This is a genomic window from Conyzicola nivalis (genome assembly GCF_040548875.1).
GTDB lineage: Bacteria > Actinomycetota > Actinomycetes > Actinomycetales > Microbacteriaceae > Conyzicola > Conyzicola nivalis_A.
The window spans coordinates 1-55,528 of the sequence record NZ_JBEPSJ010000001.1 but is presented as its reverse complement, the minus strand read 5'-3'; the positions used below and the strand labels follow the sequence as shown (position 1 = coordinate 55,528).

55 protein-coding genes, 1 rRNA gene and 2 riboswitches (1 of these 58 cut by a window edge) are annotated in these 55,528 nt (G+C 70.1%); of the genes, 18 read left to right on the top strand and 38 right to left on the bottom strand.

What is annotated here, in order from left to right:
• The 3 genes in view from gcvP to gcvT are tightly spaced (at most 11 nt apart) and all read right to left on the bottom strand, a layout consistent with a single transcriptional unit that may run on beyond the window.
• Window positions 1–2,936: the 5' portion of an aminomethyl-transferring glycine dehydrogenase gene (gene gcvP / locus ABIE21_RS00280; protein ID WP_354022787.1), read on the bottom strand. 40 nt of this gene lie to the left of the window's left edge; 2,936 of the gene's 2,976 nt are visible here — the first part of the coding sequence; its start codon is at window positions 2,934–2,936; its stop codon lies beyond the left edge, outside the window.
• 11 nt (window positions 2,937–2,947) lie between these two features.
• Window positions 2,948–3,319, bottom strand: a complete 372-nt coding sequence (gene gcvH, locus ABIE21_RS00275; protein WP_354022786.1) for a glycine cleavage system protein GcvH — start codon at window positions 3,317–3,319, stop codon at window positions 2,948–2,950.
• Window positions 3,316–4,449 (bottom strand): glycine cleavage system aminomethyltransferase GcvT, encoded by a 1,134-nt coding sequence (gcvT, locus tag ABIE21_RS00270; RefSeq protein ID WP_354022785.1) that lies wholly within the window; start codon window positions 4,447–4,449, stop codon window positions 3,316–3,318. Before gcvT ends, gcvH begins: the two co-directional genes overlap by 4 nt.
• A gap of 30 nt (window positions 4,450–4,479) precedes the next feature.
• A riboswitch (glycine riboswitch) is annotated at window positions 4,480–4,573 on the bottom strand.
• 1 nt (window position 4,574) lies between these two features.
• Window positions 4,575–4,660, bottom strand: a riboswitch (glycine riboswitch).
• Window positions 4,661–4,799: 139 nt separating this feature from the next.
• Here gcvT and ABIE21_RS00265 point away from each other — a divergent pair.
• Window positions 4,800–5,168 carry an iron chaperone gene (locus ABIE21_RS00265; RefSeq protein ID WP_354022784.1) on the top strand — a complete coding sequence of 123 codons (369 nt, stop codon included), beginning with the start codon at window positions 4,800–4,802 and terminating at the stop codon, window positions 5,166–5,168.
• 7 nt (window positions 5,169–5,175) lie between these two features.
• On the opposite strand, the gene ABIE21_RS00260 is transcribed toward ABIE21_RS00265, so the two are convergent.
• Window positions 5,176–6,840 (bottom strand): ABC-F family ATP-binding cassette domain-containing protein, encoded by a 1,665-nt coding sequence (locus ABIE21_RS00260; RefSeq protein ID WP_354022783.1) that lies wholly within the window; start codon window positions 6,838–6,840, stop codon window positions 5,176–5,178.
• A 109-nt stretch (window positions 6,841–6,949) separates the two neighbouring features.
• Between ABIE21_RS00260 and ABIE21_RS00255 the strand changes: the two genes are divergently transcribed.
• The gene (locus ABIE21_RS00255; protein WP_354022782.1) at window positions 6,950–7,717 is read left to right on the top strand and encodes a hypothetical protein; all 768 of its coding nucleotides are present in this window, start codon (window positions 6,950–6,952) and stop codon (window positions 7,715–7,717) included.
• A 3-nt stretch (window positions 7,718–7,720) separates the two neighbouring features.
• Here ABIE21_RS00255 and ABIE21_RS00250 read toward each other — a convergent pair whose 3' ends face one another.
• Entirely contained in the window at window positions 7,721–8,365 is a 645-nt protein-coding gene (locus tag ABIE21_RS00250; RefSeq protein WP_354022781.1) for an LON peptidase substrate-binding domain-containing protein, read from the bottom strand.
• A gap of 39 nt (window positions 8,366–8,404) precedes the next feature.
• Window positions 8,405–8,806, bottom strand: a complete 402-nt coding sequence (locus tag ABIE21_RS00245; RefSeq protein WP_354022780.1) for a VOC family protein — start codon at window positions 8,804–8,806, stop codon at window positions 8,405–8,407.
• A 112-nt stretch (window positions 8,807–8,918) separates the two neighbouring features.
• Between ABIE21_RS00245 and ABIE21_RS00240 the strand changes: the two genes are divergently transcribed.
• Window positions 8,919–9,266, top strand: coding sequence for a LysR family transcriptional regulator (locus tag ABIE21_RS00240; RefSeq protein ID WP_354022779.1), 348 nt, complete (start codon window positions 8,919–8,921; stop codon window positions 9,264–9,266).
• A gap of 146 nt (window positions 9,267–9,412) precedes the next feature.
• Here ABIE21_RS00240 and ABIE21_RS00235 read toward each other — a convergent pair whose 3' ends face one another.
• Complete coding sequence (locus ABIE21_RS00235) at window positions 9,413–11,662, bottom strand: LLM class flavin-dependent oxidoreductase (protein WP_354022778.1); 2,250 nt, start codon at window positions 11,660–11,662, stop codon at window positions 9,413–9,415.
• Between the two features lie 65 nt (window positions 11,663–11,727).
• On the opposite strand from ABIE21_RS00235, the gene ABIE21_RS00230 reads away from it, so the two are divergent.
• Together ABIE21_RS00230 and ABIE21_RS00225 are read left to right on the top strand one after the other, a co-directional pair.
• Window positions 11,728–12,078 carry a winged helix-turn-helix transcriptional regulator gene (locus ABIE21_RS00230; protein WP_354022777.1) on the top strand — a complete coding sequence of 117 codons (351 nt, stop codon included), beginning with the start codon at window positions 11,728–11,730 and terminating at the stop codon, window positions 12,076–12,078.
• 621 nt (window positions 12,079–12,699) lie between these two features.
• A complete protein-coding gene (locus ABIE21_RS00225) occupies window positions 12,700–14,091 on the top strand; it encodes a pyridoxal phosphate-dependent decarboxylase family protein (RefSeq protein ID WP_354024373.1) in 1,392 nt (463 codons plus the stop codon).
• Window positions 14,092–14,137: 46 nt separating this feature from the next.
• Here ABIE21_RS00225 and ABIE21_RS00220 read toward each other — a convergent pair whose 3' ends face one another.
• On the bottom strand, window positions 14,138–15,145 hold the full coding sequence (locus ABIE21_RS00220) for an LLM class flavin-dependent oxidoreductase (RefSeq protein ID WP_354022776.1): 1,008 nt from the start codon (window positions 15,143–15,145) through the stop codon (window positions 14,138–14,140).
• Between the two features lie 94 nt (window positions 15,146–15,239).
• Between ABIE21_RS00220 and ABIE21_RS00215 the strand changes: the two genes are divergently transcribed.
• Window positions 15,240–15,677, top strand: a complete 438-nt coding sequence (locus ABIE21_RS00215; RefSeq protein ID WP_354022775.1) for a DoxX family protein — start codon at window positions 15,240–15,242, stop codon at window positions 15,675–15,677.
• On the opposite strand, the gene ABIE21_RS00210 is transcribed toward ABIE21_RS00215, so the two are convergent.
• Window positions 15,674–16,633, bottom strand: coding sequence for a hypothetical protein (locus ABIE21_RS00210; protein WP_354022774.1), 960 nt, complete (start codon window positions 16,631–16,633; stop codon window positions 15,674–15,676). The genes ABIE21_RS00215 and ABIE21_RS00210 overlap by 4 nt on opposite strands.
• Window positions 16,634–16,671: 38 nt before the next feature.
• Complete coding sequence (locus tag ABIE21_RS00205; protein WP_354024372.1) at window positions 16,672–17,466, bottom strand: IclR family transcriptional regulator; 795 nt, start codon at window positions 17,464–17,466, stop codon at window positions 16,672–16,674.
• Between the two features lie 103 nt (window positions 17,467–17,569).
• Here ABIE21_RS00205 and hutH point away from each other — a divergent pair, with 103 nt between their 5' ends.
• Genes hutH through hutI form a run of 5 tightly spaced genes read left to right on the top strand, consistent with a single transcriptional unit; the run spans window position 17,570 to window position 24,611 of the window.
• A complete protein-coding gene (hutH, locus tag ABIE21_RS00200) occupies window positions 17,570–19,171 on the top strand; it encodes a histidine ammonia-lyase (protein ID WP_354022773.1) in 1,602 nt (533 codons plus the stop codon).
• 19 nt (window positions 19,172–19,190) lie between these two features.
• Window positions 19,191–20,855 carry a urocanate hydratase gene (gene hutU, locus ABIE21_RS00195; RefSeq protein ID WP_354022772.1) on the top strand — a complete coding sequence of 555 codons (1,665 nt, stop codon included), beginning with the start codon at window positions 19,191–19,193 and terminating at the stop codon, window positions 20,853–20,855.
• A complete protein-coding gene (locus tag ABIE21_RS00190; protein WP_354022771.1) occupies window positions 20,843–22,036 on the top strand; it encodes an allantoate amidohydrolase in 1,194 nt (397 codons plus the stop codon). The genes hutU and ABIE21_RS00190 overlap by 13 nt, the downstream gene beginning before the upstream one ends.
• Complete coding sequence (locus ABIE21_RS00185) at window positions 22,033–23,403, top strand: formimidoylglutamate deiminase (protein ID WP_354022770.1); 1,371 nt, start codon at window positions 22,033–22,035, stop codon at window positions 23,401–23,403. The genes ABIE21_RS00190 and ABIE21_RS00185 overlap by 4 nt, the downstream gene beginning before the upstream one ends.
• Window positions 23,400–24,611: an imidazolonepropionase gene (gene hutI, locus ABIE21_RS00180; RefSeq protein WP_354022769.1), complete on the top strand. Its 1,212-nt coding sequence runs from the start codon at window positions 23,400–23,402 to the stop codon at window positions 24,609–24,611. Before ABIE21_RS00185 ends, hutI begins: the two co-directional genes overlap by 4 nt.
• Window positions 24,612–24,615: 4 nt before the next feature.
• On the opposite strand, the gene ABIE21_RS00175 is transcribed toward hutI, so the two are convergent.
• The 3 genes from ABIE21_RS00175 to ABIE21_RS00165 form a co-directional block, all read right to left on the bottom strand.
• Window positions 24,616–24,972 (bottom strand): zinc ribbon domain-containing protein YjdM, encoded by a 357-nt coding sequence (locus ABIE21_RS00175; RefSeq protein WP_354022768.1) that lies wholly within the window; start codon window positions 24,970–24,972, stop codon window positions 24,616–24,618.
• A 92-nt stretch (window positions 24,973–25,064) separates the two neighbouring features.
• Window positions 25,065–26,648 (bottom strand): ABC-F family ATP-binding cassette domain-containing protein, encoded by a 1,584-nt coding sequence (locus ABIE21_RS00170; RefSeq protein ID WP_354022767.1) that lies wholly within the window; start codon window positions 26,646–26,648, stop codon window positions 25,065–25,067.
• A gap of 60 nt (window positions 26,649–26,708) precedes the next feature.
• Window positions 26,709–27,296 carry a TetR/AcrR family transcriptional regulator gene (locus ABIE21_RS00165; protein ID WP_354022766.1) on the bottom strand — a complete coding sequence of 196 codons (588 nt, stop codon included), beginning with the start codon at window positions 27,294–27,296 and terminating at the stop codon, window positions 26,709–26,711.
• A gap of 33 nt (window positions 27,297–27,329) precedes the next feature.
• Between ABIE21_RS00165 and ABIE21_RS00160 the strand changes: the two genes are divergently transcribed.
• From ABIE21_RS00160 to ABIE21_RS00150, 3 genes are read left to right on the top strand one after another with little or no spacing between them, the layout of a single operon-like run.
• Window positions 27,330–28,337: a DMT family transporter gene (locus ABIE21_RS00160; protein WP_354022765.1), complete on the top strand. Its 1,008-nt coding sequence runs from the start codon at window positions 27,330–27,332 to the stop codon at window positions 28,335–28,337.
• A 49-nt stretch (window positions 28,338–28,386) separates the two neighbouring features.
• Complete coding sequence (locus tag ABIE21_RS00155) at window positions 28,387–28,917, top strand: GNAT family N-acetyltransferase (protein ID WP_354024371.1); 531 nt, start codon at window positions 28,387–28,389, stop codon at window positions 28,915–28,917.
• A gap of 32 nt (window positions 28,918–28,949) precedes the next feature.
• Complete coding sequence (locus tag ABIE21_RS00150) at window positions 28,950–29,135, top strand: hypothetical protein (protein WP_354022764.1); 186 nt, start codon at window positions 28,950–28,952, stop codon at window positions 29,133–29,135.
• A gap of 11 nt (window positions 29,136–29,146) precedes the next feature.
• On the opposite strand, the gene ABIE21_RS00145 is transcribed toward ABIE21_RS00150, so the two are convergent.
• Window positions 29,147–29,692: a GNAT family N-acetyltransferase gene (locus ABIE21_RS00145; RefSeq protein WP_354022763.1), complete on the bottom strand. Its 546-nt coding sequence runs from the start codon at window positions 29,690–29,692 to the stop codon at window positions 29,147–29,149.
• A gap of 67 nt (window positions 29,693–29,759) precedes the next feature.
• Window positions 29,760–30,956: a baeRF2 domain-containing protein gene (locus tag ABIE21_RS00140; protein WP_354022762.1), complete on the bottom strand. Its 1,197-nt coding sequence runs from the start codon at window positions 30,954–30,956 to the stop codon at window positions 29,760–29,762.
• A 154-nt stretch (window positions 30,957–31,110) separates the two neighbouring features.
• Here ABIE21_RS00140 and ABIE21_RS00135 point away from each other — a divergent pair, with 154 nt between their 5' ends.
• Window positions 31,111–32,559 (top strand): APC family permease, encoded by a 1,449-nt coding sequence (locus ABIE21_RS00135; protein ID WP_354022761.1) that lies wholly within the window; start codon window positions 31,111–31,113, stop codon window positions 32,557–32,559.
• A 3-nt stretch (window positions 32,560–32,562) separates the two neighbouring features.
• Window positions 32,563–33,027, top strand: coding sequence for a universal stress protein (locus ABIE21_RS00130; protein WP_354022760.1), 465 nt, complete (start codon window positions 32,563–32,565; stop codon window positions 33,025–33,027).
• A 9-nt stretch (window positions 33,028–33,036) separates the two neighbouring features.
• On the opposite strand, the gene ABIE21_RS00125 is transcribed toward ABIE21_RS00130, so the two are convergent.
• The 4 genes from ABIE21_RS00125 to ychF all read right to left on the bottom strand — a co-directional run bounded on the left by ABIE21_RS00125 (window position 33,037) and on the right by ychF (window position 35,763).
• Window positions 33,037–33,711, bottom strand: coding sequence for an SDR family NAD(P)-dependent oxidoreductase (locus ABIE21_RS00125; protein ID WP_354022759.1), 675 nt, complete (start codon window positions 33,709–33,711; stop codon window positions 33,037–33,039).
• 62 nt (window positions 33,712–33,773) lie between these two features.
• Entirely contained in the window at window positions 33,774–33,977 is a 204-nt protein-coding gene (locus ABIE21_RS00120; RefSeq protein ID WP_354022758.1) for a hypothetical protein, read from the bottom strand.
• A 30-nt stretch (window positions 33,978–34,007) separates the two neighbouring features.
• Window positions 34,008–34,634, bottom strand: a complete 627-nt coding sequence (locus ABIE21_RS00115) for a hypothetical protein (protein WP_354022757.1) — start codon at window positions 34,632–34,634, stop codon at window positions 34,008–34,010.
• 52 nt (window positions 34,635–34,686) lie between these two features.
• Window positions 34,687–35,763: a redox-regulated ATPase YchF gene (gene ychF, locus ABIE21_RS00110; RefSeq protein ID WP_354022756.1), complete on the bottom strand. Its 1,077-nt coding sequence runs from the start codon at window positions 35,761–35,763 to the stop codon at window positions 34,687–34,689.
• Window positions 35,764–35,864: 101 nt separating this feature from the next.
• Here ychF and ABIE21_RS00105 point away from each other — a divergent pair, with 101 nt between their 5' ends.
• A complete protein-coding gene (locus ABIE21_RS00105) occupies window positions 35,865–37,124 on the top strand; it encodes a flavin-containing monooxygenase (protein WP_354022755.1) in 1,260 nt (419 codons plus the stop codon).
• Between the two features lie 15 nt (window positions 37,125–37,139).
• Here ABIE21_RS00105 and ABIE21_RS00100 read toward each other — a convergent pair whose 3' ends face one another.
• Both ABIE21_RS00100 and ABIE21_RS00095 read right to left on the bottom strand, forming a co-directional pair.
• A complete protein-coding gene (locus ABIE21_RS00100) occupies window positions 37,140–38,156 on the bottom strand; it encodes a hypothetical protein (protein ID WP_354022754.1) in 1,017 nt (338 codons plus the stop codon).
• The gene (locus tag ABIE21_RS00095) at window positions 38,153–38,497 is read right to left on the bottom strand and encodes a PadR family transcriptional regulator (protein WP_354022753.1); all 345 of its coding nucleotides are present in this window, start codon (window positions 38,495–38,497) and stop codon (window positions 38,153–38,155) included. Before ABIE21_RS00095 ends, ABIE21_RS00100 begins: the two co-directional genes overlap by 4 nt.
• A gap of 159 nt (window positions 38,498–38,656) precedes the next feature.
• Between ABIE21_RS00095 and ABIE21_RS00090 the strand changes: the two genes are divergently transcribed.
• Window positions 38,657–39,241, top strand: coding sequence for an exonuclease domain-containing protein (locus ABIE21_RS00090; protein WP_354022752.1), 585 nt, complete (start codon window positions 38,657–38,659; stop codon window positions 39,239–39,241).
• A 74-nt stretch (window positions 39,242–39,315) separates the two neighbouring features.
• Here ABIE21_RS00090 and der read toward each other — a convergent pair whose 3' ends face one another.
• The 17 genes from der to rrf all read right to left on the bottom strand — a co-directional run.
• Window positions 39,316–40,827 (bottom strand): ribosome biogenesis GTPase Der, encoded by a 1,512-nt coding sequence (gene der, locus ABIE21_RS00085; protein WP_354022751.1) that lies wholly within the window; start codon window positions 40,825–40,827, stop codon window positions 39,316–39,318.
• Between the two features lie 16 nt (window positions 40,828–40,843).
• Complete coding sequence (gene cmk, locus ABIE21_RS00080; protein WP_354022750.1) at window positions 40,844–41,539, bottom strand: (d)CMP kinase; 696 nt, start codon at window positions 41,537–41,539, stop codon at window positions 40,844–40,846.
• Window positions 41,536–42,627 (bottom strand): prephenate dehydrogenase, encoded by a 1,092-nt coding sequence (locus ABIE21_RS00075; protein WP_354022749.1) that lies wholly within the window; start codon window positions 42,625–42,627, stop codon window positions 41,536–41,538. Before ABIE21_RS00075 ends, cmk begins: the two co-directional genes overlap by 4 nt.
• Window positions 42,620–43,450 (bottom strand): pseudouridine synthase, encoded by an 831-nt coding sequence (locus ABIE21_RS00070; RefSeq protein ID WP_354022748.1) that lies wholly within the window; start codon window positions 43,448–43,450, stop codon window positions 42,620–42,622. The genes ABIE21_RS00075 and ABIE21_RS00070 overlap by 8 nt, the downstream gene beginning before the upstream one ends.
• The gene (gene scpB / locus ABIE21_RS00065) at window positions 43,437–44,033 is read right to left on the bottom strand and encodes an SMC-Scp complex subunit ScpB (protein ID WP_354022747.1); all 597 of its coding nucleotides are present in this window, start codon (window positions 44,031–44,033) and stop codon (window positions 43,437–43,439) included. Before scpB ends, ABIE21_RS00070 begins: the two co-directional genes overlap by 14 nt.
• On the bottom strand, window positions 44,023–44,844 hold the full coding sequence (locus ABIE21_RS00060; RefSeq protein WP_354022746.1) for a segregation and condensation protein A: 822 nt from the start codon (window positions 44,842–44,844) through the stop codon (window positions 44,023–44,025). The genes scpB and ABIE21_RS00060 overlap by 11 nt, the downstream gene beginning before the upstream one ends.
• A complete protein-coding gene (locus ABIE21_RS00055) occupies window positions 44,828–45,715 on the bottom strand; it encodes a ParA family protein (protein WP_354022745.1) in 888 nt (295 codons plus the stop codon). Before ABIE21_RS00055 ends, ABIE21_RS00060 begins: the two co-directional genes overlap by 17 nt.
• Window positions 45,716–46,066: 351 nt before the next feature.
• Window positions 46,067–47,071 carry a site-specific tyrosine recombinase XerD gene (locus ABIE21_RS00050; protein ID WP_436232290.1) on the bottom strand — a complete coding sequence of 335 codons (1,005 nt, stop codon included), beginning with the start codon at window positions 47,069–47,071 and terminating at the stop codon, window positions 46,067–46,069.
• Window positions 46,996–47,604 (bottom strand): NUDIX hydrolase, encoded by a 609-nt coding sequence (locus ABIE21_RS00045; protein ID WP_354024370.1) that lies wholly within the window; start codon window positions 47,602–47,604, stop codon window positions 46,996–46,998. Before ABIE21_RS00045 ends, ABIE21_RS00050 begins: the two co-directional genes overlap by 76 nt.
• A 121-nt stretch (window positions 47,605–47,725) precedes the next feature.
• Window positions 47,726–49,423 carry a CTP synthase gene (locus ABIE21_RS00040; RefSeq protein WP_354022743.1) on the bottom strand — a complete coding sequence of 566 codons (1,698 nt, stop codon included), beginning with the start codon at window positions 49,421–49,423 and terminating at the stop codon, window positions 47,726–47,728.
• Window positions 49,424–49,496: 73 nt separating this feature from the next.
• Entirely contained in the window at window positions 49,497–51,194 is a 1,698-nt protein-coding gene (gene recN / locus ABIE21_RS00035; RefSeq protein ID WP_354022742.1) for a DNA repair protein RecN, read from the bottom strand.
• Window positions 51,191–52,114: an NAD kinase gene (locus ABIE21_RS00030; RefSeq protein WP_354022741.1), complete on the bottom strand. Its 924-nt coding sequence runs from the start codon at window positions 52,112–52,114 to the stop codon at window positions 51,191–51,193. Before ABIE21_RS00030 ends, recN begins: the two co-directional genes overlap by 4 nt.
• A gap of 54 nt (window positions 52,115–52,168) precedes the next feature.
• A complete protein-coding gene (locus ABIE21_RS00025) occupies window positions 52,169–52,978 on the bottom strand; it encodes a TlyA family RNA methyltransferase (protein WP_354024369.1) in 810 nt (269 codons plus the stop codon).
• The gene (locus tag ABIE21_RS00020) at window positions 52,971–53,129 is read right to left on the bottom strand and encodes a hypothetical protein (protein WP_354022740.1); all 159 of its coding nucleotides are present in this window, start codon (window positions 53,127–53,129) and stop codon (window positions 52,971–52,973) included. The genes ABIE21_RS00025 and ABIE21_RS00020 overlap by 8 nt, the downstream gene beginning before the upstream one ends.
• A 2-nt stretch (window positions 53,130–53,131) precedes the next feature.
• Window positions 53,132–54,142: an HAD-IIA family hydrolase gene (locus tag ABIE21_RS00015; RefSeq protein ID WP_354022739.1), complete on the bottom strand. Its 1,011-nt coding sequence runs from the start codon at window positions 54,140–54,142 to the stop codon at window positions 53,132–53,134.
• Window positions 54,132–55,271 carry a hypothetical protein gene (locus tag ABIE21_RS00010; protein WP_354022738.1) on the bottom strand — a complete coding sequence of 380 codons (1,140 nt, stop codon included), beginning with the start codon at window positions 55,269–55,271 and terminating at the stop codon, window positions 54,132–54,134. Before ABIE21_RS00010 ends, ABIE21_RS00015 begins: the two co-directional genes overlap by 11 nt.
• Before the next feature lie 166 nt (window positions 55,272–55,437).
• Window positions 55,438–55,528, bottom strand: a 5S ribosomal RNA gene (rrf, locus tag ABIE21_RS00005); the annotation flags it as partial.

The window sequence follows — 55,528 nt, the reverse complement described above, 5'->3', positions numbered from 1 at the left end:
AGGTTGCGGTCGCCCCAGGCCTGGTCGATGCGGCGGACCGGCGGCCAGTACTTGCCGCTGACGAGCGAGGGCAGCGGGTAGACCGCGGTCTCGCGCGAGTACGGGTGCTCCCACTCCCCCACGATGACGCTCTGCGCCGTGTGCGGGGCGTTATGCAGCGGGTTGTCCTCCGCGCTCCACGAGCCGGCGGCCAGCGCGTCGGCCTCGGCCTTGATCGCGATCATCGCGTCGATGAACCGGTCGATCTCGGCCAGGTCCTCGCTCTCGGTCGGCTCGACCATGAGGGTGCCCACGACGGGGAACGACATGGTCGGCGCGTGGAACCCGTAGTCGACGAGGCGCTTCGCCACGTCGTCGTTCGAGATGCCGGTCGCCTCCTTGAGCGGGCGCAGGTCGAGGATGCACTCGTGCGCGACGAGCCCGTTGTCTCCCGCGTACAGCACCGGGAAGTGGTCGCGCAGTCGCGCGGCGACGTAGTTGGCGGCGAGAACGGCCGCCCCCGTCGCCTCCTTGAGACCGGCGGAGCCCATCATGCGCACGTAGGCCCAGGAGATGGGCAGGATGCTCGGGCTTCCGAACGGCGCGGCGCTCACGATGTTGGCGTGGTCGATCCCGGTCCCTGAGGGCTCTCCTGAGCCTGTCGAAGGGCCTGTCGAAGGGCCGTCGCGGTGGGCGATCGTGTCACGCTGGGCCATCGGATGGCCGGGCAGGTAGGGGGCGAGGTGCGCCTTGGCCGCCACCGGACCGACACCGGGGCCTCCGCCGCCGTGCGGGATGCAGAAGGTCTTGTGCAGGTTGAGGTGGCTGACATCTCCCCCGAAGTCGCCGAAGCGCGCGTAGCCCAGCAACGCGTTCAGGTTGGCCCCGTCGACGTAGACCTGGCCGCCCGCCTCGTGTACGGCATCCGTGATCTGGCGCACCTCGTGCTCGTAGACGCCGTGCGTCGACGGGTAGGTGATCATCAGGGCGGCGAGCCCGTCCGCGTGGTCGGCGATCTTGGCCCGCAGGTCGTCGACGTCGACGTTGCCGAGCTCGTCGCAGGCGACCACGACGACCTTCATGCCGGCGAGCACCGCGCTGGCGGCGTTGGTTCCGTGTGCGCTCGACGGGATGAGGCAGACGGTGCGCTCGAAGTCGCCGTTCGCACGGTGGTAGCCGCGGATGGCGAGGAGCCCGGCGAGCTCGCCCTGACTGCCGGCGTTCGGCTGCAGGGACACCGAGTCGTAGCCGGTGACCTCGGCCAGCCAGGACTGCAGCTGCTCGATGAGGGTGAGGTAGCCCTCGACGTCGGCCTCGGGCGCGAAGGGGTGGATGCCGGCGAACTCGGGCCAGGTCACCGCCTCCATCTCGCTCGCGGCGTTGAGCTTCATCGTGCACGAGCCGAGCGGGATCATGCCGCGATCGAGTGCGTAGTCCTTGTCGGCGAGGTACTTCAGGTAGCGCATCATGCTCGTCTCGGAGCGGTGCGTGTTGAAGACCGAGTGCGTGAGGTAGTCGCTGGTGCGGACCAGATCGGCGGGCAGCGAGTCGACGACCTCGTCGTAGACCGAGAGGCTGCCGGGCACGGCGTCGAAGATCGTCGCGAGGGCGAGGATGTCCTCGTCGGTCGTGGTCTCGTCGAGCGAGATCTGCACAGTGTCGGCGTCGACCGCGAACAGGTTGATGTTCGACAGCCGTGCGCGAGCGACCGTCGCGACGGCCTCGCCGGGTGCGCTGATGCTCAGCGTGTCGAAGAAGCTCTCGTGGTTCACCGTGATGCCGGCCGCACGCAGCAGTGCCGCGATCTCGCGGGCGAGCAGGTTGACCCTGGTCGCCACGCGCTTGAGGCCGTCCGGCCCGTGGTAGACCGCGTACATGCCGGCCATCACGGCGAGCAGCACCTGGGCGGTGCAGATGTTCGACGTGGCCTTCTCACGGCGGATGTGCTGCTCGCGAGTCTGGAGGGTCAGGCGGTAGGCCATGTTGCCCGCGGCGTCCTTGGACACTCCGACGAGACGGCCGGGCAGCTGGCGCTCGAGGCCCTTGCGCACGGCCATGTAGCCGGCGTGCGGTCCGCCGAAGCCCATCGGCACACCGAAGCGCTGAGATGTTCCGACGGCGACGTCTGCGCCGAGCTCGCCGGGCGACGTGATGAGGGTGAGGGCGAGCAGGTCGGCGGCGACGACGGCGAGGCCGCCGTTGTCCTTGACCGCGGAGATGACCGACGCGGGGTTCCAGACACGGCCGGATGCACCGGGGTACTGCACGAAGACGCCGAACGCGTCGGGCAGTGCGGTCGCCGAGCCGGTCGAAGAGTCTGTGCCATCGACGGGCACTTCGACAGGCTCAGGAGATCCCTCAGGGACCGCGGCGAAGTCGACCTCCACGAGCTCGATGCCGACGGCCTCCGCACGGTTGGCGAGCAGTGCCTTGGTCTGCGGCAGGGCGTCGGCGTCGACGATGAAGACGTTCGACGTCGATCCGGAGCCGCGACGGGCGAGCAGCATCCCCTCGACGACGGCGGTGCCCTCGTCGAGCATCGACGCGTTGGCGGTCGTGAGCCCGGTGAGGTCGGCGACCATGGTCTGGAAGTTGATGAGCGCCTCGAGGCGCCCCTGGCTGATCTCCGGCTGGTACGGCGTGTAGGCCGTGTACCAGCTCGGGTTCTCGAGCACGTTGCGCTTGATCACCGCGGGGGTGATCGTGTCGTAGTAGCCGAGGCCGATCATCGAGCGGCGCACGACGTTGCGGCCGGCGAGGGCTCGCAGTTCGGCGAGCGACTCGCGCTCGGTGGCGGCGGTGGGGATCACGGAGCTCGCGACGGGCTGCACGTGGATCGACTCGGGCACGGCTGCGGTGACGAGCGCCTCGACGGATTCATAGCCGAGGGTCTCGAGCATGCGGGCCTGGGCGTCGGCGGTGGTGCCGATGTGGCGTTCGGCGAAGGTGAAAGGCATGGCTTGAGTCTCTACTCGGCGACGAGGGCGGAATACTCGTCGAAGCTCAGAAGCGTCGGGAGTGCGGTGAAGTTCACCTTGATGAGCCAGCCGGCACCGAAGGGGTCGCTGTTGACGAGGCTGGGGTCGGCGTCGACAGCGGCGTTGGCCTCGACGATCGTGCCGTCGACGGGGGCGAAGAGCTCGCCGACCGACTTGGTCGACTCGATCTCGCCGACGACGCTGCCGCCGGAGACGACGGAGCCTGCCTTTGGCAGCTCGACGTAGACGACGTCGCCCAGCTTGTCGGCGGCGTAGGCGGTGATGCCCACGGTCGCGGTGTCGCCGTCGACGAGCACCCACTCGTGCTCGGCGGTGTACTGCAGGGAGGTCTGGTCGGTCATGATTTGTCTCTCTTGTAGAAGGGGAGGTCGACGACGGATGCCGGGATGCGGGTTCCGCGGACGTCGATGTACAGGGGCGTGCCGGCCTCGAGCACGAAGGGGTCGACGTAGGCCATGGCCACGGGGTAGCCGAGGGTCGGCGACAGGGCGCCGGAGGTGATCATGCCGACCGCCGCGTCATCGGTCACCACCGAGTAGCCGGCGCGACCGGCGCGTTTGCCCTCGGTGGTGAGGCCGACGAGGACGTGGGCGCCGTGCGGCGGTCCGGCCTCGACGGCGGCGCGGCCGACGAAGTCGCCCTCTTTCTTCAGGTTGACGACGCGGCCGAGGCCCGCCTGCACGGGGAAGCTGTCGAGGCCGAGCTCGTGGCCGTAGAGCGGCATGCCGGCCTCGAGGCGGAGCGTGTCGCGGCTCGCGAGACCGGCGGGTACGAGGCCGAACGCCTCGCCCGCGGCGGAGAGGGCGGCCCAGAGCCTTGACGCGGCATCCGACTGTATGTAGAACTCGAAACCGTCTTCGCCCGTGTAGCCGGTGCGTCCGATGAGCAGCGGGAGGCCCTCGAAGGACGCGTCGGTGCTCCAGTAGTACTTGAGCTCGTCGAGCGGCACGCTGATCTCGGTGATGCCGGCTGTCGCCTCGGCGATCGCCCGCGAGTTCGGGCCCTGCACGGCGATGAGCGAGTAGGAGTCGCTCAGGTCGGAGACGCGCACGTCGAAGCCGGCCGCGCGTTCCTTGAGAGCTGCCGCCGCGACGTAGCGGTTGCCGGCGTTCGCGACGACGAAGAACGTGTCGTCGGTGAGGCGGTAGACGATGAGGTCGTCGATGATGCCGCCACCCTCGGTGAGCAGCAGGCTGTACTTCGCCTGCGCGATTGCGATGGCCGAGAGCTTGCCTGCGAGGGCGTAGTCGAGGAACTGGGCCGCCTGCGGCCCGTCGACGAGGATCTCGGCCATGTGCGAGATGTCGAAGATGCCGGCCGTGGTGCGCACGGCGTGGTGCTCGGCGAGGTCGGAACCGTAGCTCACCGGCATCTGCCATCCGGCGAAGTCGGTGAAGCTGGCACCGCCGTCGACGTGGATCTGGTGCAGCGGCGACGTGCGGTCGGCGGCTGGGCTTTCGGGGTCGGTCACGGAGTTCTCCTCGGCGCGGCGGAAAGGAACTCCCCCTCTGTCATGTACCTGAGAGCTTCGCCGACTGTGGTCAGCTTTCACCGTGGGTGGCTGCGCGGGAAGCGCGCAGCACTTTTCAGAGTGGCCTTCGCAGAGCGGTACTGAACCTGAGAGATTGGCGGGGAGGCTTGCTCCTTCGGTGTCCACGTGTGGACTCTCCCGCAGTGCGATGTGTGCGGCCCGATATTCGTTTGTGCGCCCAGCCTATCCCGAGATGTGTTTCGTGCGGGTGACGAAGACGGCGGGCGATTGCCCCCTGACGCACGGGCGCTGTGCGGGGCTACGGTTGCACTGGAAGAGAGGGGAAGGCAATGGAGCGTGGCTACGACGCACACACGGTGAACGAATACTTCGCGGCGATCCCGGAGGAACAGCGTGCCCTGCTGCAGCCGATCCGGGAGACGATCCTCGACGCCATCCCCGACTCGGAGGAGCACATCGGCTACGGAGTGCCCATCTTCGACTACCGCCGGCACGGCCTCGTCGGCCTGTCTGTGGCCCAGGACTACTGCAGCCTGCACCTGATGAGCCCGCCCCTGGCCCGTGCGCTGAAGGACCAGCTGACCGAGGGAGACCTGGTCGGGGCGACGCTGCACTTCACCGCCGACGACCCGATCAGCGAGGAGACGGTACGGCTTATCGTGGCCAGGCGCATCGCGGAGGTGGATGCGCGGCCGTAGCCGCCGTCTACAGCTCGGTGACGCGGCCCGCCTCGACTCGCCAGTGACGGTCGGTGCGCACGTTGTCGAGCATCCGCCGGTCGTGGGTGACCAGCAGCAGCGTTCCCTCGTAGCCCTCGATCGCCTGCTCGAGCTGTTCGATCGCGGCGAGGTCGAGATGGTTGGTGGGCTCGTCGAGCACCAGCAGGTTGATTCCGCGCGCCTGCAGAAGGGCGAGACCGGCGCGGGTGCGCTCTCCCGGCGACAGCTCGTCGACGGGACGGTTCACATGGTCGGCCTTGAGTCCGAACTTGGCGAGCAGGGTGCGCACCTCGGCGATCGGCCACTCGGGCACCAGCGCCTCGAAGGCGGTCGACAGCGGTGTGCTGCCGGCGAGAAGAGAGCGCGCCTGGTCGATCTCGCCGACGCGCACGCTCGCGCCGAGGCTCGCGGTGCCCTCGTCGGCGGCCTGCCGGCCCAGAAGGGCGCGCAGCAGGGTCGACTTGCCCGCGCCGTTCGGGCCGGTGATGCCGATGCGCTCGCCGGCGTTGACCTGCAGCGAGACGGGACCCAGGGTGAAGTCGCCCTGCCGGAACACGGCGTCGCTGAGTGTGGAGACCACGGTGCTCGACCGCGGGGCGGCGCCGATCGTGAACTCGAGCTGCCACTCCTTGCGCGGCTCGTCGACCTCCTCGAGCCGCGCGATGCGGCTCTCCATCTGACGCACCTTCTGGCCCTGCTTCTCGCTCGACTCCACGGATGCCTTGCGCCGGATCTTGTCGTTGTCGGGGGCCTTCTTCATCGCGTTGCGCACGCCCTGGCTCGACCACTCGCGCTGCACGCGCATGCGGCCCACGAGGTCGGCCTTCTTCTCGGCGAACTCGTCGTACTCCTCGCGCTTGTGGCGGCGCGCCGTCTCGCGCTCCTCGAGGTACGAGTCGTAGCCGCCGCCGAACACCCTGTTGGCGCCCTGGACGAGGTCGAGCTCGAGCACACGCGTGACGCAACGGGCGAGGAACTCGCGGTCGTGGCTGACCAGCACGGCGCCGCCGCGGAGTCCGGTGACGAAGCTCTCCAGCCGCTCGAGCCCGTCGAGGTCGAGGTCGTTGGTCGGCTCGTCGAGCAGCACGATATCGAAGCGGCTGAGCAGCAGGGCGGCGAGCGCCACACGCGCGGCCTGACCGCCCGAGAGCGAGGTCATCAGCGCGTCGGGGTCGAGGGTCAGCCCGAGGTCGGCGAGCACGACGGGCAGGCGTTCGTCGAGGTCGGCGGCGCCGCTCGCCAGCCAGCGCTCGAGCGCCGTCGAGTAGGTGTCGGCCGGGTCGATTATCGGACCGGTCTCTGGGCTTGTCGAAGGGGGCTCGGCCAGCGCGGCCGCGGCCGCATCCATCTCGCTGGTCGCCGCGGCGCACCCGGTGCGGCGTGCGATGTACGCGGCGATGGTCTCGCCCTCGAGGCGCTCGTGCTCCTGCGGCAGCCAGCCGACGAAGGCGTCTCCCGGCGCGAGGGTGACGCTGCCGGCCTGCGGCTCGACCACCCCGGCGAGGATGCGCAGCAGCGTGGACTTGCCCGCGCCGTTGACGCCGACGACCCCGACCACGTCGCCAGGGGCGACGGTGAGGTCGAGAGACTCGAACAGCGTGCGGTGGGCGTACCCGCCGGCAAGGCCCTTGGCGACGAGTGTTGCGGTCATTCCCCCAGTTTCCCACCGCGCAGCCACGCCCCGCGCCAATCGAGTGAATATCACGTAGTGTGACCGACGGCGCCGGCTCGCGGCATCCGAACTCGACAAGAGGCCCCGAATGACCGCTCCTGACCCCGCGACTTCCGACGACACCTTCGACGGACCGGCCCTGAGCGGCGGGCCTGTGACGCCTCGCACCGTGACTCCGGCTGCACGCGCTCTGCGCCCGTTCGGCTACCTCGGACTCTCGGTCGTCTGGCTCGCCATCACGGCGGTGGTGCTGCTCCTGCTGGTGGCGATCCCCGCCGCGCTGGCCGGAGAAGGGCCGCTTTCCGAGGCTCCGGGCATGGCGGCTCTCGCCGTCGACAACCAGTGGATTGCCGCGCTGATCGTTGTGCCTCTGTTCGCGGTCATCTTCGGCACCGTCGTATTTCTGCTCGCGCAGGGCTCCCTCTCGCTATTCGTGCTCTCGCTCGTAGCGTTATCCCGCTCGCTCCGCCCGTCGTTCGCGGGAGAGCCCCTGACCACCACCCGGTGGACCGGCGAGGCCATCGGTCCCGTGCGTCTCGGTTCGGCGCCGGCGAAGTACGCGCCCGTGAAGAACATGGCTGCCCTCTCGCTCATCCCGGTGCGTCGCACGCGCTTCTCGGCCTTCTGGACCGCGGGGATGCTGTTCGCCTTCGCACCCTCGTTCCGCGTGATCACCGAATCGGCGTGGGTCGGGCTCGCCTATTTCATCACCGTCGGCTGGGTCATGTGGCCCGTAACCGGCCCCCTCGCCATCGTTCTGGCGGTTGTCAGCGCCGCGCTCGCCGTCTTCGGCGTCTGGCGGGTCATCCGAGCCCGGCGCGTCGACACGCTCGGCTGGACCACGCAAGCAAGCTGACCTCTAGTCGTTCTCATCGTCGGCGATGTCGCCGTCGCCGGGCCACCGGTCGCCGAGGGTCTCGGTCGCGGCTACCGTGAGCTTCACGATGAGCAGCAGCAGCTGCTCCATCGAGGTCGACCGCAGCAGCGTCACCTGGTCGAGCGGCCCGAGCGGCGAGATCGCGGCGAGCTGCCACGCGGCCTGCACCGGGTCGTCGGAGATCTCGACGGATGCTGCCCACGGCATATCCGCGAACTCGCTCGCCAGGGCGAGAGCCCGGCGCACCTCGTGCTCCGCCCGGTCGCGCAGCGGCTGCAGGTCGTCGTCCCACTCGAGTTCGTCGAGCTCACGCACCTCGGCGCTCGGAAAAGGCTCGTCGGGGCGCCACTCGACCACCTCGACGCGCCTGTCGCCCTGGGCGACGAGGGCGAGGTAGTCCTCCGCCGCCTCGATCTGCAGGATCTGCGCGATCGTGCCGAACGAGAATCTCTGCTCGCCGCCGCCCACCTCCTGCCCGCGCTCGATGAGCACGACCCCGAACTCGGCGGGCTCGTCGACGAGGATCTGCGAGAGCATCACGATGTAGCGTTCCTCGAACACGCGCAGGGCGAGCGGCATGTGTGGGAACAGCACGGAGCCCAGGGGGAACATCGGCAGATCGCTCATGCCTCCAGCGAATCACGCCGCCGCGCGGAGCGCCACTGCCTAGCCTGTGGCGGTCGGGTCCATCCAGATGATCTCCCACTTGTGGCCGTCGAGGTCGTGGAAGGCGCGCTGGTACATCATCCCCATGTCCATCGGCTCGCCCGCCTCGGTCGCGCCCTTCGCGGTCGCCGTTGCGACGAACTCGTCGACCGCCTCACGGCTCTCCGCCGACACCCCGACGAGCACCTCTGACACCTGCGAGGCATCCGCTATCTGTTTGTGGGTGAAGGTGGAGTAGAACTCCTCGACCAGCAGCATCACCGCCGCCTGGTCGTTGATGATCATGTACGTCGCGTTCTCGTCGGTGAACTGCGGGTTGAACTCGAAACCGAGGGCGCCGAAGAAATCGACGGAGCGGGCGAGGTCTTTGACCGGCAGATTCACGAAAATCATTCTGCTCATGGTCACCGACGCTATCGGGGGCCGGTGACGCTTGTAAACGGGTGCGGGCGACGGATGCGCGTAGCCTGTATCCGCCGCACCTTTTCTCGCGGACGCAACGAAAGGCACCACTGTGGACTCCACCCTCCTGCGGCACTTCGAAGCCGCCGCCGAGGAGCTGCACTTCGCGCACGCCGCGAAGCGCGTCGGTGTGCCGCGCTCGTCCCTGCTGCTGTCCATCCGCGCGCTCGAGGAGGAGCTCGGCTACCCGCTGTTCGACCCGGCCGCGTCGAGCACCGTGCTCACCGCAGAGGGCGAGGCGTTTCTCGTCGACGCCCAGCGCCAGTTGAAGGCAATGGCCGCCTCGCAGCGCGCGAACGTGGCCGCTCCGGGCGGCAAGGCGAAGGCGTCGAAGGGCAAGGGCCGCGCGCCCGCGGTCAAGGGCGAACGCAAGCCCGGCAAGCGCCGCCAGTCGCGCTGAGCGGCACTGTCGGTCGCGCCCGCTCCTGTCGACGGGGCCCGATCCTGCTTGCGCTCCAGTTCGGGACGAAGGCGCCAGCGCGCCGTGTAGCGCTTGTACCGAACTGGCGCGGAAACCGGGCGCTCCACGGGCTCAGCGACCGCGGGCTATGTGATGTTGAAGTTGTCGCGGAACGTGTTCGCCGGGTCGTAACGCCGCTTCAACACCCGCAGCCGTTCGAGCGTCGCGGCGGGGAAGGCGTCGTCGAGGCGCCCGTCGCGCACGTCGGTGTCGAAGCTCAGGTAGAGCCCGCCGAAGTGGTGGTAGAGCTCGTCCCACACCCGGTTGAGTCGCTCGGCGTTCGAGCCCAGGGCCACCACGGAGAAGCCTGCCGACCGGTGGGAGTACGCCGTGGCATCCGGCGCGACGTCGGCCACCGCCCCGCCCACCGAGCGGATCTGGAAGAAGTGCACGTCGCCGCTCTCGAGCATCGTCGCGGCGGCGGCCGCGAACTCCGGCGTGATGTGCTCGAGCAGCCCCGACCGTGACTGCGGCTCGCCGTGTCCGGCGTGCGGTGCGTCGCTCGCGTTGGCGATCACGGCCGCGTAGGGCATGATCCGCACCGACTGCTGCACGAGCGGGGCGAGGTCCGCCAACGGCTGCAGCCGGTCGAGCACTGTGTCGGGGTCGTCGGAGTCGACGACCGACATCAGCTGCGCGACCGCCGGTTCGCCCGCCCGCACGGCGCCCATGATGAGGAAGCTCGTGAGGTCGCGCGGCGCCGCCTCGACGACGGCGCCCCAGCCCTCGAGGAAGCCCGCGGTGTCGGAGGCGTCGAAGGCGAGCTGGGCGAACCCGACCTCCCCCACGTCGTCGACCTCGAACTCGAAGGACGTGACGATGCCGAAGTTGGCGCCCGCCCCGCGCACCGCCCAGAACAGATCGGCGTTCTCGGTCTCGCTCGCCGTGACCACGCTGCCGTCGGCGAGCACCATCTCGACGGCGCGCAGGTGGTCGATCGTGAGCCCGTGCTCGCGCACGAGTAAACCGATGCCGCCCGCGGTCGCCAGCCCGCCCACCCCCACTCCGCCGTAGTCGCCTGAGCTGAGGCCCCAGCCGTGCGGCTGGAGGGCCGCGGCGACGTCCATCCAGCGCGCGCCCGGCTGGATGCGCACCCTGCGGGTGGCCACGTCGAGCACCTCGATCGTGTTCATCAGGCCGAGGTCGATGACGATGCCGCCGTCGTTCGTGGACCGGCCGCTGACGCCGTGGCCGCCGCTGCGCACGCCGAGCGGCACAGGCTGCGCCCGCGCGAAGGCTAACGCGCGCACGACCTCGCCGGTGTCGGCGGGGCGCAGCACGAGGCCGGGCGCGCCGCCGCGCATGTAGGTGGAGCGCACGTTCGCGTAGGCGAGGTCGCCGGGCTCTACAGCCGCGATGCCGGCAGGCACGGCGTCGTAGTCGATGCCGTCGCGGCGCAGCGCGATGACCGCCGCCCTCTTCACCGCTCCCGTGGTCGTGCCGGCGGATGCCCGCTCGCGCTCCACTGCCGAACGCAGGGCGGGGGCGACCTCCTCCGCGAACCGCTGCATCGTCGCCGGGTCGTCGCCCGAGAGGATGAACGTAGCCGCCCCGTCGTCGAGCGCGTACGGCAGCAGCTCGTCGACCCACTGCGCGCTCGGCCCCACGAGGAACCCGCCGCTGGCCGTGGCGAACTGGCCGCCGACGTTCACGAGCCGCCGGATCTCGCGGGGGTCGCGGCCCGCGGCGCGCGCGGCCTCGTCGATCACGGCGTTGCCCTTCGCGAAGTCGCCCGGCTGCATGTAGCCGAGCGAGGGGAGCCACCCGTCGGCCGCGCGACCGGTGAGCCGCAGCATCCGCAGTTTGTATGCCCCGACCCAGATCGGGATGTCGTGCGCAGGCAGCGGTCCCCGCTTGGCTCCCGCGAGCGAGTAGTAGTCGCCGTCGACGCGCAGCGGCGCCCGGTCGCCGACCGCCCAGATGCCGCGCATGACGTCGATGGCCTCGGCGAGCGCGTCCACTCCCTGGCCGGGGGTGAGCCGGCGGCCGCCCATCGCCTCGATGGCGTCCCAGAATCCGCCGGCACCGAGCCCGAGGTCGATGCGCCCGCCCGAGAGGAGGTCGAGGCTCGCCGCGGCCCGCGCGGTGACGGCGGGCGGGCGCAGCGGCAGGTTGAGCACGTTCGGGGCGATGTGGATGCGCTCCGTCCTCGCCGCGACCCAGGACATCAGCGTCCACGTGTCGAGGAACGCCGGCTGGTACGGGTGGTCCTGGAAGGTGACGAGGTCGTAGCCGAGCGTCTCGCTCAGCTGCGCCAGAGCGACGGGCGCCTGCGGGTCGCGGTTCGACGGGGTGATGAACGTTCCGAAGTGCAGGGGCAATCCATAGTCGGGCATGTCTCCACTCTGCTCCGGACCGACCGGCGCTGGCAAACCCGGAGTAAGCGGCTTATCATAGGTAAGTGACTACACGGACCCAGCACACCGACATCCAGCACATCGACGACGCCGAGTGCCGCCGTTTCCAGAGCTCCGTCGAACTGGTCGGCAAACGGTGGAGCTCTGGCGTGCTCCTCGCCATCGCGCGGGGCGCGGAACGCTTCAGCGACATCGTCGCCACGGTGCCCGGCCTCTCCGACCGGCTGCTCGCCCAGCGGCTGCGCGAGCTCGAGGCCTCGGGGCTGCTCACGCGCGAGGTCATCGCGTCGACTCCCGTGCAGGTGCGGTACCGGCTCACCCCGCGCGGCGACAATCTGATGGAGTCGATGCAGCCTCTCGTGGCCTGGGGCCAGCGCTGGGGAACCCCGCGGTAGCCTTCCGCCCGGCGCCGCGCGGTGCCAGCATGGATGGATCATTCGAGCACAACGAGGTGATCAATGTCCATCTTCAAGAACGAGACCGACCCGGTCTCGGACTACCAGTCAGAACTCTTCGCCGCAGACGTCTCCGATCAGGGCTTCGTGTCGACCCACACCCGGGTGCTCTCCGCGAACGAGGAGGCGTACGCCGCGTGGGACACCCTCTCCGCAGCCATCGCCGCCTCGATGGGCGCCCGGCGCTACGAGCTGGCGACGCTCGCCGCGGCACTCGGCGCGCGGTCTGCGCACTGCAGGCTCGCCCACGGTCGCAAGTCGCTCGACGTCTTCGGCCGCGACCGGCTGCTCGCCATCGCGCGGGACTACCGCAGCGCCGGGCTCTCCCCCGCCGAGGTGGCGATGATGGAGTTCGCCGAGAAGGTGAGCTCGGCGGCGGCGTCGATGACCGAGGCCGACAGCGCCGGCCTGCGCGAGGTCGGCTTCGACGACCGCGAGATCGTCGACATCGCGCTGGCGGCCGCCGCCCGCAACTTCTACAGCCGAGCCATCCAGTCGCTAGCGATCGAGAGAGACCCGGTCGACCTCGACGACGAGCTCACCGAGGCGCTGCTCGCGGGCATCGCCCCGCACGACGCCTTCCGGCCCGCGCTCGACCGCGCCCACGGTCACGCGCTCGACTGGCTCGACTCCGTGCCGACGCGGCGGGTCGCCCCGTCGGCGACGGCCGAGGACCTCGAGGCGCGGTTCGCGGGACCCCTGCCCGATGGACCGACGGATGCTGCGGACGTCGTCGACGAGCTCGCCGCAATGTGCGAGCCGGGTCTTATGGGCATCGCCTCCGGCAGGTTCTTCGGCTGGGTCATGGGAGGCACCCTGCCAGCGGCGCTCGCCGCGGACTGGCTGGTGAGCACGTGGGACCAGAACTCGGCGATGCGCTTCGCCACCCCCGCCACGGCGGCGGTCGAGGGGATCGCAGGACGATGGATGCTCGAGCTGCTCGGCCTGCCGTCGACCGCGGCCGTCGGGTTCACGACGGGCGGCACCATGGCCAACTTCGTCGGGCTCGCCGCGGGCCGCAAGGCGGTGCTCGACGCTGTCGGCTGGGATCTGCACGAGAACGGTCTCACCGGCGCGCCGCGCATCACGGTGCTCGTCGGCGCGGAGAGCCACGTCTCGGTCGACCTGGCCCTGCGCTACCTCGGGCTCGGCGCGCCGCGCACGGTCGCGAGCGACGACCAGGGCCGCATCGTGCCAGAGGCACTCGGCGAGGCGCTCGCGAACGTCGACGGTCCGGTCATCGTGGGACTGCAGGCGGGCAACCTGCACTCGGGGGCGTTCGATCCGATGCGCGAGTGTGTGCGGCTCGCGCACGAGCACGGCGCCTGGGTGCACGTCGACGGGGCCTTCGGCCTGTGGGCGGCGTCGAGCCCGCTCTACCGGGAGGCGCTCGACGGGCTCGACGGCGCGGACTCGTGGGCGACGGACGCGCACAAGACCCTCAACGTGCCCTACGACTGCGGCGTAGCGATCGTCGCCCGCACCGAGCTGCTGCGGTCGGCGTTCGGCGCGCAGACGAACTACATCATCCAGGGCGACGCGTCGCCGGCAGACCCGTTCGAGAAGGTGCCCGAGATGTCGCGTCGCGCGCGGGAGCTGCCCGTGTGGGCGGCGCTGCGCTCGCTCGGGCGCTCGGGAGCGGTCGCTCTCGTCGAGGGGCTCGCGGCCAACGCCCGAGCGCTCGCCGACGGCCTGTCACGGCTGCCGGGCGTCGAGGTGACCAACCAGGTCGTGTTCACCCAGGTGTGCCTGAGCTTCGGCTCCGACGAGCGCACCCGTCGGGTGACGCAGAGGGTGATGCAGGATGGCGCGGTCTGGATGTCGGGGTCGCGATGGCGTGACCGCGACGTGCTGCGCATCTCGGTGAGCAACTGGTCGACCGACGTCGACGACGTCGCTGCGTCGATCGCCGCCGTGCGACGGGCGATCGCCGCCGTCGACGCGGAGGGCTAGTACGACTGGTCGTCGCGGCGGGCTGGTCGGCGCCCGCGGCCGAGACTCAGGCCGCGACGAGCGGCGTGAGGCCCATCGCCGCGGCGGTCAGCTCGACCGAGCGCAGGCGGTCGTCGAGACCGGAGGAGGCGTGCGCGATTATGAGCTCGTCGGCCCCGGTCTCGCTCGCGAAACCCTCGAGGTAGGCGCGCACGTCGTCGGGGGTGCCGACCGCGGTGTGCCGCATCATGCCGGCGAGCTGGGCGCCCTGCGGCGTCGTGAGGAACTCGTCGATCTGCGCGTCGGTGTAGTCGGGCGTCGAGTCGCCGCGGGAGATCATGCTGCGAACCCGACTGCGGCGCATCGTCTCGAACTGCTGGGTCGCATCCGCCGCGTCCGTCGAGGCGATCGCGTTCACCGCGACGATGAGGTGGGGTGTCGCCGCCTGGGCCGACGGGCGGAAGTCGCGGCGGTAGATGGCGATCGCCTCGTGCAGCGCGTCGGGGGCGAAGTGGGACGCGAACGCGTACGGGAGTCCGAGCGCGGCGGCGAGCTGGGCGCCGAACAGGCTCGAGCCGAGGATGTAGAGCGGCACGTCGGTTCCCGCACCGGGCACCGCCTGCACTCCGGGGATGACCGAGTCTCCGCTGAGGTAGCCCTGGAGCTCGACGATGTCCTGGGGGAACGAGTCGGCCGACCGCGGGTCGCGGCGCAGGGCGCGCATCGTGGTCTGGTCGCTGCCGGGGGCGCGGCCGAGCCCCAGGTCGATGCGTCCCGGGTAGAGGGTGGCGAGGGTGCCGAACTGCTCGGCGATCGTCAGCGGCGCGTGGTTGGGCAGCATGATGCCGCCGGAGCCCAGGCGGATGGTCGAGGTGTGCCCGGCGACGTGGCCGATGAGGATGCTCGTCGCCGACGACGCGATCGTGGGCATGTTGTGGTGCTCGGCGTACCAGACCCGCGTGTAGCCGGTGCGCTCGGCCGTCTGCGCCAATGCGACGCTGCCGGCGAAGCTCTCGCGGGCGGTGGATCCGGGTGCGATCGGGGCGAGGTCGAGGAGGGAGAGCGGAATCGTCATAAGGGATGCAACGCCGGCGGCACGAAATCCTTACCCGCCGCCGCGTGGGAGATTGCCCGGGTGAAGGATCAGGCCACCGGCGTAGCCTGTCGGCATGACCTCGACTCTCGCCACGAAGGCCCCGAAATCGATTCCGCGCACTATCGGACGGATCGGGCTCGGCGCGGTTCTCTTGTTCGCGGGGATCAGCCACCTCACCGTCGCCCGCGAGGAGTTTCGCGCGCAGGTTCCCGAATGGCTGCCGCTCGACGACGACTTCGTCGTGCTCGCCTCTGGCGCGGTCGAGATCGCCATCGGCGGGGCGCTCGTCGCCCTGCCCAAGCAGCGCGTCGCCGTCGGACTGATCGCGGCGGCGTTCTTCGTCGCGATCTTCCCCGGCAACATCTCTCAGCTCGTCACCCGCACCGACGCGTTCGGGCTGAACAGCGACACGAGCCGGGCGGTGCGCCTGGTCTTCCAGCCGGTGCTGGTGCTCTGGGCGCTGTGGTCGACGGGCGCCTGGCGCGCGATCCGCGAGAGCCGCAAGCGCTAGAGCGGTCGGCCGCCCCGGGCGGCACCGCGGTCGCGCAGCCACGACAGGGCAGCGCTCGCCTCGTCACGTTGGAACGCGCGCAGGCTGGGCAGACCCGCCGCAGGCGGCCGGCGGGCGGCGTCGAAGAAGTCTCCGGCGAGACCGGCCAGCACGGCGTCGATGTCGGCGTCAGGGATCTCGGCGAAGAGGTCGTGGCCGGCGAGGATGCTGTCGGTGTCGACCGGCGCACCGCGCAGGCGCGTGTCGAGCAGGTAGGTGAGGGCGTCGAACCAGCGGGCGCCGACGCCCGCCCACGGCCAGTCGACGATGCGCGCGGCTCCCCGCTCGTCGATGAGCACGTTGTCGTCGCGCAGGTCGAGGTGCACGAGGTGGTCGCCGCGCACGGCCTCGGCCCCACGGGCGGCGAGCGCCTCCAGCTCGGTCAGGTGCTCGCGCGCCCACGTCGGCACGAGCTGTGCGTCACCGTCGGCGCGGATCCTCGCCCAGCCCTCGAAGTGCTCGGCGAGCTCCAGGTGCGCCTCGGGCAGGCTCGGCGCGCCGCCGGGGCTCCGCAGCGGCGGCAGCGCCTCGACCGCCGCGAGAACGGCGAGCACGTCGGACTCCGTCGCGTCGCCGCCCGCGTGCCTGCCGGCGATGTCTTCGAGCACGAGGGCGATCCAGTCGCCGTCGTCGACGGAACCGAGAAGTCGCGGTGCGCCCGCGGAGTCGGGCAGCTGGCGCATCACCGCGAGCTCGCGCCGGTGCAGAGCGAAGGCCTGCGGGTGCGCGCGCCGGCCGACGGTCTTCACGAAGGCGCGGCCGCCGTCGGCGCCGACGACCCGGTCGGCGCTGCCGGGCGAGAACCCGCCGCGCTGACTGTCGGCGTCGAGGATCTCTTCGCCGAGCAGCGCCTCCACCCGCAGGCGGAGCTCCGGGGGAAGGTGCCACCACGACATACGTCCCCGTTCGGCTACCACCGATTGAGCATAGCTCGATTGTGGTGCGAAGATGCGCGCTACTCGCTGCGGCCGCTGATGCGTCGCGCCAGCTGGGCGGCGAACGGCCGGATGTCGCCGGCCAGCGTGTCCCACCGCTCCTCGCCCACCGCATCGCGCGAGAAGGTGACCGCGATCGCCGCCGCCGGCCAGCCGGCGTGGTCGAGCACGGCGATCGCGACGGAGGCGATGCCCGGGGTGATGGCACCGTCCTCGGCCGCGTAGCCCCTAGCCCTGGTCTCGTCGAGCAGCCGACGCAGCCCGGCGTAGTCGTGCACGTCGCCGGTGTCGCCTCGCTCGGCGAACGCCGCGCGGTCGGGAAACAGCGCGCGCAGCTGTGCCGCGGGAAGTGCGGCGAGCATGGCGCGACCGCTGGCGGTGAGGTGGCTGGGCAGCCGCACGCCGACGTCGGTCACGAGCGACGGACGGCGACGGGCGCGCTCCTCCACGAGGTAGAGCACGTCGCGGCCGTGCAGCACGGCGAGGTGGGCGCTCTCGCCGATACGGTCGACGGCGGTCGCGAGGATGGGCCGGCCGAGACGCGCGATCGGCTCCTGGCGCGAGAAACCGGAACTCAGCTCGAAGGCGGCGATGCCGATGCCGTAGCGCCGCGCCTCGGGGAAGTGCAGCACGAAGCCCTGCTCCGCCAAGATGCCGAGCAGCCGGTACGCGGTGGAGCGCGGCAGTGCGAGAGCGGCCGCGATCGTCGAGGCGGGCACGGGCCCGCGCTGCGCCGCGAGATAGCTGAGGATGCGCAGAGTGTTGCGGGCGGCCGGCACGTCGGTGCGGGTCGCGGCGGTGCCGCCGGTCGTCATCGCTGCCACCTCCGGGTCATCCGCTGTCCACCTGTCTCTCATTCGAGACACTACTCGCCTGAAGGCCGGGACAGCGGGGGCGCGAACGGTATCGAATGGGGTCATGACCAGCAGTGCGACCGCCGTTCCCGCCAGACCCGCCCACGTCCCGGCCGCCGTGACGGTGGGCATCGGGCCGGTGCTCGCCGACGATGTGGTCGCCGTCGCCCGGTTCGACGCCCGCGTCGAGATCGACGGCGCCGCGCGGGTCGCCGTCGACGCGAGCCGGCGCACGATCGACGACCTGGCGAAGGACCCTCACCCGCACTACGGCATCTCCACCGGGTTCGGGGCGCTCGCCAGCACCTACATCGCGCGGGAGCAGCGCGACCAGCTGCAGCGCAGCCTCATCCGCTCGCACGCCGCCGGCTCGGGACCGGAGGTCGAGCGAGAGGTCGTGCGCTCGCTCATGCTGCTGCGCATCTCGACGCTGCTCACCGGACGCACCGGCATCCGGCTGTCGACCGCGGAGGCGTACGTGGCGATGCTCAACGCCGGCATCACCCCGGTCGTGCGCGAGTACGGGTCGCTCGGCTGCTCCGGCGACCTCGCGCCGCTCGCCCATTGCGCCCTCGCGCTGATGGGCGAGGGCACGGTGCGCGACGCGGCAGGCACCCCGATACCCGCCGCCGAGGCGCTGGCCGCCGCGGGGATCGAGCCGGTGCGGCTGGCCGAGAAGGAGGGGCTAGCGCTGATCAACGGCACCGACGGCATGCTCGGGCAGCTGGCGCTCGCGATCCACGACCTGCGGATGCTCGTCACCACCGCCGACATCGCCGCGTCGATGTCGGTCGAGGCGCTGCTCGGCACCGACGCGGTGTTCGCGGCCGACCTCGCCGCCCTGCGCCCGCAGCTCGGCCAGGCGGTGTCGGCGAGAAACATGCTGCAGATGCTCGCCGGCTCGCCGATCGTCGCCAGCCACCGCAGCCCCGACCACACCGTCGTGCAGGACGCCTACTCGCTGCGCTGTGCCCCGCAGGTGCACGGCGCTGCCCGCGACACCATCGACCACGCGGCGCTCGTCGCCGACCGCGAGCTCGCCTCCGCCGTCGACAACCCCGTCGTCACCCTCGACGGCCGGGTCGAGTCGAACGGCAACTTCCACGGCGCGCCCGTCGCCTACGTGCTCGACTTCCTCGCCATCGTCACCGCCGACGTCGCGAGCATGTCGGAGCGCCGCACCGACCGTATGCTCGACCCGAACCGCAGCCACGGCCTGCCCGCCTTCCTCGCCCACGACGCCGGTGTCGACAGCGGGCTGATGATCGCGCAGTACACGGCCGCCGGCATCGTCTCGGAGCTCAAGCGCCTCGCCGTTCCGGCGTCGGTCGACTCGATCCCGTCGTCGGCGATGCAGGAGGACCACGTGTCGATGGGCTGGGCGGGCGCCCGCAAACTGCGCATCGCTATCGACGGACTCTCGCGCGTGATCGCGATCGAGGTGATGACGGCCGCTCGCGCCCTCGACCTGCGCGCACCGCTCACGCCCGCGCCCGCGACGGGCGCGGTGCTCGCCCGGGTGCGCCGCGAGGTCGAGGGGCCGGGCCCCGACCGCTACCTCTCGCCCGAGATCGAGCTCGTCGCCGAGGCCGTGCGCTCCGGTGACGTGTGCGACGCGGCCGCACCCTTCCTGACATCCGCCCCCTCGCTCCAGAATTCGCCCTGAACCGACCGACAGGATCACCGTGACCGAATCGCACACCCCCCGCCCCGTTCGCGCCGCCCGCGGCACGACGCTCACGGCGAAGAGCTGGCAGACCGAGGCGCCGCTGCGCATGCTGATGAACAACCTCGATCCCGAGGTGGCCGAGCGCCCCGACGACCTCGTCGTCTACGGCGGCACCGGAAGGGCGGCGCGCAGCTGGGAGGCGTTCGACGCGATCGTGCGCACCCTCGAGACCCTCGACGACGACGAGACGCTGCTCGTGCAGTCGGGCAAGCCGGTCGGGGTGTTCCGCACGAACGAGTGGGCGCCGCGGGTGCTGATCGCGAACTCGAACCTCGTCGGCGACTGGGCGACGTGGCCCGAGTTCCGCCGCCTCGAGGCGCTCGGCCTCACGATGTACGGGCAGATGACCGCCGGGTCGTGGATCTACATCGGCACCCAGGGGATTCTGCAGGGCACCTACGAGACCTTCGCCGCCATCGCCGACAAGAGGTTCGCGGGCACGCTCGCCGGCACGCTGACGCTCACCGGGGGCGCCGGCGGCATGGGCGGGGCGCAGCCGCTCGCCGTCACCCTCAACGAGGGCGCGGTGCTCATCGTCGACGTCGACCCCGCCCGGCTGCGGCGCCGGGTCGACCACGGCTACCTCGACGAGATGACGGACGATCTGGATGACGCGATCGCCCGGGTCACCGCGGCGAGGTCGAGCCGCACCGCGCTCTCGGTGGGGCTCGTCGGCAACGCCGCGACCGTGTTTCGCGAACTGCTCGCCCGCGGTGTGCCGATAGACATCGTCACCGACCAGACGTCGGCGCACGACCCGTTGAGCTACCTGCCCGAGGGGGTGTCGCTCGACGAGTGGCACTCGCTCGCCGCGGCCGACCCCGAGGGCTTCACCGAGCGCGCGCGAACGTCGATGGCGAAGCAGGTGCAGGCGATGGTCGACTTCCAGGACGCCGGCGCCGAGGTGTTCGACTACGGCAACTCGATCCGCGCCGAGGCCCTGCTCGGCGGCTGCGAGCGGGCCTTCGACTTCCCCGGGTTCGTGCCGACGTACATCCGCCCGCTCTTCGCAGAGGGCAAGGGTCCTTTCCGCTGGGTCGCCCTCTCCGGCGACCCGGCCGACATCGCCGCGACCGACCGGGCCATTCTCGAGCTCTTCCCGCACGACGAGAAGCTGCGGCGCTGGATCACCTCGGCCGGCGAGAAGGTCGCGTTCGAGGGGCTGCCGGCGCGCATCTGCTGGCTCGGCTACAAGGAGCGCCACCTCGCCGGGCTGAGGTTCAACGAGATGGTCGCATCGGGCGAGCTGAGCGCGCCCGTGGTGATCGGACGCGATCATCTCGACGCCGGTTCGGTGGCCTCCCCGTACCGCGAGACCGAGGGCATGGCCGACGGCTCCGACGCCATCGCCGACTGGCCGCTGCTGAACGCGCTGCTCAACACCGCCTCGGGTGCGACGTGGGTATCGATCCACCACGGCGGCGGAGTCGGCATCGGCCGCAGCATCCATGCCGGTCAGGTGATCGTGGCCGACGGCACCGCGCTCGCGGCGCAGAAGATCGAACGGGTGCTGACCAACGACCCCGGCACCGGGGTGATGCGGCACGTCGACGCGGGATACGAGCGGGCGGCCGAGGTCGCCCGCGAGCGCGGACTGCGCGTGCCGATGTGGGAACAGTGAGCCTCGCCGAGATCGCCGACGTCGGCCGCGACCGGGTGCGCGGGGGCTACTCGCGGCACCTCTTCGAGCCCGCCGACCTCGAGCTGCGCGAATGGTTCGTCGATCGCGCCATCCGCACCGGTCTCGACGTCGAGACCGACCGCAACGGCAACCTGTGGGCGTGGTGGGGAGAGCCCGGGCCGGACGCCGTCGTCACCGGCAGCCACCTCGACTCTGTGCCGGGCGGCGGGGCGTTCGACGGGCCCCTCGGCGTGGTCTCGGCCCTCGACGCCGTCGCCCGGCTGAAGACGTCCGGCTTCGTGCCCTCGCGCCCCGTGGCCGTGGTCGTCTTCGCCGAGGAGGAGGGGTCGCGGTTCGGCGTCGCCTGCCTCGGCTCGCGGCTGCTGACCGGGGCGATCGACCCCGACGCCGCCCGTCGGCTCACCGACACCCACGGGGTCACCCTCGCCGAGGCGGCGAGCGCGGCCGGCCTCGACCCTGCACACCTCGGGCCCGACCCTGAGGCACTGTCGCGCATGGGCGTCTTCGTCGAGCTGCACGTCGAGCAGGGCCGCGGGCTGGTCGATCTCGGTGCCCCGGTCGGGCTCGCGTCGTCGATCCTCGCGCACGGCCGCTGGCGGATCACCGTCACCGGCCAGGGCAACCACGCGGGCGCCACGACGATGGCCGAGCGCCGCGACCCCGTCGTCGCCGCGGCCCGCACCATCGTCGCCGTGCACGACGCCGCGCTCGCCTCCCCCGGCTCCCGCGCCACCGTCGGACGCATCGCCGTGGTGCCCGGCGGAACGAACGTCATCGCCTCCTCCGCGACCGCCTGGCTCGACGCCCGCGCGGCGACGAACGCGTCGACGCTGGCCCTCGTCGACGACGTCCGGCGGCGGGCGGAAGCCGCGGTGGCGGATTCCGGATGCACCGTGACGGTCGTCCTCGAATCGTGGAGCGACCTCGTCGAGTTCGACCCGGCGCTCTCGGCCGGTCTCGCAGGCACCCTCGGCGGCGTCCCGCTGCTCGCCTCCGGAGCAGGACACGACGCGGGAGTACTGGCGGCCCGCGTACCGAGCGCGATGCTGTTCGTGCGCAACCCGACCGGCGTCTCGCACTCCCCCGAGGAGTTCGCCGAGACCGCGGACTGCGCCGCGGGCGTCGACGCGCTGGAACGACTGCTGAGGTCGCTGCTGTGAGCTACTGGTGCGCGGCGACGGTCGTCGACGGCATCGTCACCCGCGCGGTGCGGATCACCGCCGGCACCGACGGCCGCATCGTCGATGTGACGGCGGGGGTCCCCCGGCGCGACGACGACATCGCGTTGGGAGTGGTCATGCCGGGCGCCGGCAACGCGCACTCGCACGCGTTCCACCGCCTGCTGCGCGGCCGCACGCACGGCGCCGGCGGCGACTTCTGGCTCTGGCGCGAGGCGATGTACGCCGCGGCCGCCCGGCTCGACCCGGCGCTGTACCGCGAGGTCGCCCGGGCCGTCTTCGCCGAGATGCTCGTCTGCGGCTACACGGCGGTCGGCGAGTTCCACTACCTGCACCACCGCCACGACGGTGCCGCATACGCGGAGCCGCACGCGATGGAGCTCGCCCTCGCGCACGCCGCCCGCGACGTCGGCATCCGGCTCGTGCTGCTCGACACCGTGTACCTCGCGGGCGGCATCGGCGCGCCGCTCGAACCGCGGCAGCGTGCCTTCGGCGACGGCTCGGCCGAGGGCTGGCTGCGACGGTGGCACGCGCTGGACGCGGCGCTCCCGGTCGACGGCCTCGTCACACTGGGGGCCGCGATCCACTCGGTGCGCGCGGTGTCACGCGGCGACATCCGCACCGTTGTCGACGGCCTGCCACCGCACGTCCCGCTGCACGTGCACGTCTCCGAGCAGCCGCGGGAGAACGCCGAGTCGCTCGCCGCCTACGGCCTCTCCCCCGTCGGGGTGCTCGCTGAGGCTGGAGCGCTCGGCCCGCGCCTCGCTCTGGTGCACGCCACCCATCTCAGCGACGCCGACGTTGCCGCGGTCGGCGCCGCCGGGGCGCAGGTCGTGATCTGCCCGACGACGGAGGCCGACCTCGGCGACGGCATCGGCCCCGCCCGGCGCCTCGCCGACGCGGGCGCCCGCATCGCGCTCGGCTCCGACCAGAACGCCGTCGTCGACCCGTTTCTCGAGATGCGCGGACTCGAGGCGGGCGAGCGTCTGGCCTCGGGGCGTCGCGGATGCTTCGATCCCGCCGCCCTCGCGGGTGCGGCCGGCGCCGGCGGCTACGCGGCCCTCGGTCTCGGGCCGCACGCGCTGGCCGTCGGCGACCACTGCGACCTGATCGAGGTCGACACGGGGAGCGTCCGCACGGCGGGCAGCGCCCTCGCACAGCTGCCGCTCTCCGCGACCGCGGCCGACGTGCGCCGGGTGGTGGTGGCTGGACGCGTCGTCGCCGACGGCGGGATACTCGTCGGGGCAGGCGACGGCGCCGCGGGCACGGCCGGGACCGAACCGGCGACACTGCTGCGCTCGGCGATCGCCGCCGTCGACGGCGTCGCAGCGAGGGAGGAATCGCGATGAGCACACACCTCGTCACCGGCATCAGCGAGCTCACGACGCAGTCGTCCGAGGAGGCACGGCCCGAATCCGCCGAGAACCGCGTGCTCGACGCTGCGATGATCGTCGAGCACGGTCGCATCGCGTGGATCGGGCCAGCCGCGAACGCGCCGGCCGCCGACCAGCGCACCGACCTCGGCGGACGCGCAGTGCTTCCCGGCTGGGTCGACACCCACACGCATCTCGTCTTCGCGGGTGACCGCTCGGCCGAGTTCGAGGCGCGCATGGCCGGACAGCCGTACTCCGCCGGCGGCATCGCGACGACGGTCGCCGCCACCCGGGCCGCGACCGAGGAGCAGCTCGTGGTAAACGCGCTGCGGCTGCGGCTCGAGGCCGCGCGGCAGGGCACCACGTTCCTCGAGACGAAGACGGGCTACGGGCTCGACCTGGAGAGCGAGACCCGCTCGGCGGTCGCCGCGGCGGCCGTCGCCGACGTGGTCAGCTACCTCGGCGCCCACGTGGTGCCGCCCGGGATCGACCGGCGCGACTACCTCGACCTGGTCACCGGGCCGATGCTCGCGGCGGTCGCCCCGTACGCCGGCTTCGTCGACGTGTTCTGCGAGACCGGGGCCTTCGACGTCGAGGAGTCGCGCGAGGTGCTGCTCGCCGGCCGGGCGGCGGGGCTCGGGGTGCGGGTGCACGGCAACCAGCTCGGCCACAGCGGCGGGGTGGCCCTCGCGGTGGAGCTCGGTGCGAGCAGCGTCGACCACTGCAACCACCTGTCCGACGCCGACGTCGCGGCCCTCGCCGACTCGCCGACCGTGGCGACGCTGCTTCCCGCGTGCGACCTGTCGACCCGGCAGCCTCTCGCTCCGGCGCGACGGCTGCTCGACGCGGGCGCCTCGATCGCGTTCGCCACCAACTGCAACCCGGGCAGCTCGTACACGTCGTCGATGGCGTTCTGCGTCGCCACGGCGGTGCTGCAGATGGGGCTGACGGTTCGGGAGGCGGTGTGGGCGGCGACCCGGGGTGCAGCGCGTACCGTCGGCGCGGAGCTCGGGCCCGGCGCCGTCGGCTCGCTGCGCACGGGAGGCCATGCGAGCTTCCAGGTGCTCGACGCGCCATCCGTCTCGCATCTCGCCTACCGGCCCGGCGTGCCCCTCACGGTCGCCGTCTGGAAGAACGGCGAGCGCCTGGGCTTCGCACCGCCCGCCGGTGGGCTCAGCCTCTGACCCGCTAGACCTTCTTGACGACGCTCGACTTGAGCTGCATCGAGCCGAATCCGTCGATCTTGCAGTCGATGTCGTGGTCTCCGACGCCGTCGATCAGGCGGATGTTGCGCACCTTCGTGCCGACCTTGAGCACGTTGCCGCTGCTGCCCTTGACCTTGAGGTCCTTGAGGATGCTCACCGTGTCTCCGTCGGCGAGCACCGTGCCGACGGCGTCGCGCACGACCCGCTCGCCCTCCGGCTCGTCGGCCGCGGCCTCGACCGGCGCCCACTCGTGCGCGCACATCGGGCACACCAGCAGCGAGCCCATCTCGTAGGCGAGGTCGCTCGCGCAGTTCGGGCAGAGCGGCAGTGATTCGGGCATGTGGCTTCTCTCGTTCGGGTAGGGCTGCAGTTCGGGCGTCGGGCTACAGCGCGCGCTGCAGCCCGACGCCCGGGCTGGCGCGCAACGCGCGCTCAGGCGCCGCGCAGCTCGACCTCGCCGGGCTTGGTCGCGTCGAAGACGAGGTGCCGGTTGGCGATCTTGTCGGTGAAGAACCGGTCGTGGCTCACGACGACCACGGCGCCGGGGAAGTGCACGAGGGCGCGCTCCATCACCTGCGTGCTCGCCATGTCGAGGTGGTTGGTCGGCTCGTCGAGCAGGAGGACGGATGCCCCGCTGAGCAGACACTGGGCCATGGCGACGCGTGCGCGCTGTCCGCCCGAGAGGTTGCCGATGCGGTTCTTCAGATCGGCCTCGGAGAAATGGAACATGGTCAGGAAGCGTCCGACCGACTTGCGGGTCGCGGTGAGGGCGAGGCTGTCGGGCATGGCGTTCACGGCGTGCACCACGGTGTCGCTGTCGTCGAGCTCGTCGAGCATCTGGTTGTAGGAGACGATCTTCGCACCGGAGGCCCAGTCGGCGCGGCCGTGGTCGGCCTTCTCCTCGCCGGTGAGCACGCGCAGCAGGGTCGTCTTTCCGCTGCCGTTCGAGCCGAGCACGACGATGCGGTTGCCGCGGCGGATCTCGAAGGTCAGGTCGTCGAACAGCACCTTGTCGCCGTAGCTCTTGCTGAGCGACTCGACGCGGCAGAGCACGTCTTTCACGTGCAGCCCGCCGTAGATCTCGGTGATGATCTGGTCGACGGGGCGCGGCGCCCGCGACTTCTTGATGTTCGACAGCTGCTTGTCGAGGTTCTTGCTCGCGGCCTTCGCGGCCTCGCGCCGGTCGGAGATGCCCTCGGCCTCGAAGGCGAGCAGCTCGGACTCGTGCTGGAACTGCGCCTCGAGGGTCTTCAGCCGAAACTGCTTCTGCACGACGTACTCGCCGAAGTTGCCGGGGTACTCGTGCAGGTGGAAATTCTCGACCTCGATGATGCGCGTGACGACGACGTCGAGGAATTTGCGGTCGTGCGAGACGATGATGGCGGCGCCGCGGAACTCGCGGAACCAGGCCTCGAGCCACTCCACTCCGGCGACGTCGAGGTAGTTGGTCGGTTCGTCGAGCAGCAGCACGTCGGGCTGCTCGAGCACGATCTTCGCCAGGGCGGCGCGGTTGCGCCATCCGCCCGAGAGCTCGTCGATCGCACAGATGCGGTGCGCCTCGGTGAAGCCGAGGGTCGTGAGGGCGGTGTCGATGCGCCGCTTGTAGTCCCAGCCGTCGAGGCGGTCCATCTCCTCGAACAGCTCGGACTGGCGCAGGATCAGCGCGTCGAGGTCGGCGCTCGGGTCGGCCGCGATGGCCTGGTCGATCTGGGCGAGCTCGGCCTCCGTGGCCTTGATCTCGACGAACAGCGCGTCGAGGACGTCGGTGATGGATGCTTCGCCGTTGAGCTCCGAGAACTGGGAGAAGTAGCCCAGCTTGAGTCCTGGCTCGACCGTGACGGTTCCGGCGTCGGGACTCACCTGTTCGAGCACGAGCTTGAGCAGCGTCGACTTGCCCGAGCCGTTGCGCCCGATGAGGCCGACCCGGTCGCCGCTCTCGAGGCGGAAGAACGCCTCGCGCAGAATCTGGGTGTTCTCGAAGCGCACTTCGACGTCGTTCAGTCTGATCAGGCTCATGCCGGGTTCCTCTCGAGGCGGTGCGCTTCGACAGGCTCAGCGACCTCTAGGCTACCCGGCTCAGGGGGTGAGCAGGCGGCGCGCGACCGCGCGGGCCACGACGAAGGGCTCCGCGAAGGTGTGCATCCCGACGGTGACGATGGCTCCTTCGTAGAGCAGCATCAGCGACTGCGCGGTGGCCTCCGGGTCGGAGATGCCGGCCTCGCGGCTCAGCTCGGCGAAGACGTCGAGCAGCCAGACCTTCTGCCGTGTCACCTCCGGAAAGACCGACCGCGCGCCATCCGAATCGCTCACCTCGGCTCGCGCGTTGATCGCGCTGCAGCCCTTGGGATTGTTGTCGTCGCTCCAGGAGATCGCGGCGTCGAAGATCGTCAGCACCCGCTCGGGGCCGGGCTCCGGCACCGCTTGCAGCGCGGCGGCGACGTGCGCTCTCCACCGGGCGTCGCGGTGCTGCAGGTACGCGACGACGAGGGCGTCTTTCGAGCCGAAGCGGTCGTAGAGGGTCTTCTTCGAGACACCGGCCGCCTCGGAGATCGTGTCGACGCCGACAGCGTGGATGCCCCGTTCGTAGAACAGCTCGGACGCGGCATCCAGCACACGGCGAGCGCCGGGGGTGAGCGGTGCGAGCTCGGGAACGGGGGTCGTCATGCTTCAACTATACAGACCTGTATAGTCAAGCCAATGGCTAAACAGACCTGTCTACTTCGTGGCGCGCTCACCGTCGGAGCCTCGATCGTGTTCGTACTGGCCTGGAGTTCGGGCTTCATCGCAGCGAAGGTCGCCACCGTAGACGGCTCGATGTGGACGTTGCTGCTCTGGCGCTATGTCCTCCTCGCCGCGGCGTTGCTCGTGGCCTGCGTCGCAACCGGTGCTCTCCGCGGGCTGCAGCTGCCGCAACTTCGGAGGCAGGCGGCCGTCGGCGCATTCTCGCAGCTGGGTTACGTGATCTTCGTCTACGCGTCGGTCGCCGCGGGAATCAGCACCGGCACGACGGCCCTGATCGACGCCGTGCAGCCTCTCGTGGTCGCAACCCTGGTCGGCCCGGTTCTCGGACTCCGCGTGCGTGGTGCCTCGTGGCTCGGACTGGCTCTCGGCGTCGTCGGCGTCGCGTTGGTCGTGGGGTCGCAACTGGAGGCGAGCGCCGCGCCAACCGCCTACGCCCTGCCCGTGCTGGCCATGCTCTGCCTGATCGCCGCGACATTCATCGACCGGCGCCGCCCGAACGATCTGCCGATTCTCGCCACTCTCACCATCCACGTGGTCGTGGTCGTCGCGGCGCTCGCGATCGTCGCGGTCGTCACGGGACACGCCGTGCCACCCGCCGCAGCCGGGTTCTGGGCGGTGACGGCCTTCACCGCCGCCGTACCGTCTCTTCTCGCTTACGGCCTCTACTGGTGGTTGATCCGGCGCATCGGTGTCACCAAGCTCAATGCGTTGCTGTTCGCCGTGGCTCCGACCACGGCGGTGGCGGGGGCGGTCGCCTTCGGCGAGGAGTTCTCGGCGCTGACCCTGATCGGGTTCGTGGTGTGCGCCGTCGCGGTGACCCTCGTGCTGGTGGCGGAGGGCCGCGGTGCCGGCCCCGACCGGCAGGCCGCCCAGACCGCCCAGACCGCCCCTTTCGCGCACCGGTCGGCGGTGCCAGCATTGACCCGTGACGGCGGCACACGGCCCCGCGCGCCGAGGAGGTGACGAGGTGATCGAGGTGAAGCCGGCCCACGACTTCGACGGCGTGGCCACGATGCTCGGCCCGAAGAAGCCCGAGTCGTCGGTGTGCTGGTGCCTGTCCTGGCGGCTGAGCTCGAAGGAGAACCGCGAGCTCGTCGGGGTCGCCCGCGCCGACAGGGTGCGCGAGTTGTGCGCGCGCGATGTGGCCCCCGGCGTGCTCGCCTACCTCGACGGCGAGGTCGTCGGCTGGGGCGGCGTCGCGCCGCGCTCCGAGCTCTACCCGATCGAGAACTCGCGCAAGATCCCCCACGTCGACGACCTGCCGGTCTGGTCGCTCTGGTGCATGCGCGTGCGCCCCGGCTTCCGCAAGCAGGGGGTCACTCGCGCGCTCATCGACGGTGCGGTCGACTACGCCCGTCGCTCCGGGGCGCCGGTCGTCGAGAGCTACCCGGTCGACAACCGGGGCGAGCGCGTCGACCAGACCATGGCATTCGTGGGCACGCGGGCGATGTTCGAGCGCGCGGGGTTTGCGAAGGTCGCCGACACCGACTCGGTCTCGGGCGGAGTTCCTCGCATCGTTATGCGACTGGCACTGACCCCGTGACATCCGCCCGCCACCGACCGTAAGCTGAGGCCATGTCGAATACGAGAGTCCGACCGTCGCTGAAGACACTGACCCTGATCGCCGTCGCCTACAGCGCGGTCATCATCGCCCTGGGCGTGTGGGTGTCGGTATCGACCGGCGAATGGCTCGCCCTCGTCTGCGCGCTCGGTCTCGTCGTCGTCCCGCTGGGCGTCGTCGGGAGGCGCAAGGCCCTCTGACCGGGGCGGCCTCAGGGCTGCAGGTCCTCCCAGACGAACGTCGTCGTCGTGCCGGACACCCAGTCGCGGCGGAGGATCGCGTAGGCCACGGCCGCCAACGCCTCGCCTCCCTCGACCGGCCAGCCCTCGCGACGGTGCGCCTCTTTGACGAAACCCGACCTCAGAAAGGTCGTGCGCATGGCGAGGTTGTCCTCGCGGGTCTGCCCTTCGAGGCGCACGGCGTCGGGGTAGGTCTCGAACACGAAGCCGGTGAGCGCCCGGACGATCGGGGCGCCGAGACCGCGACCCCGGTACCTGCCGGCGAGTCGCAGGTCGAAGGCGGGTGCCGCGCTGCCCGGGTTCTCGATGATCACCATGCCGATGCGCCCGTGCTCCTCGTCGTCGACCCAGAAGAGGCTGCGGCCGCGCTCGAAGTGGCCCGCGTCGATCTGCGCGGCGACCTCCGGCTCGGAGGGCTCCGCCACTGCGTGGAAGGGGAACCGGTCGCGGGTGAGGAAACGAGTGAACGCGCCGCGGTCGGCTCCCCGGATGTCGATGGGGGCAAACGTGACGCTCATGGGCTCTCCTTGTCGGCCGCGGGGTGCGGCACACTCAGCTGCCGAGCATACCGACGCGCGACCCTGGTCAGGTGCCCGGCACGGGCGGGCCGGTGCGCCAACGCAGGATCGCGCCGACCTCTGCGTGCTCGGGCAGGGTCACGGCGTCCTCCGCTGCCCGCGGGTCGCCGCTGCCGGTCGCGGCGTAGGAGTCGGTGAAGAGGATCTTCGCGTCGGTCAGCAGCGCGGCACGGATCAGGGCGAGTTGCGCCGGCACGGTCGCGATCACGGGCGCGCCGAGGGCGTCTTCGGGTGTCGTCGCGATCCAGGGCTCGGCGCCGAGCGCCAGCGCCTCCCTGTCGGTGAGCCGGTCGCTGTCGAGCACGAGGGTGTCGACCTGTGCGCTCGCGAGCGCCTGCACGACCGCGCCGAAGCTCAGGTCGACGCGGTTGTCTCCACGGCCCTCGTGCATGTTGAGCTGGTCGAGAACCGCGCGCTTGTCCTCGGCCAGCACGCGCTTGATCTCCGAGTCGATCCGCTCTGCGAGGGCCTCGTCGCTCGAGCCATCCGCTCTCGTGTTCGTCGGTTCGACGGCGAGGATGGCGCGGCTCGCCTCGGAGAGCTCTTCTTCGAGCAGCTGCCGGGCCCGGATGTCGCCCGCGACCACGAGGAGGCGGGGCATACGCTCGCGCACCACCTCGTCGACCGTGGCGGCGAGCTTCGACTGGGTCTGCTTCCAGATCTCCTCGGTGTGGTTCTGGAAGTGGTCGTTGCGCCAGTCGCCGCCACGGCGCACCTTGTGCAGCGTGTCTGTGCGGCCCGTGACCTGTTCTTCCCGCTCGGGAGCGGAGGCGCCGGCGCGGTAGAGGCGCGCCTCGCCGCCGTCGCGCGAGGTCTCCACCACCAGATAGCAGAAGTCGAGCGGCTGCATCCGCAGCAGGGGCGCGAGGTCGGGGAGGGGCCCATACGACACAGACTCCGGCGCGACGGCGATACCCGGAAGCGCCTCCTCGAGCACCAGCTCCCCGTTCTTGGCGAGCACGTACAGGCAGGCGGGGCTGGGCGCCAGGGGATTCGTCGCCAGCGCGTCGGTGATCGCGTCGATGTCCGCCATCGGGGCGCCCGCGCGGGCGAGGGCGTCGAGCACCGAGGTGCGGCGCTGCTCCTTCACTCCGGGCGGATCGGCAGTGTCCACCGACATGTCGATGTAGACCTGCGAGTAGTCGCCTCCCTCGCGATAGATCCTGGCGAGCTCGTGGCCCGTGCCCGTCGTTGTACCGGCCATGTGGAAGCACCTCCGCTGTCGTGTGTGAACCTCTTCCCATCCTCTGTCGGGGGAGATTCGAGCGACGAGGGGGTTGATTTGGCTCGACGGGGCGCACAAGCCCGTGGCTGAGAAAGTTCTTCGCCTTTGAGTGGGGGTGCCGTACTGTTGCGAAATGGTGACCCCAGTCGAACCACACGTCGTGCAGCACAGTCAGCTGAAGCGCTCGATCACGGCCAAACAGTTGTATTTCTATGTCGTCGGCGACGTTCTCGGTTCAGGAATCTACGTTCTCGTCGGTCTGGTCGCGGCGGCCGTCGGGGGCGCCTTCTGGATGGCCTTCCTCGTCGGTGTGGCGATCGCCACCGTCACGGGACTCGCCTATGCCGAGTTGGTCACGAAGTACCCGCAGGCGGCGGGGGCATCGCTCTACATCAACAAGGCGTTCCGCAGCCCGGCGCTCACGTTCTTCATCACGATCTGCATGCTGTCGGCCAACATGGCCGCGGTGGGGTCGCTGTCCGCCGGATTCGTGCGTTACTTCGGCGATCTGATCGGGCTGCCGGACGACGCGATCTGGGCTGCCGCCTTCATCGCCCTGGCGTTCGTCGCCCTCATCACCGTGATCAACCTGATCGGCATCACCGAGTCGGTGGTGGCCAACGTGGTCATGACCTTCATCGAGGTCAGCGGTCTGCTGATCGTCGTGATCATCGGAGTCATCGCCCTGGTCGAGGGGGTCAACGACCCTTCGGTGCTGCTGCAGTTCGGCGTCGCCGGCGATTCGGGGTCGGCGATCCTGGCGGTGCTCGCGGGCGTCTCTCTCGCATTCTTCGCCATGACCGGATTCGAGAACGCCGCGAATGTCGCGGAGGAGACCATCGACCCGTCGCACGCGTTCCCGCGAGCGTTGATCGGGGGCATGGTCACCGCAGGTGTCGTGTACGTGCTGGTCTCCATGGCCGCAGCGCTGGCCGTGCCGATCGAGACCCTCGCCGGCAATACCCTGCTCGAGGTCATCCGCGCCGACCTGTTCTTCATCCCGGCCTCGGTCATGCTGGTGGTCTTCGGAATCATCGCCATGATCGCCATCAGCAACACCACGCTGGTCACCGTGGTCGCGCAGTCGCGGATCCTGTTCGGGATGGCGCGCGAGAACATCGTGCCGGCTGTCTTCGCCAAGGTGCATCCGGTTCGCCGCAGTCCGTATGTCGCACTGATCTTCGGAGCCGCCATCGTCAGTGCGCTGCTGGTGATCGGCGCGGCGATCCGCTCGAGCCAGGCCGGGCTCCCGGAAGACGAGCAGCTCGACATCGTCGACCGACTGGCGACGATCACCGTCGTCTTCCTGCTCTTCATCTACGCGCTGGTGATCGTCGCCTGCCTGAAGTTGCGCGGCACGGACGAGACCGCCGACACCTACCGGGCGAACACGCCGCTGCTGATCGCCGGGATCGTCGGCAACCTGGCGGTGCTCACCTACACCCTGATCGACGACCCGGACGCGCTCTTCTGGGTGGCCGGCCTGCTGGCCGTCGGCCTGGTGCTGTACCTGGTGCAGAACTTCTTCGGCAAGAAGAAACAGCTTGCCACTAACCCGCCCTCGAGCAGCAAGGAGGACTGAGTCATGCATGTCATCGTGGCCACCGACGGGTCTCTCGCCTCCCTGGCCGGGGCCCGCCAGTTCAAGTGGATCGCCGACTCCCGCGAGGTCACCGACGTGACCATCGTCGCGGTGGTGAGCCCCTACGCCGCTGCTCCGTTCGCCAACGAGCTGGGTCCGAAGCGCTCCCCCGGGCAGACGGAGCTCAGCTTCAGTCAGGATGCCGCGACCGCCGTCGATATCGTCGCGGCCGAGTTCGACGGGTGGGGGCCGAGAATCCACAAGCAGGTGCGCAGCGGCTCGCCCGCCCAGGAGATCATCCGGCTGGCGGAAGACCTCGACGCCGATCTCATCTCGATGGCGTCGGGGAGCCGCGGGCTCACCCGCACGATCCTGCTGGGCAGCACCGCGTCGCGGGTGCAGCACTCCGCGCCGTGCCCGGTGCTGGTGTGCCGGCCCACGCCGCACAGCGAGCGGGCGCTGGGCTGACGGTCTTTGCTACTCGCGACCCTCTTCGAGCGGGATGAGCATGGTGCGGAAGGGCCCGGCGACGGCGTGAAGGTCCCAGATGCGGTCGGCGACGTCGTCGATGCCGTTGGGCAGCTGCAGCTTGGGGATGCCTCCGGGGATGACGAGCTGGATGACCCGGATGCCCTCGTCTTCGAGCGCATCGTGGAGCATCTCCCCGTAGGCGCTCTCGGCCGGGAATGCGACCGACGTACCCGCGAAGCCGCCACGAGCCTTCACCGAGGTGCCGCCGTTGATCAGGATGATGCTGCCGTCGCCCGTCTCGCGCATCGCCGGCAGTACCGCACGAGCCGCGTGGATGAGCCCGAGAGCGGAGAACTGCAGCGCCTCCAGCGCGAGCTCCGGGGTGAGGTCGAGAACGGGCTTCAGGTAGTCGCGTGACGGCAGCGGGCTGTACTGCAGCGCGGTGATCGGGCCGAGCTCTGCCGCGGCACGCGCGAGGGCGTCCTCGATCGTCGCCGGCACGCGCACGTCGGCGGCGTAGCCGCTGGCGGTGAGGCCCTGCACTCGGAGCTCCGCAGCCATGGCGTCGAGCTTCGACTGGTCTCGCGAGATCAGGGCTATCGAGAAGCCTTCGCGCCCGAATCTGCGCGCGACCGCCGCACCCAGTCCCGGTCCGGCTCCGATGATTGCGATGACTGGCACGGTGCGCTCCCTGAGATCGATGCGGGCGCGTTCACCCGCTGATCTATTCTGCCCCGATACGATCACTCGACCGCGCCGCTTCCCCAGGCGACCGTTCCCTTCGCGAGCGCCTCTTTGTGGGCGCCGCCCGCCTGACCCGTGTTGGCGACGAGCCGACCGTCGGAGGATTCGTGAACGGGCGGCGCCGAACAGGCCACGAGCGTGATCCTGGCCGAGAGCACGACGACCACGCCCGGTGTCCTGCGCCGCAGGGAGTGTGTCTCCATAGGGCGATGCTCATCGTCTCGGAGGTTTCGTCAGCCGAGCCCGTCACGCCGTTCCGAAGGACGCGGCGCGACACGCCCATCCAGCATCGTCGTCAATCCGTCAACCTGAGCCATCACGAGGTCGCGATCGCCGAGCGCGACGCGAACGTGGTGGTCGATGTATCCGCGCATCTCAGGCGGAAAGTCCGAGCGGACCGCCGACCCGACAGTGCCGTTGGCTTGATTCAGCAGGATAGCGAGGTTGGGTTTGTCCTGCATTTCGCGATCGACCCAGTCGTCGTGCCCGAAGACCCGTCCCATATGCATGATGCCGTCGCCGAGGTATGAAGCAGCGAACACCGCTGCGGCACCGAACGCAGCTTGCGCGCCCAGGTCGCCGCCGTCCAGCTCAGTGTCGTAGTACGCGCGAATCTCCTGTTCGAGGTACGAGGCCACCGGGCGCACCAAATCAACGTCGGTCTCGCTCACCGCCCTGCTCTGGCTCGAGCGCTCCACGACCTCGTTCAGCAGATCCATTTTCGACGTGAGCTGCTCGCGCAGATCCGGGTTCAGTTCTCTGCCCTCGATGAGCGCGACGGCGTTGTGGAAGACCATGAGGCGCTGAAGGTTGGCGAAAGCCAGGACGAGCGCGTTGAATCGATGTTCCTCGGGCGTCATTCCACCAACCTAATAGGCCCGGGTCGATCGGTCGGGTTCGGCGAGCCGGGGCTCAGTTGTTGAAGCGGAACTCCACGACGTCGCCGTCCTGCATCACGTATTCCTTGCCCTCGATGCGGGCCTTGCCCTTCGAGCGGGCCTCGGCGATCGAGCCGGTCTCGACCAGGTCGTCGAAGCCGATGATCTCGGCCTTGATGAAGCCCTTCTCGAAGTCGGTGTGGATCACACCGGCTGCCTGCGGGGCCTTGGCGCCCTTCGGGATCGTCCAGGCGCGGGTCTCTTTCGGGCCCGCGGTGAGGTAGGTCTGCAGGCCGAGGGTGTCGAAGCCGATGCGGGCGAGCTGGTCGAGGCCGCTCTCCTCCTGGCCGGTCGACTCGAGCAGCTCGGCGGCGTCGGCTGCGTCGAGGTCGATGAGCTCACTCTCGAGCTTCGCGTCGAGGAACACCGCGTGCGCGGGGGCGACGAGTGCGGCCAGCGCGGCCTTGCGGTCGTCGTTCGTCAAGACCGCTTCATCCACATTGAAGACGTAGATGAACGGCTTGACCGTGAGCAGTCCGAGCTCCGCGAGCAGCGACAGGTCGAGCTTGGTGTTGCTCGACAGCGGCTTGCCCTCGTCGAGCCAGGCGACCGCTGCGGCGGCCGTGTCGATGGTTGCCTGCGTGATCTTCTTGGCGCGCAGGTCCTTCTCGTAGCGGCTCTGTGCCTTCTCGAGGGTCTGCATGTCGGCCAGTATCAGCTCGGTGTTGATGGTCTCCATGTCGCTGGCGGCGTCGACCTTGCCGTCGACGTGCACCACGTCGGGGTCTTCGAATCCGCGCACGACCTGGGCGATGGCATCCGCCTCACGGATGTTCGCGAGGAACTTGTTGCCGAGGCCCTCGCCGACAGACGCGCCCTTGACGATGCCGGCGATGTCGACGAACGACACCGCGGCCGGGAGGATCTTCTCGCTGCCGAAGATCTCGGCGAGCACGGCGAGGCGTGCGTCAGGCAGGCTCACGATTCCCGTGTTGGGTTCGATGGTCGCGAACGGGTAGTTCGCGGCGAGCACCGAGCTCTTGGTCAGAGCGTTGAACAGGGTTGACTTGCCCACATTGGGGAGTCCGACGATTGCAATAGTGAGAGCCACGAGAGTCAAGGGTACCGGGAACGGCGGCATCGGACCTGCCGCGGGGCGATTCGGGGCACTAGAGTCATCCTCAAACGACACATCCGAATAAGGAGACAGTTGTGAGCAACGACGCTCAGGCCCTGCCCGACACCTCCCCCGCCGTCGTCATCGGAGCCGGCCCCGCCGGCCTCGCGATGGCAGCAGAGCTGGGCCGCGTCGGCATCCACGCGGTCGTCATCGACAAGGCCGGCGAGGTCGGATCGAGCTGGGCCCACCACTACGACAGGCTGCACCTGCACACCACCCGGCGGCTGAGCTCCCTGCCGGGTTCGGTGATCCCCCGCTCGGCCGGTCGGTGGGTGGCGCGGGACGACTTCCGTGCGTACCTGCGTGACTACGCGCGGCGCAACAACCTCGACGTGCGGCTGAACACCTCCGTGACATCCGTCGACCACCTTCCCGACGGACGCTGGAGGGTCGGATGCGGCGCCGAAGCCGTCGTCACCCCGCTGGTCGTCGTCGCAACGGGTTACAACCACACACCGAAGCTGCCCGACTGGCCGGGCAGCGGTTCGTTCACGGGGCGAATCCTGCATTCGAGCGAGTACCGCAACCCGGCCGCAGTCGACGGGCAGTCCGTGCTCGTCGTCGGACCGGGCAACAGCGGCGCCGAGATCGCGGCCGACCTCGCCGGCGCCGGCAAACAGGTGTGGCTGGCGATCCGCACCCCGCCGAACATCGTGCGGCGTGTGGTGCTCGGCGTCGCGTCGCAGGTGCTCGTTCTTTCGGTCTCGCCGTTCCCCACCCGCGTGGGCGACGGCATCTCGCGGCTGCTGCAGAAGGTCACCGTCGGCGACCTCTCCCGGTTCGGTCTGACGAAGGCGCCCCGCGGCGTCTTCACCCAGCAGGAGCGCGACGACGTCACCCCGACGATCGACGTCGGGCTCATCGACGTGGTGCGCGCGGGAAGGGTGACCGTGGTGCCGTCGGTCGAGTCGTTCGACGCCGACGCCGTCACGCTCGCGAACGGCGAGGTGCTGCGTCCCGAAACGGTGGTGGTGGCGACCGGTTACCGTCGCGGTCTCGAGCCGCTGGTCGCGCACCTCGGGGTGATCGCTCCGTCGGGGCGCCCGACGATCAACGCCGCTCAGCAGGCGCCGGGACTCGACGGGCTCTACTTCCTCGGGTACTCGAACCCGCTCACCGGCAACATCCGGCAGGTGGGCATCGACGCCCGCGCGATCGCGCGGCAGGTCGGGCGGCGAGCGGCCGCAGCGTCGGTCAGGGTGCCGGCGGTCCAACCCGTCGTGGCGCCGGCCGTCGCGGCGCCGGCCGTCGCGGCGCCGGCCGTCGTGCCGCCCGAGCCGCGGTTGTCGTAGCCGAGGCTGGCCGGGTCATTCGCGGCGCTGCAGCACCAGCCTGTAGCCGCGCTCGCGGAGCACGAACCAGGCGAGAGCGATCGTCGCGGCGACGCCGAGGATCGCGTAGAACGCCACACCGGAGACGCTGCCGAGCGTCAATGCGACCGCCGAGAGCGCCCACGGCACGGTCGACGCACCGATCGCGACAGCCCAGTCCCGACGGGCTCGCGCGACCGCGATCAGAACGAGAACGGCCGCGAGGGCGCAGAGCAGCAGCGGGCTGCTGATCAGACTCCAGCCATTCCACGGGTCGAGCCGACCCTCGAACCGCCAGGTCCCCGGCGTCTGGCTCTCTGCGATGGCCCTCGCTGCCATCGACAGAGGGATCACGACAGCGATGCCGGCCGCGGCGGCGAGCCAGCGGGCGCCCGCCCGCTTCTGCCCCCGCCGCGTGGGGCGGCCCATCATTGCGAGCAGGGCCAGAGCGGCGAGCGTGACCAGCGCGCCGTCCGTGGGGCGGAGCGTCGCCATCCGGTGCCCTGCGTGCTCGATCAGGAGGAGGCTGACGGGAAACGTGAAGGACAGGGTGAACGACGCGGTGCGAGCCAGCCCGACAAGGGCGAACCCGAACGCGGCGAACCACAGGCCGAACAGCACCACCCCGGCGCTGGCGAACGGCCCGAACCCGGGAACGGCCGAGTGGGTCACACGCCAGTCGAACGCCCAGCCGTTCCACGGTCCGTTCGGCGCCCACGGCGCCCACTCCGAAGCCAGGAACAGCACGAGCGCGAGAGCGAACCCGGTGCCGAGACTGATCGCCGCGATCCGGTCCCGGATCGTTGCGGGGATGCGGTCGGGCACCTCCTTCGCGGTCGCGGCGATGCCGTGCAGCGCGAGGTTCAGCACGTCGCCGAAGCGCGGCTTCTCGCGCCCGGTCGCCTCGGCCTCGTCGAGCAGTGTGCCGAGGATCGCCTCGCCGTTCTCCTCGCGCCAGCCCCGGGGGTACCAGTCGAGTGCGGCCCGGTAGCGGCGCTCCAGCGCGGCGCTCATACGACCGCCGCCTTCACTGCGACCCGGGCGCGCAGCTTTGCTTGCGCGTTCGCGGCGTTCGCGGCGAGCCGGGTCGCTTCCGCCTCGAGACGCTGCGCGCCAGCATCCGTCAGCCTGTAATAGCGACGCAGCCGGCCGGCGACGACCTCGTCTCCCGCTCCCTCGACGAGTCCCTGCTCGCCCAGGCGGTCGAGGGCGGCGTACAGGGTGCCGACCTTGAGCTGCACGCGCCCGTCGGAGAGTTCGGCCGCCTCGGCGATGAGGGCGTAGCCGTGCTTGCGGCCGTCGGCCAGGGCCGCCAGCACGAGGAACGTGGGTTCACGCATTTCGGTTGTGGTCATGCCGCGAGTATATTCAGGCTGTCGATATATAGCGGACACTGCGCGGCGTGTCGTCTCGTCGTATTTGAGATACGGGATGCCTCGCGGCTGGAGCCGCCCGATGCCCAACACGCGGGCGGCTCTCCGGCGACCGTCGGGGGTGCGTGTGACCATTGATGCGTGCCTATCAACTTCACCGCCATCGACTTCGAGACCGCGAACTCCTCGAGTGCGAGCGCGTGCTCGGTCGGGCTCGTGAAGGTCGTCGACGGCCGTGTGGTCGACCGGGCGAACTGGTTCATCCGCCCGCCGCTCGGGCACGACTACTTCAACGAGTGGAACACCCGCATCCACGGCATCGTCGCCGCCGACATCGTCGACGCCCTGCTGTGGAGCGAGCAGCTGGCCGACATCGTCGCCTTCGCCGACGGCGACCACCTCGTGGCCCACAACGCCGGCTTCGACATGGGAGTGATCAACGGCGGATGCGCGGCGAGCTTCATCGAGACGCCCAGCTTCAGCTACGCCTGCAGCCTGCAGATCGCTCGCAAGACCTACTCGCTCGACTCGTACAAGCTGCCCGTCGCGGCGATGGCCGCCGGCTTCGAGGACTTCGCCCACCACGACGCCCTCGCCGATGCCGAGGCGTGCGCCGCGATCGTGGTGCACGCCGCCAAACGCCACAACGCGCTCGACATAGAGCACCTGGTGAAGATCACCGGAACCAAGCTCGGGCGCATCGGCGCGGTCGCGCTGGCAGGTTAAAGCAGGCTGAGCCTGTCAAAATCTCGCCCGCATAGTGCGCGAGGGGATTTCGACAGGCTCAATCAGCGAGTGGCCTAGGAGCGGCGCTGACGCTTCTCGCGCACACGCATGTTCACGTTGATCGGGCTGCCCTCGAAGCCGAAGATCTCGCGCAGGCGGCGCGTGATGAATCGACGGTACTGCGGGTCGAGGAAGCCGGTCGTGAACAGCACGAACGTCGGCGGACGCGATCCAGCCTGCGTGCCGAACAGGATGCGCGGCTGCTTTCCGCCGCGCACGGGGTGCGGGTGCTCGGCGGTGAGCTCTGCGAGGAGGGCGTTGAACTTGCCGGTGGGGATGCGGGTGTCCCAGGAGGCCAGCGCGGTCTCGAGGGCGGGAACCAGCTTCTCCATGTGGCGGCCGGTCTTGGCCGAGATGTTCACGCGGGGCGCCCAGGCGACGTGGCTGAGGTCCTGCTCGATCTCGCGCTCGAGCATCTCGCGACGCTCGTCGTCGAGGATGTCCCACTTGTTGAACGCGAGAACGAGCGCGCGGCCCGACTCGAGCACGAGGTCGACGATCTTGAGATCCTGCACGCTGATCGGTTCGGAGACGTCCATCACGACGATGGCCACCTCAGCCTTCTCGAGTGCGGCGCTCGTGCGCAGGGTGGCGTAGAAGTCGGCGCCCTGGGCGAGGTGCACACGACGGCGGATGCCGGCGGTGTCGACGAAGCGCCAGAACTTGCCGCCGATCTCGACCTGCTCGTCTACCGGGTCGCGGGTGGTGCCGGCGAGGTCGTTGACGACGACGCGCTCTTCGCCCGCGGTCTTGTTGAGCAGGCTCGACTTGCCGACGTTCGGGCGGCCGATGATGGCGACGCGGCGGGGTCCGCCGACCTCTTCCTTCGCGACGGCCGAGACCTCGGGGAGCACGCTGAGCACCTTGTCGAGCAGGTCGGCGACACCGCGGCCGTGCACGGCGGAGACCGCCCAGGGCTCGCCGAGTCCGAGCGACCAGAGGGACGCGGCATCCGCCTCTTGACGCACGTCGTCGACCTTGTTGGCGACGAGGATGACGGGCTTCTTGGTCGCGCGCAGCATGCGTACGACGTGCTCGTCAGTGGAGGTGGCTCCGACCGTGGCATCCACCACGAACAGAACCGCGTCGGCGAGGTCGACGGCGATCTCGGCCTGGGCCGCGACGGAGGCGTTGATGCCTCGGGCGTCGGGCTCCCAGCCGCCGGTGTCGACGATGGTGAACTTGCGTCCGGCCCACTCGCCCTTGTAGTTCACCCGGTCGCGCGTGACGCCGGGGGTGTCTTCGACGACGGCCTCGCGGCGGCCGATGATGCGGTTGACGAGCGCCGACTTGCCGACGTTCGGGCGTCCGACGATGGCGAGCACGGGCAGCGCCGGCAGGTAGGTGATCGCGTCGGGGTCGTCGCTGAGCGAGTCGAGCAGGCCCAGGTCTTCGTCGTCGAGGTCGTAGTCGCCGAGCCCGGCACGCAGGCTGGCTGCGCGCTGCGCGGCTTCGGTGTCGTCGAGGGAGATGATGCGCTCGGCGAGATCGCCGTCGATCGCGGGGTATTCGTCTTGCTCGGCCATGGGTGGTCGTCCTTAATCAGTCACTGGTGCGCACGAGATCTACGACCGCGTGAACGGTCTGGTCGAAGTCGAGTTCGGTTGAATCGATGGTCACAACGCCATCGGCGGCGTTCATGAAGTCGACGACCTTGGAGTCCTGGGCATCGCGCGAGCTGAGCTGCTGCGCGGTCTTCGCGGCCGACTCCGTGGAGAGTTCGGCTGAACGCCTAGCCATTCTAGCCTCTTCGGTCGCGGTGAGCAGAATTCGCACGGTAGCATCCGGCGCGACGACGGTCGTGATGTCTCGCCCTTCGACGATAATCCCCGGCGTCGTGGACGAGCGGATGATGCTGCGGAACAGCTCCACGAGATAGCCGCGCACCTCGGGCACGCGCGCCACGGCGCTCACCACGGCGGTGACCCGCGGCTCGCGGATCGCGTCGGTGACGTCCTCGGAGCCGACCCGCACGAAGTAGTCGTCGGGGTGGATGCCGATCGAGTAGGGGAAGTCGTCGAGCACGGCGACGAGCGCGGCGGGGTCTTCGGTGTCGACTCCGCGGTCGAGCGCGGTCCAGGCGAGGGCGCGGTAGGCGGCCCCGGTGTCCTGGTAGCTGAAGCCGAGGGAGCGCGCTGCTGCGCGGCTGACGCTCGACTTGCCGCTGCCGGCCGGGCCGTCGATCGCGACGACGGTCGCTGAGCCTGTCGAAGCGTGGTCTGTGTTCTTGTCGCTCATGCGAGTGCCTCCGAGATCTTCCATCCGCGCGATTCGAGCTCGCCCACCAGTCGGCTCTCCACGGTCGGCAGCACGGAGATCTCCGCGAGTCCGATCTGGGCGCCGGGCGAGTGTTCGAGGCGGAGGTCTTCCATGTTGATGCCGAGCTCGCCGATTTCGGTGAGCAGCCGGGCGAGTTCGCCCGGCTTGTCGTCCACGAGGACGACGATGCGGCTGAAGTGTTTTGCCTGCCCGTGCTTACCGGGAATGCGGGCGACGCCGGTGTTGCCGTCGGCGATGAGTTCGGCGAGGGCACGGCGTGCGCCGACGGCGTCGGGAGCGTCGAGGGTCTGGATGGCGCGGTCGAGGTCGTCGCGGTAGGCGTGCAGGATGGCGCTGATCGCCGGCGCGTTCGCGCGCAGGATCTGCACCCATAGCTCGGGGTCGCTGGCGGCGATGCGCGTGGTGTCGCGCAGCCCCTGCCCGGCGAGCGCGGTCGCCGCGTCGGTGGCATCGGTCAGTCTTGCCGCCAACAGGGAGGAGATCAGCTGTGGAGCGTGTGAGACGAGGGCGACGTTGCGGTCGTGGTCCTCCGCGGTCATCTCGATAGGGAGTGCGCCCAGATCGAGGGCGAGCTGCTCGACAGCCGCCGCCCGGCCGTAGGTGATGCCGTCGTGTCCGGCGATGACCCACGGGCGGCCGTTGAAGAGGTCGGCGCGCGCCGAGATGGCGCCGCTGCGCTCGCGACCGGCCATGGGGTGCGAGCCGATGTAGCGGCTCACGTCGGCGCCGAGCGCTAGGAGCTCGCGCAGGGGCTCGACCTTGACGCTTGCCACGTCGGTGACGAGCGCGTTCGGGTAGGCGGCCAGTTCGGCCGCCACGATCCGGGACGTGACATCCGGCGGCACGCACACGACGATGAGCTGGGGGTCGTCTGCGGCGACGGATTCACGGCCGGCGCCGTAGTCGATCGCGAGGGCGAGGCTCGACGGCGAGACGTCGGAGAGCGACACGTCGACGCCGCGCGCACGCAGGGCGAGAGCGATGCTCGTGCCGAGCAGGCCGGTGCCGACGATGCGCACGGGGCCGGCGAGTCGCCGGTCAGTCATCCGTGCTGTCTTCTTGCGACTCGTCGCCGGTCGAGTCATCCGCCCCGGCCGGGGCAACGCTGCCGCCGCGGGAGATGGTCAGCAGCTCGCCGATCTCGGCCTTGGTGAGGTCGCGCATCGCGTCGGGGGCGAGGCTTCCGAGGTGCAGCGGGCCGAACTGGCGGCGCACCAGGTCGATGACGGGGTGGCCGACCTCCTCGAGCATGCGGCGCACGATGCGGTTGCGGCCGGAGTGCAGCGTGACCTCGACGACGGTCTCGTCGTTCGACGGCGTGCCGATGATTCGGGCCTTGTCGGCCTCGATGAGTCCGTCTTCGAGCTCGATGCCGCCGACGAGCTTGTTGATGGTGTGCTGGGTGACGACGCCCTCGACCTTGGCGATGTAGGTCTTCAGCACTCCGAACGACGGGTGGGCGAGGATGTGCGCGAGCTCGCCGTCGTTGGTGAGCAGCAGCAGACCCGACGTCTCGGCGTCGAGGCGTCCGACGTTGAACACGCGCTCCTCGAAGACGCTCGTGTAGCGGCGCAGATCGGGGCGGCCCCGATCGTCGTTGAGCGACGACACGATGCCGGTCGGCTTGTTGAGCATGATGTAGAGCTTGGTGGTGTCGAGCTGGATCGCCTTGCCGTCGACCGACACGAGGTCGGTGGGCAGCACCCGGCGTCCGGGCTCCTCGACGCGCACGCCGTTGACGGCGACCCGTCCGGCGGCGATGAGGTCTTCGCAGACGCGGCGGGAGGCGACGCCGGCGGCGGCCATCACCTTCTGCAGGCGTTCGCCCTCGGGGTTGCTGTAGGGGGTGGTGGGGCTATGGTCGTTCATCGAATCCGTCCGATCCATCGGCGAGAAGCGGCGAGAGGTGCGGCAGGTCGTCGATGCTGTTGATTCCGAGCTGGCTGAGCATCAGGTCGGTTGTGGCGTAGTGAATCGCACCGGTCTCACTGTCGGTGAAGCTTTCTGTGATCAGCCCGCGGCCGAGGAGGGTGCGCACCACGGAGTCGACGTTGACCGCCCGGATGGAGGCGACCGCGCCGCGGCTGATGGGCTGCTTGTAGGCGATGACCGCGAGGGTCTCGAGCGCGGCCTGGCTGAGCTTGGTGGGGTTCTGGGTGAGCACGAAGTCGCGCACGACGCCGTCGAGCTGTTCGCGCACGTAGAAGCGCCAGCCTCCGGCGACCTCGCGCAGCTCGAATCCGCGGCGCACTCCCCCTTCGGCACCGTCGAAGTCGGCCACGAGCCGGGCGATCGACTTGCGCACCTCGGCTACGGGAACCTGCACCGACGTCGCCAGCGCGATGAGGCTCATCGGCTCGTCGGCGACCATGAAGATCGCCTCGAGGCTGCGGTCGAGCGCGTCGCGCTGCGGGTCGACGGAGACGCGGCTCTGTTCGGTGTCACGAGTCATAGTCTGATCCCAGGTTGGCGAGGCTGTCTTCAGACCAGTGTTCCGCATTCCACCTGATGCTCAGCTCACCGAGCGGCTCCAGCTGCTCGAAGGCGACGGCCGCGTGGCGGTAGAGCTCGAGCACCGCGAGGAACCGGGCGATGACCACGCCCTTCAGGTCGGCGCCCGCGATCAGCTGCCGGAAGGTCATGGTGCCGTTGCGGCGCAGAAGCGCGACCACGTGCGAGGCCTGCTCTCGGATGCTGACGAGAGGCGCGTGCAGGTGGTCGAGCCCGACGGTGGGGATCTCGCGCGGCGCCAGGGCCAGCGCGGCGATGGCGGCGAAGTCGTCGGGGGTGAGGGTCCAGACGAGCTCGGGAGTCTGCTGGCGGTACTTCTCCTCGAGTCGAACCGAGCGGTAGTGACGCGTCGACTCGGCATCGAGCTTCTCGGAGAACCACCGCGTGGCCTCCTTGAACGCCCGGTACTGCAGCAGGCGGGCGAAGAGCAGGTCGCGCGCCTCGAACAGGGCCACGTCTTCGGCATCGACCAGTTCGCCCTGCGGCAGCAGCCCGGCGACCTTGAGGTCGAGCAGCGTCGCGGCGACCACGAGGAACTCGCTCGCCTGGTCGAGCTCGGCGGTGGTGTCGAGCTGGCGCAGGTAGGCGATGAACTCCCCGGTGACCACGCTGAGCGAGATCTCGGTGATGTCCATCTCGTGCTTCGCGATGAGCGAGAGCAGCAGGTCGAACGGGCCGTCGAAGCCCGCGAGGGTGACCGAGAACTTCGCGGCCGTGGGTTCCAGCAGCTCGCTGCTAGGCGGCTGCGCCACGGAAGATCAACTCTCTGGCGAGCTGGCGGTAGGCCTCGGCGGCCTGGTGCTCGGGAGCGTAGGTGGTGATCGGTGCGCCCGCGACGCTCGCGTCGGGGAACTTCACCGTGCGGCCGATGACGGTCTCGAAGACCTTCGAGCCGAACGTGTCGACGACGCGCTCGAGCACCTCGCGCGAGTGCAGGGTGCGGGAGTCGTACATGGTGGCGAGGATGCCGTCGAGCTCGAGCGCCGGGTTGAGGCGGTCGCGCACCTTCTCGATGGTCTCGACCAGCAGCGCGACGCCGCGCAGCGCGAAGAACTCGCACTCGAGCGGGATGAGCACGCCGTGGGCGGCCGTGAGCGCGTTGACGGTGAGCAGGCCGAGCGAGGGCTGGCAGTCGATGAGGATGACGTCGTACTTGTCGCTGACCTTCGCGAGCACGCGGGCGAGGATGTTCTCGCGCGCGACCTCGTTGACGAGGTGCACCTCGGCGGCCGACAGGTCGATGTTGGCGGGGATGATGTGCAGCCCGGGGTAGGCGGTCTCGACGATCGCCTCTGTCGGGTTCTTCATCGTGCCGAGCATGAGGTCGTAGATTGTGGGCACGTCGTGGTTGGGCACGCCGAGGCCGGCGGAGAGGGCGCCCTGCGGGTCGAAGTCGATAGCGAGAACCTTGCGGCCGTACTCCGCGAGGGAGGCGGCGAGGTTGATCGTGGTCGTGGTCTTTCCCACGCCACCCTTCTGGTTGCAGAGGGTGATGATGCGGGCGGGTCCGTGCTCGGAAAGCGGTTCCGGAACAGGGAAAACGGTGATGGGGCGACCGGTCGGGCCGACCGGAGGCGTCTCGAGGCCGGGAAGTTCGCCACCCGTGTTCTTCTTGGCCGTCACGCGTACTGCTCCCGTTCTTGCCAGCCGCACGTGGCCGGGCGATACAACTGTAACCGGTCGAGTAGCGGCCGCTGTGTAGGCCGCCCGCGGGTCACGCTTTCCGGCTTCCGCGCAGAGCCGAGGGGCAACCTTTCGACCTTCAGGCACACGCTGAACAGCAGAACCTTGCCCCACAGCTCCTCACCGGCGCCGACGTCGGGCCCCACAGAGCCGAGGGGCAAGGTATCGACCTTCACGCACCCGCTCAACAGCAGGACCTTGCCCCGCAGCTCGCGCCGACTGCCCCGCAGCTCGCGCCGACGGCCCCGCAGCTCGCGCCGACGGCCCCACAGGTCCCACCGGCGCCGCAGGTCAGCGGGCGCGCGGGTGCGCCACCGTGTACATGTCGCGCAGGGTGTCGGCGGTCACCTGGGTGTAGATCTGCGTCGTCGCGACGGAGGAGTGACCGAGCAGTTCCTGCACCACCCGCACGTCGGCACCGCCGGCCAGCAGGTGGGTCGCGAACGAGTGCCGGAACGTGTGCGGCGAGATCTCGAAGCCCAGCTCGGCGCGCTCGGCGGCCGCCCGGATGATCAGCCAGGCGTTCTGCCGCGACACGCGCTGCCCGCGCGCGCCGAGGAACAGCGCCGGAGTCGAGGTGCCGCGCAGCGAGAACGCCGGGCGCGCCCGCACCAGATACCGGTCGAGCGCCGTGCGCGCGAAGCTCCCGACGGGCACGATGCGCTGCTTGCCGCCCTTGCCGAAGAGCCGCACCACGTCGCCCTCGATCACGTCGTCGACGTTGAGCGCCACCGCCTCCGAGATGCGCGCCCCCGTCGCGTAGAGCAGCTCGAGCAGCGCCTTGTCGCGCATCTGCTGCAGCTCGTCGCCGTCGGTGGCGGCGAGCACGGCGCCCATCTGCTCGATCGTGATCGCCTTCGGCAGCCGCGACCCGAGCTTCGGCGGTTTGGTGTCGGCCGCGACATCCGTCACCACCAGCGATTCGCCGACGAGGAAGCGGTGGAATCCGCGCACCGACGACAGCATCCTGGCCATCGACGAGGCGACGAGCGCGCCCTCGGGCCGGGATCCGAGGTGCCTGGCGTACGCGGACACGTGGGCGGGCGCGATGCCCTCTGGCGTCTCGACGCCCTGTACGCGCAGGAACTCCGCGTAGCCGTCGAGGTCGCGGCGGTAAGCGGCGAGGGTGTTGGCGGCGAGCCCGCGTTCGATCGCGAGATGGCGCAGGTAGCGGTCGATGATGACCGCGAGCGCCCCCGGAGCCTCGGACACGGTGCTGTCTACTCGGAGCGGGCCAGGCGGCGGGCGACCGGATGCTGCGGCCACGGCGAATCCGCCGGTGCGAGGCTCGACCATCCGCGGGTCTTGGAGACGTGTGCGGCGAGGGCCGCGATGACGAGGATCGAGTTCTGCACGCGCCGGTCGAGCACGGCGTCGACGATCTCGTCGAGCGGCACCCAGCGCTTCTCGATCTCGGCCTCCTCGTCGGTGCGGGCGAAGACCTCCGCGGCGGCGCTCACACCGCGGGCGAGGTAGACGCGCAGCGCCTCGTTGTTGCCGCCCGGCGAGGTGTGGAAGTCGGTGAGCACCGACCAGTCGCTCGCGACGAGGTCGACCTCCTCGGCCAGCTCGCGCTGCGCGGCGGTGAGTGACGACTCCCCCGCGAAGTCGAGCAGTCCGGCGGGCAGCTCCCACTCGCGGGTCGCCACGGGGTGGCGGTACTGGCGGATGAGGCAGACGCGGTCGTCGTCGTCGAGCACGAGCACCGCGACGGCGCCCGTGTGGTCGATGTACTCGCGCGTGATCTCGGAGTCGCCGAACGTGAAGCGGTCACGGCGCACGTTCCAGATCGCGCCGTCGAAGACGACCTCGCTCGACAGCACGGGCAGGTCGACGAGTTCGTCGGCGAGCGCGGTCGCCGAGCCTGTCGAAGCGCCCGATCCGGTCGCCGAGCCCGCGTCGAAGCGCTCAGGCCCTTCGACAAGCTCAGGGACCGACCCGGTCGAGGGCTCAGGCACCGGCAGGCTCCGGCACCTCGAACAGCCGGGTGGCCTGCTGGCGCTCGAGAGCGGCACCGACGAGACCCTTGAACAGCGGGTGCGCGTGGTTCGGGCGCGAGCGCAGCTCGGGATGCGCCTGTGTTCCGACGTAGAACGGGTGCACCTCGCGCGGCAGCTCGACGAACTCGACGAGATGCCCGTTGGGCGAAACACCGGAGAACCGGAGGCCGGCCTCGGCGATCTGCTCGCGATAGGCGTTGTTCACCTCGTAGCGGTGACGGTGGCGCTCGCCGATGCTCGCGGCGTTGTCGTACAGCGACGAGACGATCGAGCCCTCGGTGAGCGCGGCCTCGTAGAGGCCGAGGCGCATGGTTCCGCCGAGGTCACCGTCGGCGATGATGTCGACCTGCTCGGCGATCGTGGCGATCACCGGGTAGAGGGTGTCGGGATCGAACTCGCTCGACGACGCGCCCTCGAGGCCGACGACGTCGCGGGCGTATTCGATGACCATGCACTGCAGGCCGAGGCAGAGGCCCAGCACCGGGATGTGGTTCTCGCGGGCGAACAGCAGGGCGCCGAGCTTGCCCTCGATGCCGCGCACGCCGAATCCGCCGGGAACGCAGATGCCGTCGAGGTCGGAGAGCTGCTTGGCCGCGCCCTCGGGAGTCTCACAGGTGTCGGAGGCGACCCAGCGGATGTTGACCTTGGCCTGGTGGGCGAACCCGCCGGCCTTGAGCGCCTCGGTGACCGAGAGGTAGGCGTCGGGCAGGTCGATGTACTTGCCGACCAGGCCGATCGTGACCTCGTCCTTGGGGTTGTGCACGGCGTCGAGCACGATGTTCCAGCCGTCCCAGTCGACGTCGTCGGCGACGAGGCCGAGCTGCTCCATGATGTAGGCGTCGAGACCCTGGTCGTGCAGCATCGTCGGGATGTCGTAGATGCTCGGAACGTCGACCGCGTTGACGACCGCCTGCTCGTCGACGTCGCACATGAGGGCGATCTTGCGCTTGTTGCTCTCGGAGACCGGACGGTCGGAGCGCAGCACGAGCGCGTCGGGCTGGATTCCGATCGAGCGCAGGGCCGCGACCGAGTGCTGCGTCGGCTTGGTCTTCTGCTCGCCCGAGGCGTTCATGAACGGCACGAGGGAGACGTGCACGAAGAACACGTTCTTGCGGCCGAGCTCGTGACGCACCTGGCGGGCCGACTCGATGAACGGCTGGCTCTCGATGTCGCCGACCGTGCCGCCGATCTCGGTGATGATCACGTCGGGGCGCCCGCTGCCGTCTGCGGGCTCCTCGGCCTGCAGGCGCATGCGGCGCTTGATCTCGTCGGTGATGTGCGGGATGACCTGCACGGTGTCGCCGAGGTACTCGCCGCGGCGCTCCTTGGCGATCACGGTCGAGTAGATCTGCCCGGTGGTCACGTTCGCGGCCTGGTCGAGGTTGATGTCGAGGAACCGCTCGTAATGGCCGATGTCAAGGTCGGTCTCCGCGCCGTCGTCGGTCACGAAGACCTCGCCGTGCTGGAACGGGTTCATCGTTCCGGGATCGACGTTGAGGTAGGGGTCAAGCTTCTGCATAACGACGCGGAGACCGCGCGCCGTGAGAAGGTTGCCGAGACTGGCAGCCGTGAGTCCCTTGCCGAGGGAAGAGACCACCCCGCCAGTTACGAAAATGTGCTTTGTTACGCCCGCTTCAGAATTGTTCACCACGGGGTTCTAGCGTATCTCACGATTGCCCCATCGTGCGCGTGTCGCGCGAATCGTCACGTGCCCGCAACATTCAGGCGCGCTGGACCCGTGCCGTCTCGATGAGCTCGCGGGCGTGCGCGAGCGCGTTCTCGGAGTCGGGGAGGCCGGAGAGCAGCCGCGCCATCTCGGCGATGCGCTCGTCTCCGTCGAGCTGCTCGACGCTCGACGCGGTGACCGCCCCGTCGTTGTCCTTGAGCACCCGCAGGTGATTGGTGGCGAAGGCTGCGACCTGGGCGAGGTGGGTGACGACGATGACCTGCGCGTCCTGACTGAGCTGGGCGAGCCGCCGTCCGATCTCGATCGCCGCGGCCCCGCCGACGCCGGCGTCGACCTCGTCGAAGATGAACGTGGGAACGGGGTCGTTGCCCGCGATGACGACCTCGATCGCGAGCATCACACGCGAGAGCTCGCCTCCCGAGGCGCCGCGGCCGAGGGCCCGCGGCTCCGCGCCGGGGTGCGGCTGCAGCAACAGCGAGACCTGGTCTTTGCCGCTCATCGAGTACTCGGTGCGGTCTTCGACCTCGACGGTGAGGCGCGCGTTGGGCATCGCGAGCGCGGCCAGCTCGGCGGTGACGCGGTCGGCGAGCCGCGCGGCGGCCGCTGTGCGCACGGCGGTGATGCGCTGGGCGAGCTCGACCACGAGCGACTCGTCGGCGGCGACCTCGTCGACGAGCGCTTCGATGCGGTCGGAGTCGTTGTCGAGCTCGAGCAGCCGGCCACTGCCCGAGTCGAGGTAGTCGATGACCTCGTCGAGCGAGCTTCCGTACTTGCGCACGAGGGCGCTCAGCTCGGCACGGCGCTCCTGCAGCGCCTCGAGCTCGCGCCCGCCGTCGCTGTCGAGGCCGCCGAGGTAGCTCGAGAGCTGCGACGAGATCTCGGAGACCGCGATCTCGGCCGCGTCGAGCGCAGCGACGATCGGGGTGAGCTCGTGGTCGTGGGCCGAGACGCGTTCGAGCTGACGTTTCGCCGTGTCGAGAAGGCTGAGGATGTCGGCGGCTTCGTCGGAGTTCTGCCCCGAGACGAGGTCGAGCGCCTGCGCCGACGCCAGACGGAGGTCTTCGAGGTTGGTGAGCCGGTCGACCCGTTCGCCCAGTTCGACGTCTTCGCCGCGCTGTGGGGCAGCCGCCTCGATCTCGGCGGTCGCGAGGCGGAGGTCTTCGGCCTCGCGGGCGCGACGGTCGCTCTCGGCGACGAGGACGTCGAGCTCGCCCTGATTGGCCTGCCAGCGGCGGAACACGTCGTGGTAGGTGCCGACGATCGCCGACAGCTCTGCGCCGGCGAACCGGTCGAGGGCCTCGCGCTGCGCCGTCGACGACCGCAGCCTGATCTGGTCGGATTGTCCGTGCACGACGACGAGCTGCTCTCCGATCTCGCCGAGCACGCTCACCGGCGTCGTGCGCCCGCCGACCGTCGCCCGACTGCGGCCCTCGGCCGAGATGGAGCGGCCGATGATGAGCTCGCCCTCGTCGAGGTCTCCCCCGGCGTCGCGCACCCGTTCTGCGACGGCACCGTCGTCGGCGATGAGCCAGTGGCCCTCGACGACGGCTTGCGCGCTGCCCGAACGGATCGCCGCGGCATCCGACCGCTCGCCCAGGAGCAGACCGAGGGCGGTGACGACCATGGTCTTTCCCGCGCCGGTCTCGCCGGTGATCGCGGTGAAGCCCGGGCCGAGCGGCAGGCGCGCCTCGCCGATGACCCCCAGGTTGCGGATGAGTATCTCTTCGATCACGGGGTGACGACCTCGTCTGACGGGCCCCGCCAGCCGGTGACCGGCAGGTTGAACTTGTGCACGAGCCGGTCGGTGAACGGCCCCTGCGCGAGGCGGGCGAGCCGCACCGGCTCCTTCGAGCGACGCACCACGACGCGGGCGCCGCGGGGAAGGTCGTGGGCGCGACGTCCGTCGGCCCAGAGCACGCCGGTTCCCTGGGTGCGGTCGAGCACCTCGACGGCGAAAGACGAGTCGGGGCCGACGACGAGCGGGCGCGCGAACAGCGCGTGCGGGCTCAGCGGGACCAGCAGCAGCGCATCGACGCTCGGCCAGACGACCGGGCCGCCGGCGGAGAACGCGTAGGCGGTGGAGCCGGTGGGCGTCGACATAACGACGCCGTCGCAGCCGAACGAGCTGAGCGGACGGCCGTCGACCTCGATGACCACCTCGAGCATGCGTTCGCGGGAGGCCTTCTCGACGGTGGCCTCGTTGAGAGCCCAGGTCTCGTAGACGACCTCGGAGTCGACCTTCACCCGCACGCTGAGCGTGAGGCGCTCCTCGACCGTGTAGTCGCGGGCGAGGGCGCGGATGACCGTCTCGGTGAGGTCTTCGCGCTCGCTCTCGGCGAGGAATCCGACGTGGCCGAGATTGACGCCGAGCAGCGGCACGGGACAGCCGCGAGTGAGCTCGGCCGCGCGCAGGATGGTGCCGTCGCCGCCGAGCACGATCACGAGCTCGAGGTCGGAGATGCGCACGGTGTCGCCGAGCAGCTCGACCGGTGCGACGTCGGGGGCGGCGGCGATGACCTCGGCATACTCGTCGCCGTAGAGCACGGGCCTGATTCCGGCGGCGATCAGCTGGCGGCAGACCTGCACGGCGGCGTCGAGGGAGTCGGCGCGGCCGGTGTGCGCGACGATGAGAATGTGCCGTGTCTCTGTCACGTACGCAACCCCTTAGCCATTCCTACATGCGGTGAACCGAACTGCGGCACAAACTCAGGTGATCGCAGAGACGTGCTCCATCCATTCTGTCGGATTAGTGCCGACGCTCGCGCTCAACCGCACCAGATACTCCTGATTCCCAGACCCGCCGGCGATTGGGGAGGGGATGACGCCCGCCGTCGACAGCCCCAGATCCCACGCCGCCCAGAGCACACCCATCACGGCGTCGGCCCGCAGGCCGGCGCTCTTGACGATGCCCTCGCGGATGCCCGTGCGCCCCACCTCGAACTGCGGTTTGACCAGCAGCACGTAGTCGGCCGCCGTGCCCACGGTCGCCACGACGGCGGGAAGCACCGTCGGCAACGAGATGAAGGAGAGGTCGGCGACGACGAGGGTGGGCAGTTCGGAGATCCCGGATGCGCCCGCGAGCGACTCCGGCGTCATGAACCTCGCGTTGAAACCCTCGACGACCGACACGCGTTCATCGCCGCGCACGGTCGCGTCGAGCTGGTCGTGCCCCACGTCGAGCGCGATCACCCGGCGCACGCCGCGTTCGAGCAGCACCTGGCTGAACCCGCCGGTGGACGCGCCGACGTCGAGCGCGAGCCGGCCCTCGACGGTCACCCCGAATGCGTCGAGTGCCGCGACGAGCTTGTGCGCGGCACGGCTCACGTAGTGGTCGATTCCTGCGACGTCGAGCCGCTGGTTCGGGCGAATGTTCGCCGACGCCTTGACGACGGGCACCCCGTCGACGGTGACGAGGCCGTCGGCGATGAGCCGGGCCGCGTGGGTGCGCGAGCGCGCGAGCCCTCGGGCGGCGAGAGCCGCGTCGAGTCGGGAGCCCTGCTCGGGCTGGTCAGCGATGGGTGTCGCCGCCCTCGAGCTCGGACTGCAGCTGTTCGTGCACGTAGGAGTACGCCTCGGCGCGCGCGTCGAGCGGCTGGTCTTCGATCACGAGCAGTCGCGACAGCAGAGCGTCAGACTCGTGCGTGCTCACCGCGTCGTTGTCGCCCATGCTCACGAATATAGCTCCGGGGCCACGCGCAGCCCGTAGATCGCCACGCCGGAGTTCCAGATCGCCGCGGTGCCGGCGCGCAGCCGGTTGATCGACGAGCCCGGGCTAACGACCGTGAGGTTCTCCCCGTCGCGGCGCACGACAGCGTCGCCCACCGTGGTCACCGTGGCCGCGCCATCCGTCGTCTCGATCGTCTCCGGGTACGGCTCCGATAGCTGTCGCAGGTCGTCGAGGATGAAGGTGGGCCGCTGGTCCTTCTCGGCCGCGAGCACCTGCTTGGCCTGGTCGATGCCGGTGAGCACCAGAACCGAAGAGAGTCCGGCGCGGTTGGCGCCGAGGATGTCGGTGTCGAGCCTGTCGCCGATCACGAGGGTCGATGTCGCGGCGAACCGCTCGGTCGCCACCTCGAACATCGGCACCTCGGGCTTGCCTGCCACGACGGGCAGGCGCCCGACGGCGGTGTGCACCGCCGACACGAGGGTGCCATTGCCGGGGGCTGTGCCGCGGGCCTGCGGGATGGTCCAGTCGGTGTTGGTGGCGACCCAGGGGATGCCCGCCGCGCCCTTCGACGCCTGCAGCGCGAAGGCGGCCTCGGCGAGGTGAACCCACCCGACCTCGGGCGAGAAGCCCTGCACGACGGCGGCGGGCTCGTCGAGCGCCGACCGGGTCACGGTGTAGCCAGCCTTCTCCACCTCGTCGACCAGGCCCGCTCCCCCGATCACGAGGATCGCCGAACCGTCGGCGACGAGGGTCTTCATCACACGCATCGCGGCCTGCGGCGAGGTCACGACGTCGTCGGCGGAGACGGTGAGCCCCAGAGAGGTGAGGTGCTCTGCGACGGATGCCGCGGTGCGCGACGCATTGTTCGTCAGGTACCCGACGCGGTGGGCGCCGCTCGCGGAATTGAGGGCGTCGACGGCGAACGGAATCGCGTCGGGTCCCCGATAGACGACCCCGTCGAGGTCGGCGAGCACGAGGTCGATGCCGTCGAGCGGCGTCGCGCTACTCGTCACGTGGGCGTGATCGTTCGTCGGGCTCTTCTGCCGTCGCGGGAACGGACTCGTCCACTTCACTCTCGTACTCTTCCTCGATGATCTCCATGGTGGCGTCCTCGCCACCGTTGTCTGCGAACTCCAGTGCGTCTGCCGCGGCGTCGGCGTGGGAGTACCACGTCTCTGCCTCGTCGTCACGGCCGAGCTCTTCGAGCACGGCGCCGTAGGCGGCGAACAGGTTGGGGCTGTACGAGAAGGCGGTCTTCGGGTCGAGCTGCGGGATCTGCAGTTCGACGAGAGCGAGGTCGGGCTGCTCGAGGTCAAGGCGTGCGCCCGACATGGCGATGGCGAGCTCGACCTGCACGGGCACAGGCAGGGAGGAGCGCGGCACGGAGCGGCCCAGCTCGAGCGCGCGGTCGGGCCGTCCGATGCCGCGTTCGCTGTCGACCATCATGGGCAGCTGGTCGTCGCGGCCCGTGATGCGACGGTAGGTGCGCAGCTCTCGCAGGGCGAGGGCGAAGTCGCCGATCGCGTAGGCGGTGATCGCGAGCGTCTCGCGCACGACACCGATCCGGCCGGCGCGACGCGCTGCGGAGAGCGCATGGCGGTGGGCCAGCTGCGGGTCGGTCTCGATCAGGCGCGCGGCCATCACGAGGTGCTGGGCGACGCCCTCCGCGTTGTCTTTGGCGAGGGTCTTCAGCTCGTTGCCGGCGACGCGGTCGAGGTCTTTCGGGTTCGTGCCCTCGGGGATCTCGGGGTCGTCGTGGCGCGGACGCACCGACCGGATGTTGAACGGGTCGCGGTCTTCTTCAGGCTCCGGATGGCGCGCGTCGCGGTCGCCGCGTGCGGGCTTGCCGCCGCTGGTCCAGAGACGCTTCTCCCCCTCGGGCTTGCGGCCGGCGCCGCCCCGCTCTGCGTGACTGCGCTGCGGGCGGTCACCGTCGCGGGCGGGACGCTCGTCGCGAGAGGGACGGTCGCCCGTAGGGCGATCTCCGGTGGGACGCCCGGTCGACGGGCGGCCGTTCTCGGGTCGCCCCTTCGCGGGACCGGCGTTGCGGTCGTAGCGACCGCCGGTGTTGCCGCCGCCCGGACGTCGAGGCTCCTGGCCTGGTCCGCCTTGGCCTCTGCCGCGGTCTCCCGAATCACTCACTGGTCACGTCTCCTGTGTACTTGTCGTCGACATGGCGGCGAGCCGGGGCTCTGAGCCGACAGTCCATTGTCGCAGTTGTGCTGCTGTTTAGTTGATGCGTGGCTGTTTTGCCGATGCTTGTTAAAGCACAATGGCCACCCCGAAGGGTGGCCATTGTCTAATTTATGTCCGGCGGTGTCCTACTCTCCCACAAGGTCCCCCTTGCAGTACCATCGGCGCAGAGAGTCTTAGCTTCCGGGTTCGGAATGTGACCGGGC

Excerpts from the sequence above, each read along its gene's own strand:
- ABIE21_RS00070 (WP_354022748.1), bottom strand. The coding sequence starts at position 43,450 with ATGAACGACCATAGCCCCACCACCCCCTACAGCAACCCCGAGGGCGAA.
- ABIE21_RS00245 (WP_354022780.1), bottom strand. The coding sequence starts at position 8,806 with ATGAGCAGAATGATTTTCGTGAATCTGCCGGTCAAAGACCTCGCCCGC.
- hutH (WP_354022773.1), top strand. The coding sequence starts at position 17,570 with ATGACCAGCAGTGCGACCGCCGTTCCCGCCAGACCCGCCCACGTCCCG.
- ABIE21_RS00265 (WP_354022784.1), top strand. The coding sequence starts at position 4,800 with ATGGAGCGTGGCTACGACGCACACACGGTGAACGAATACTTCGCGGCG.
- der (WP_354022751.1), bottom strand. The coding sequence starts at position 40,827 with ATGGCCGAGCAAGACGAATACCCCGCGATCGACGGCGATCTCGCCGAG.
- ABIE21_RS00250 (WP_354022781.1), bottom strand. The coding sequence starts at position 8,365 with ATGAGCGATCTGCCGATGTTCCCCCTGGGCTCCGTGCTGTTCCCACAC.
- ABIE21_RS00160 (WP_354022765.1), top strand. The coding sequence starts at position 27,330 with ATGGCTAAACAGACCTGTCTACTTCGTGGCGCGCTCACCGTCGGAGCC.
- gcvH (WP_354022786.1), bottom strand. The coding sequence starts at position 3,319 with ATGACCGACCAGACCTCCCTGCAGTACACCGCCGAGCACGAGTGGGTG.
- ABIE21_RS00115 (WP_354022757.1), bottom strand. The coding sequence starts at position 34,634 with ATGACGCCCGAGGAACATCGATTCAACGCGCTCGTCCTGGCTTTCGCC.
- ABIE21_RS00050 (WP_436232290.1), bottom strand. The coding sequence starts at position 47,071 with ATGGTCGAGCCTCGCACCGGCGGATTCGCCGTGGCCGCAGCATCCGGT.
- ABIE21_RS00215 (WP_354022775.1), top strand. The coding sequence starts at position 15,240 with ATGACCTCGACTCTCGCCACGAAGGCCCCGAAATCGATTCCGCGCACT.
- ABIE21_RS00205 (WP_354024372.1), bottom strand. The coding sequence starts at position 17,466 with ATGACGACCGGCGGCACCGCCGCGACCCGCACCGACGTGCCGGCCGCC.
- hutI (WP_354022769.1), top strand. The coding sequence starts at position 23,400 with ATGAGCACACACCTCGTCACCGGCATCAGCGAGCTCACGACGCAGTCG.
- ABIE21_RS00235 (WP_354022778.1), bottom strand. The coding sequence starts at position 11,662 with ATGCCCGACTATGGATTGCCCCTGCACTTCGGAACGTTCATCACCCCG.
- cmk (WP_354022750.1), bottom strand. The coding sequence starts at position 41,539 with ATGAGCGACAAGAACACAGACCACGCTTCGACAGGCTCAGCGACCGTC.
- ABIE21_RS00020 (WP_354022740.1), bottom strand. The coding sequence starts at position 53,129 with ATGGGCGACAACGACGCGGTGAGCACGCACGAGTCTGACGCTCTGCTG.
- ABIE21_RS00130 (WP_354022760.1), top strand. The coding sequence starts at position 32,563 with ATGCATGTCATCGTGGCCACCGACGGGTCTCTCGCCTCCCTGGCCGGG.
- ABIE21_RS00140 (WP_354022762.1), bottom strand. The coding sequence starts at position 30,956 with ATGGCCGGTACAACGACGGGCACGGGCCACGAGCTCGCCAGGATCTAT.
- ABIE21_RS00260 (WP_354022783.1), bottom strand. The coding sequence starts at position 6,840 with ATGACCGCAACACTCGTCGCCAAGGGCCTTGCCGGCGGGTACGCCCAC.
- ABIE21_RS00175 (WP_354022768.1), bottom strand. The coding sequence starts at position 24,972 with ATGCCCGAATCACTGCCGCTCTGCCCGAACTGCGCGAGCGACCTCGCC.
- ABIE21_RS00220 (WP_354022776.1), bottom strand. The coding sequence starts at position 15,145 with ATGACGATTCCGCTCTCCCTCCTCGACCTCGCCCCGATCGCACCCGGA.
- ABIE21_RS00135 (WP_354022761.1), top strand. The coding sequence starts at position 31,111 with ATGGTGACCCCAGTCGAACCACACGTCGTGCAGCACAGTCAGCTGAAG.
- ABIE21_RS00120 (WP_354022758.1), bottom strand. The coding sequence starts at position 33,977 with ATGGAGACACACTCCCTGCGGCGCAGGACACCGGGCGTGGTCGTCGTG.
- ABIE21_RS00100 (WP_354022754.1), bottom strand. The coding sequence starts at position 38,156 with ATGAGCGCCGCGCTGGAGCGCCGCTACCGGGCCGCACTCGACTGGTAC.
- ABIE21_RS00075 (WP_354022749.1), bottom strand. The coding sequence starts at position 42,627 with ATGACTGACCGGCGACTCGCCGGCCCCGTGCGCATCGTCGGCACCGGC.
- ABIE21_RS00145 (WP_354022763.1), bottom strand. The coding sequence starts at position 29,692 with ATGAGCGTCACGTTTGCCCCCATCGACATCCGGGGAGCCGACCGCGGC.
- ABIE21_RS00165 (WP_354022766.1), bottom strand. The coding sequence starts at position 27,296 with ATGACGACCCCCGTTCCCGAGCTCGCACCGCTCACCCCCGGCGCTCGC.
- ABIE21_RS00255 (WP_354022782.1), top strand. The coding sequence starts at position 6,950 with ATGACCGCTCCTGACCCCGCGACTTCCGACGACACCTTCGACGGACCG.
- ABIE21_RS00095 (WP_354022753.1), bottom strand. The coding sequence starts at position 38,497 with ATGACCACAACCGAAATGCGTGAACCCACGTTCCTCGTGCTGGCGGCC.
- ABIE21_RS00155 (WP_354024371.1), top strand. The coding sequence starts at position 28,387 with ATGCTCGGCCCGAAGAAGCCCGAGTCGTCGGTGTGCTGGTGCCTGTCC.
- ABIE21_RS00150 (WP_354022764.1), top strand. The coding sequence starts at position 28,950 with ATGTCGAATACGAGAGTCCGACCGTCGCTGAAGACACTGACCCTGATC.
- scpB (WP_354022747.1), bottom strand. The coding sequence starts at position 44,033 with ATGACTCGTGACACCGAACAGAGCCGCGTCTCCGTCGACCCGCAGCGC.
- ABIE21_RS00170 (WP_354022767.1), bottom strand. The coding sequence starts at position 26,648 with ATGAGCCTGATCAGACTGAACGACGTCGAAGTGCGCTTCGAGAACACC.